Source organism: Lolliginicoccus lacisalsi (assembly GCF_014841105.1).
Classification (GTDB): domain Bacteria; phylum Actinomycetota; class Actinomycetes; order Mycobacteriales; family Mycobacteriaceae; genus Lolliginicoccus; species Lolliginicoccus lacisalsi.
Map to the genome: position 1 here is coordinate 445,365 of NZ_JACYWE010000001.1, position 57,671 is coordinate 503,035.

The 57,671-nt window shown below is 69.5% G+C and carries 46 protein-coding genes and 2 pseudogenes (1 of these 48 only partly in view); 8 read left to right on the forward strand and 40 right to left on the reverse strand.

From position 1 onward, the window contains the following. Window positions 1–515: pseudogene (locus HT102_RS02050) on the reverse strand (alpha/beta hydrolase); the annotation flags it as partial. A gap of 191 nt (window positions 516–706) precedes the next feature. Here HT102_RS02050 and HT102_RS02055 point away from each other — a divergent pair. Both HT102_RS02055 and HT102_RS02060 read left to right on the forward strand, forming a co-directional pair. Continuing rightward, the gene (locus tag HT102_RS02055; protein ID WP_333473236.1) at window positions 707–1,918 is read left to right on the forward strand and encodes a thiolase family protein; all 1,212 of its coding nucleotides are present in this window, start codon (window positions 707–709) and stop codon (window positions 1,916–1,918) included. Window positions 1,919–1,924: 6 nt separating this feature from the next. Beyond that, a complete protein-coding gene (locus HT102_RS02060) occupies window positions 1,925–4,033 on the forward strand; it encodes a 3-hydroxyacyl-CoA dehydrogenase NAD-binding domain-containing protein (RefSeq protein ID WP_192037736.1) in 2,109 nt (702 codons plus the stop codon). Window positions 4,034–4,296: 263 nt separating this feature from the next. Here the strand turns inward: HT102_RS02060 and HT102_RS02065 are convergent, their stop codons facing one another. The 17 genes and pseudogenes from HT102_RS02065 to HT102_RS02145 all read right to left on the reverse strand — a co-directional run bounded on the left by HT102_RS02065 (window position 4,297) and on the right by HT102_RS02145 (window position 22,603). Next, window positions 4,297–4,896 (reverse strand): PadR family transcriptional regulator, encoded by a 600-nt coding sequence (locus HT102_RS02065; protein WP_192037737.1) that lies wholly within the window; start codon window positions 4,894–4,896, stop codon window positions 4,297–4,299. Window positions 4,897–5,028: 132 nt separating this feature from the next. After that, a complete protein-coding gene (locus tag HT102_RS02070; protein WP_333473237.1) occupies window positions 5,029–6,990 on the reverse strand; it encodes a primosomal protein N' in 1,962 nt (653 codons plus the stop codon). A 79-nt stretch (window positions 6,991–7,069) separates the two neighbouring features. After that, window positions 7,070–8,284, reverse strand: coding sequence for a methionine adenosyltransferase (gene metK, locus HT102_RS02075; protein ID WP_192037738.1), 1,215 nt, complete (start codon window positions 8,282–8,284; stop codon window positions 7,070–7,072). A 149-nt stretch (window positions 8,285–8,433) separates the two neighbouring features. After that, window positions 8,434–9,705: a bifunctional phosphopantothenoylcysteine decarboxylase/phosphopantothenate--cysteine ligase CoaBC gene (gene coaBC / locus HT102_RS02080; protein ID WP_192037739.1), complete on the reverse strand. Its 1,272-nt coding sequence runs from the start codon at window positions 9,703–9,705 to the stop codon at window positions 8,434–8,436. A gap of 11 nt (window positions 9,706–9,716) precedes the next feature. Next, complete coding sequence (gene rpoZ / locus HT102_RS02085; protein WP_192038009.1) at window positions 9,717–9,992, reverse strand: DNA-directed RNA polymerase subunit omega; 276 nt, start codon at window positions 9,990–9,992, stop codon at window positions 9,717–9,719. Between the two features lie 142 nt (window positions 9,993–10,134). Beyond that, complete coding sequence (gene gmk, locus HT102_RS02090; RefSeq protein ID WP_192037740.1) at window positions 10,135–10,740, reverse strand: guanylate kinase; 606 nt, start codon at window positions 10,738–10,740, stop codon at window positions 10,135–10,137. A gap of 19 nt (window positions 10,741–10,759) precedes the next feature. Continuing rightward, the gene (mihF, locus tag HT102_RS02095) at window positions 10,760–11,080 is read right to left on the reverse strand and encodes an integration host factor, actinobacterial type (protein ID WP_192037741.1); all 321 of its coding nucleotides are present in this window, start codon (window positions 11,078–11,080) and stop codon (window positions 10,760–10,762) included. 248 nt (window positions 11,081–11,328) lie between these two features. Beyond that, window positions 11,329–12,192: an orotidine-5'-phosphate decarboxylase gene (gene pyrF / locus HT102_RS02100; RefSeq protein WP_192037742.1), complete on the reverse strand. Its 864-nt coding sequence runs from the start codon at window positions 12,190–12,192 to the stop codon at window positions 11,329–11,331. Then, on the reverse strand, window positions 12,189–15,518 hold the full coding sequence (carB, locus tag HT102_RS02105) for a carbamoyl-phosphate synthase large subunit (RefSeq protein WP_192037743.1): 3,330 nt from the start codon (window positions 15,516–15,518) through the stop codon (window positions 12,189–12,191). The genes pyrF and carB overlap by 4 nt, the downstream gene beginning before the upstream one ends. Then, window positions 15,518–16,684 carry a glutamine-hydrolyzing carbamoyl-phosphate synthase small subunit gene (carA, locus tag HT102_RS02110; RefSeq protein ID WP_192037744.1) on the reverse strand — a complete coding sequence of 389 codons (1,167 nt, stop codon included), beginning with the start codon at window positions 16,682–16,684 and terminating at the stop codon, window positions 15,518–15,520. Before carA ends, carB begins: the two co-directional genes overlap by 1 nt. After that, entirely contained in the window at window positions 16,681–17,301 is a 621-nt protein-coding gene (locus HT102_RS02115) for a PH-like domain-containing protein (RefSeq protein ID WP_225443058.1), read from the reverse strand. The genes carA and HT102_RS02115 overlap by 4 nt, the downstream gene beginning before the upstream one ends. Next, window positions 17,298–18,602, reverse strand: a complete 1,305-nt coding sequence (locus HT102_RS02120) for a dihydroorotase (protein ID WP_192037745.1) — start codon at window positions 18,600–18,602, stop codon at window positions 17,298–17,300. The genes HT102_RS02115 and HT102_RS02120 overlap by 4 nt, the downstream gene beginning before the upstream one ends. Then, entirely contained in the window at window positions 18,599–19,540 is a 942-nt protein-coding gene (locus tag HT102_RS02125; protein WP_192037746.1) for an aspartate carbamoyltransferase catalytic subunit, read from the reverse strand. The genes HT102_RS02120 and HT102_RS02125 overlap by 4 nt, the downstream gene beginning before the upstream one ends. Next, window positions 19,540–20,142: a bifunctional pyr operon transcriptional regulator/uracil phosphoribosyltransferase PyrR gene (gene pyrR / locus HT102_RS02130; protein WP_192037747.1), complete on the reverse strand. Its 603-nt coding sequence runs from the start codon at window positions 20,140–20,142 to the stop codon at window positions 19,540–19,542. The genes HT102_RS02125 and pyrR overlap by 1 nt, the downstream gene beginning before the upstream one ends. 195 nt (window positions 20,143–20,337) lie before the next feature. Continuing rightward, window positions 20,338–20,823: pseudogene (nusB, locus tag HT102_RS15780) on the reverse strand (transcription antitermination factor NusB); the annotation flags it as partial. After that, a complete protein-coding gene (gene efp / locus HT102_RS02140; RefSeq protein WP_192037749.1) occupies window positions 20,820–21,377 on the reverse strand; it encodes an elongation factor P in 558 nt (185 codons plus the stop codon). The gene efp and the pseudogene nusB, both read right to left, overlap by 4 nt. Window positions 21,378–21,466: 89 nt before the next feature. Beyond that, entirely contained in the window at window positions 21,467–22,603 is a 1,137-nt protein-coding gene (locus tag HT102_RS02145) for an aminopeptidase P family protein (RefSeq protein ID WP_192038010.1), read from the reverse strand. Window positions 22,604–22,758: 155 nt separating this feature from the next. Here HT102_RS02145 and HT102_RS02150 point away from each other — a divergent pair, with 155 nt between their 5' ends. Further along, window positions 22,759–23,427, forward strand: coding sequence for a B-4DMT family transporter (locus HT102_RS02150; RefSeq protein WP_192037750.1), 669 nt, complete (start codon window positions 22,759–22,761; stop codon window positions 23,425–23,427). Between the two features lie 225 nt (window positions 23,428–23,652). On the opposite strand, the gene aroB is transcribed toward HT102_RS02150, so the two are convergent. From aroB to HT102_RS02195, 9 genes are all read right to left on the reverse strand, one after another. Next, window positions 23,653–24,768 (reverse strand): 3-dehydroquinate synthase, encoded by a 1,116-nt coding sequence (gene aroB / locus HT102_RS02155; protein WP_192037751.1) that lies wholly within the window; start codon window positions 24,766–24,768, stop codon window positions 23,653–23,655. Further along, entirely contained in the window at window positions 24,765–25,334 is a 570-nt protein-coding gene (locus tag HT102_RS02160) for a shikimate kinase (RefSeq protein ID WP_192037752.1), read from the reverse strand. The genes aroB and HT102_RS02160 overlap by 4 nt, the downstream gene beginning before the upstream one ends. Further along, on the reverse strand, window positions 25,335–26,567 hold the full coding sequence (gene aroC, locus HT102_RS02165) for a chorismate synthase (RefSeq protein ID WP_192037753.1): 1,233 nt from the start codon (window positions 26,565–26,567) through the stop codon (window positions 25,335–25,337). A 12-nt stretch (window positions 26,568–26,579) separates the two neighbouring features. Then, window positions 26,580–27,068, reverse strand: coding sequence for a prepilin peptidase (locus HT102_RS02170; protein WP_192037754.1), 489 nt, complete (start codon window positions 27,066–27,068; stop codon window positions 26,580–26,582). A 3-nt stretch (window positions 27,069–27,071) separates the two neighbouring features. Further along, a complete protein-coding gene (locus HT102_RS02175) occupies window positions 27,072–27,893 on the reverse strand; it encodes a shikimate dehydrogenase (RefSeq protein WP_192037755.1) in 822 nt (273 codons plus the stop codon). Then, window positions 27,883–29,148: an endolytic transglycosylase MltG gene (gene mltG, locus HT102_RS02180; RefSeq protein WP_192037756.1), complete on the reverse strand. Its 1,266-nt coding sequence runs from the start codon at window positions 29,146–29,148 to the stop codon at window positions 27,883–27,885. Before mltG ends, HT102_RS02175 begins: the two co-directional genes overlap by 11 nt. Then, window positions 29,145–29,642, reverse strand: coding sequence for a Holliday junction resolvase RuvX (gene ruvX / locus HT102_RS02185; RefSeq protein ID WP_225443146.1), 498 nt, complete (start codon window positions 29,640–29,642; stop codon window positions 29,145–29,147). The genes mltG and ruvX overlap by 4 nt, the downstream gene beginning before the upstream one ends. A 58-nt stretch (window positions 29,643–29,700) precedes the next feature. Then, on the reverse strand, window positions 29,701–32,370 hold the full coding sequence (gene alaS, locus HT102_RS02190) for an alanine--tRNA ligase (protein WP_192037758.1): 2,670 nt from the start codon (window positions 32,368–32,370) through the stop codon (window positions 29,701–29,703). A gap of 162 nt (window positions 32,371–32,532) precedes the next feature. Then, window positions 32,533–33,870, reverse strand: coding sequence for a replication-associated recombination protein A (locus HT102_RS02195; protein WP_225443147.1), 1,338 nt, complete (start codon window positions 33,868–33,870; stop codon window positions 32,533–32,535). Window positions 33,871–34,044: 174 nt separating this feature from the next. Here HT102_RS02195 and HT102_RS02200 point away from each other — a divergent pair, with 174 nt between their 5' ends. After that, window positions 34,045–35,712, forward strand: coding sequence for an alkaline phosphatase D family protein (locus HT102_RS02200; RefSeq protein ID WP_192037760.1), 1,668 nt, complete (start codon window positions 34,045–34,047; stop codon window positions 35,710–35,712). 9 nt (window positions 35,713–35,721) lie between these two features. Continuing rightward, entirely contained in the window at window positions 35,722–36,987 is a 1,266-nt protein-coding gene (locus HT102_RS02205) for an alkaline phosphatase family protein (protein ID WP_192037761.1), read from the forward strand. Window positions 36,988–37,002: 15 nt separating this feature from the next. Here HT102_RS02205 and HT102_RS02210 read toward each other — a convergent pair whose 3' ends face one another. The 4 genes from HT102_RS02210 to aspS all read right to left on the reverse strand — a co-directional run bounded on the left by HT102_RS02210 (window position 37,003) and on the right by aspS (window position 43,566). Beyond that, a complete protein-coding gene (locus HT102_RS02210; protein WP_192037762.1) occupies window positions 37,003–38,196 on the reverse strand; it encodes a phosphotransferase family protein in 1,194 nt (397 codons plus the stop codon). Window positions 38,197–38,218: 22 nt separating this feature from the next. Further along, the gene (locus tag HT102_RS02215) at window positions 38,219–39,145 is read right to left on the reverse strand and encodes a transglutaminase family protein (protein WP_192037763.1); all 927 of its coding nucleotides are present in this window, start codon (window positions 39,143–39,145) and stop codon (window positions 38,219–38,221) included. Beyond that, window positions 39,145–41,688, reverse strand: a complete 2,544-nt coding sequence (locus HT102_RS02220) for a circularly permuted type 2 ATP-grasp protein (RefSeq protein ID WP_192037764.1) — start codon at window positions 41,686–41,688, stop codon at window positions 39,145–39,147. Before HT102_RS02220 ends, HT102_RS02215 begins: the two co-directional genes overlap by 1 nt. A 99-nt stretch (window positions 41,689–41,787) precedes the next feature. Further along, window positions 41,788–43,566: an aspartate--tRNA ligase gene (gene aspS / locus HT102_RS02225; protein ID WP_192037765.1), complete on the reverse strand. Its 1,779-nt coding sequence runs from the start codon at window positions 43,564–43,566 to the stop codon at window positions 41,788–41,790. A 76-nt stretch (window positions 43,567–43,642) separates the two neighbouring features. On the opposite strand from aspS, the gene ypfJ reads away from it, so the two are divergent. Further along, complete coding sequence (ypfJ, locus tag HT102_RS02230; protein ID WP_269902736.1) at window positions 43,643–44,620, forward strand: KPN_02809 family neutral zinc metallopeptidase; 978 nt, start codon at window positions 43,643–43,645, stop codon at window positions 44,618–44,620. A gap of 6 nt (window positions 44,621–44,626) precedes the next feature. Here the strand turns inward: ypfJ and HT102_RS02235 are convergent, their stop codons facing one another. The 5 genes from HT102_RS02235 to HT102_RS02255 all read right to left on the reverse strand — a co-directional run bounded on the left by HT102_RS02235 (window position 44,627) and on the right by HT102_RS02255 (window position 49,942). After that, a complete protein-coding gene (locus tag HT102_RS02235; protein ID WP_333473239.1) occupies window positions 44,627–45,871 on the reverse strand; it encodes an MFS transporter in 1,245 nt (414 codons plus the stop codon). Window positions 45,872–45,935: 64 nt separating this feature from the next. Then, window positions 45,936–47,156, reverse strand: a complete 1,221-nt coding sequence (locus HT102_RS02240; protein ID WP_192037767.1) for a hypothetical protein — start codon at window positions 47,154–47,156, stop codon at window positions 45,936–45,938. A gap of 90 nt (window positions 47,157–47,246) precedes the next feature. Beyond that, window positions 47,247–47,912, reverse strand: a complete 666-nt coding sequence (locus tag HT102_RS02245; protein ID WP_192037768.1) for a hypothetical protein — start codon at window positions 47,910–47,912, stop codon at window positions 47,247–47,249. Next, window positions 47,905–49,173, reverse strand: coding sequence for a histidine--tRNA ligase (gene hisS, locus HT102_RS02250; RefSeq protein WP_192038012.1), 1,269 nt, complete (start codon window positions 49,171–49,173; stop codon window positions 47,905–47,907). Before hisS ends, HT102_RS02245 begins: the two co-directional genes overlap by 8 nt. Window positions 49,174–49,279: 106 nt before the next feature. After that, entirely contained in the window at window positions 49,280–49,942 is a 663-nt protein-coding gene (locus HT102_RS02255) for an MBL fold metallo-hydrolase (protein ID WP_192038013.1), read from the reverse strand. A gap of 187 nt (window positions 49,943–50,129) precedes the next feature. On the opposite strand from HT102_RS02255, the gene HT102_RS02260 reads away from it, so the two are divergent. Both HT102_RS02260 and HT102_RS02265 read left to right on the forward strand, forming a co-directional pair. Further along, on the forward strand, window positions 50,130–51,038 hold the full coding sequence (locus HT102_RS02260; protein ID WP_192037769.1) for a peptidylprolyl isomerase: 909 nt from the start codon (window positions 50,130–50,132) through the stop codon (window positions 51,036–51,038). A 4-nt stretch (window positions 51,039–51,042) separates the two neighbouring features. Further along, window positions 51,043–51,867, forward strand: coding sequence for a peptidylprolyl isomerase (locus HT102_RS02265; RefSeq protein WP_192037770.1), 825 nt, complete (start codon window positions 51,043–51,045; stop codon window positions 51,865–51,867). Here HT102_RS02265 and HT102_RS02270 read toward each other — a convergent pair. The 4 genes from HT102_RS02270 to secF all read right to left on the reverse strand — a co-directional run. After that, a complete protein-coding gene (locus HT102_RS02270) occupies window positions 51,856–54,123 on the reverse strand; it encodes a RelA/SpoT family protein (RefSeq protein WP_225443152.1) in 2,268 nt (755 codons plus the stop codon). The genes HT102_RS02265 and HT102_RS02270 overlap by 12 nt on opposite strands. 133 nt (window positions 54,124–54,256) lie before the next feature. Then, window positions 54,257–54,793, reverse strand: coding sequence for an adenine phosphoribosyltransferase (locus HT102_RS02275; protein ID WP_192037771.1), 537 nt, complete (start codon window positions 54,791–54,793; stop codon window positions 54,257–54,259). Next, complete coding sequence (locus HT102_RS02280; protein ID WP_192037772.1) at window positions 54,793–56,538, reverse strand: ABC transporter substrate-binding protein; 1,746 nt, start codon at window positions 56,536–56,538, stop codon at window positions 54,793–54,795. The genes HT102_RS02275 and HT102_RS02280 overlap by 1 nt, the downstream gene beginning before the upstream one ends. Before the next feature lie 25 nt (window positions 56,539–56,563). Further along, window positions 56,564–57,671: the 3' portion of a protein translocase subunit SecF gene (secF, locus tag HT102_RS02285; RefSeq protein ID WP_192037773.1), read on the reverse strand. Its footprint extends 68 nt past the window's final position; 1,108 of the gene's 1,176 nt are visible here — the last part of the coding sequence; the start codon falls outside the window, past its right edge; its stop codon occupies window positions 56,564–56,566.

Consider the following 57,671-nt stretch of genomic DNA (forward strand, 5'->3'; position numbering starts at 1 on the left):
CCCACGAGGCTCACGGCGCGCGCCCCGGTCGCCCGCTGGATGCTCTCGACCGCATCGGCGACCTCTACCGCGGAGAGCCTGATGTCCGCGGTGCCATAGGTCGGCACGCCGGGCGCGCTCGTCGGGCTCAGGTCGAGGCCAGGCTCGCCCACGCCATAGTTCAGCGCGAACACGCAGTAGCCCTCGAGGCGCAGCCGCGGCGCGAGCGCGGCGAAATCGCTGTAGGCGGAGGCATCGGTCCCATGGACGAGCAGCACGGGGGGCCGATCACCCGAGTGGCACGCGAAGTCGTTGGCTCCCTGCGGCGCGAGGCCCGGCGTGGCCCTGTCCGCGCGCTTGGCGAGGATGGGCGTGGGCTGGAGGATGCCGGTAGCGATGGGCATCAGCGCGGTGGCCCCGGGCTGGGCCGGCGCGGGCTGGGCGAGGATCGAATGGGCGGCCAGCAGTGCCACGGCAGCCGTGATCGCTGCAGCGATCACCGCGGACCGCCGCCGGTACGCGTGCCCGAGACCCATGCCAACCGCCAAGCCGCCCACCGAAAAGGGGGCAATCGTGGTGCAAACGGATACGAGAATACGCACAAGCCGGACCGGAACCGAATGGAACAGCAGCATTAAAGAACACTCTCTCGGCCCACGGCGCCAGACCGGGATCTAGAGTGGGGATGTTCCAGCCAATAGCCCAACTCCACCAGGAGGAACACCGCGTGGCTTCCACCACCAATTCCCGGAGCGTCGTCTTCGTCGACGGCATCCGTACGCCTTTCGGGCGCGCAGGCAAGAAGGGCATCTACGCCGAGACCCGTGCCGATGACCTCATCGTCAACTGCATCCGCGAGCTTGTTCGCCGCAACCCCCAGATGCCCACCGACCGCATCGACGACGTCGCGATCGCCGCGACCACCCAGACCGGTGACCAGGGCCTCACCATCGGCCGCTCCGCCGCCATTCTCGCTGGCCTCCCCGAGACAGTGCCCGGCTACGCCATAGACCGCATGTGCGCCGGCGCGATGACGTCGGTGACCACCACCGCGGGCGCGATCGGGTTCGGGCAGTATGACCTCGCCATCGCCGGCGGCGTGGAGCACATGGGCCGCCACCCGATGGGCGAGGGCGTGGACCCCAACCCGCGCTTCCTTGCCGACAAGCTCGTCGACCCGAGCGCCCTCGTGATGGGCAACACCGCGGAGAACCTGCATGACCGGTTCCCGACCATCACCAAGGACCGCACCGACGCCTACGCCATCGGCAGCCAGCAGAAGTACGAGGCAGCGCGCGCCGCCGGCAAGATCGCCCAGACCCTCGTGCCCAGCGCCACCCGCCACGCCGAGACCGGCTGGGGCTACGCCACCGCTGACGAGCCGCCCCGCCCCGCGACCACGCTCGAGGACCTCGCCAACCTCAAGACGCCCTTCCGCACCGGTGGCCGCATCACCGCAGGCAACGCCGCGGGCCTCAACGACGGCGCCACCGCCGCCATCATCGCCGGCGAGGACACCGCGACCGAGCTCGGCCTGCCCATCGGCATGCGCATGGTCGGCTACTCCTTCAAGGGCGTCGACCCCGCTGTGATGGGCATCGGACCCGTCCCCGCTACCGAGAAGCTGCTCGCCCGCACTGGCTTGAGCATCAACGACATCGGCCTCTTCGAGATCAACGAGGCGTTCGCCGTGCAGGTGCTCGCGTTCCTCGAGCACTTCGGCATCGCTGACGACGATCCGCGGGTCAACCCCTGGGGCGGCGCCATCGCGTGCGGCCATCCCCTCGCCTCCTCGGGCGTGCGGCTGATGACGCAGCTCAGCAACCATTTCAAGGAACGCACCGATGTGCGCTACGGGCTCACCACCATGTGCATCGGCATGGGCATGGGCGGCAGCGTCATCTGGGAGAACCCCAACTACACCGGAGAGAAGGCATAACCACACATGACTGATCTCGCCTCGGCGTTTTCCGACGAAGTCGTCACCCACGCCTACACCAAGCTCATCGACGTCCCCGGCATCTCCGGCAAGGTCGCGCTGGTCACCCTCGACAATGGGTTCGATCACACCAAGCCGTCCACCTTCGGGCCGACCGGCCTCGCCGAGCTCGACGCCGCCCTCGACACCGCCTTCGACGCGAGCCCCGCCGCGATCGCCGTCACCGGCAAGCCGTTCATCTTCGCCGTCGGCGCGGACCTCAAGGGTGTTCCTACCATCACCAGCCGGGACCTCGCCGTCGAGATGGGACAGCTCGGCCACAAGGTGTTCAAGCGCCTGCGTGACGCCAGCATCCCCACCTTCGCGTTCGTCAACGGCGCCGTCATGGGCGGTGGCCTCGAGGTCGCGCTGGCGTGCCACTACCGCACCGTCTCCCGCAGCGCGGCGGCCATCGCGCTGCCGGAGTGCTTCCTCGGCCTCGTGCCCGGCTGGGGCGGCACCCAGTTGCTGCCCAACATCGTCGGGCCGGCCAACGCGGTGACGGTGATCCTCGAGAACGCCCTGAGCAACAACAAGATGCTCAAGCCCGAGCAGGCCGCTGGTCTCGGCATCTTCGACGAGGTGCTCGACTCCGCCGACTTCATCGAGCAGTCCCTGCGCTGGGCCGCGGCCGTCAGCAACGGCGAGGCCACCCCCGAGCGCCCCGAGATCGACCGCGGACAGGGCTGGGACAGTGCCCTGGCCCGCGCCACCAAGTTCGTTGACTCCAAGACGAAGGGATTCGCCCCCGGTCCGGCCCGTGCCCTCGAGCTGCTCGCGCTCGCCAAGGACACCGACATCAACGATCCCGACTCGCTCGCGAAGGGATTCGCCGCCGAGGACGAGGCCCTCGCTGATCTCATCATGAGCGACGAGCTGCGGGCCGGGCTCTACGCCTTCGACCTCGTGCAGCGCCGCGCCAAGCGGCCCGCCGGAGCACCGGACAAGTCTCTCGCGCGGCCCATCACCGGCGTGGGCATCATCGGTGCCGGGCTCATGGCATCGCAGCTCGCGCTGCTGTTCGCCCGCCAGCTCAAGGTCCCGGTCATCATGACCGACATCGACCAGGAGCGCATCGACAAGGGCCTCGACTACGTGCACGGCGAGATCGACAAGCTGCAGGGCAAGGGGCGGCTCTCCCACGATGCCGCCAACCGGCTCAAGGCGCTCGTCACCGGCTCGCTGGACAAGGCCGCGTTCGCGCGCACCAACTTCGTCATCGAGGCCGTGTTCGAGAACCTCGACCTCAAGAAGAAGATCTTCGCCGAGCTCGAGGACCACATCGCCGAGGACACGATCCTCGCGACCAACACCTCGTCGCTCTCCATCACCAAGATGGCCGCCGACCTCAAGCATCCCGAGCGCGTTGTCGGGTTCCACTTCTTCAACCCCGTCGCCGTGCTGCCCCTGCTCGAGATCATCCGGGGCCACAAGACCGACGACGTGACCCTCGCGACCGCGTTCGCCACGGCCAAGTCGCTGAAGAAGTCCGCGGTGCTCGTCGCCGACCTGCCAGGATTCGTCTTCAACCGGCTGCTCATCCGCACGCTCGGCGAGGTCATGAACGCCGTCGATGAAGGCACCCCGTTCGAGGTCGCGGACGTCGCGATCACCGAGCTCGGCATGCCGATGACACCGTTCACCCTGCTCGGGCTCGTCGGCCCCGCCGTTGCCCTGCACACCGGCGAGACGCTTTCCGAGTACGCGCCCGACCGGTTCAAGGACTCCCCCGGCCTCCGCGCCATCGTCGACGCCGGCATCAAATCCGTCTGGGCGTACGACGAGAACGGCAAGCAGGCCGTCGACCCGAAGGTCGCGGAGCTGTGGACCCAGGGCGACAACCCCTCGACCGCCGAGCAGGTCCTCGAGCGCACCCGCCGTGCCTTCGCCGAGGAGGTCCAGCTGATGCTCGACGAGAATGTCGTCGCGGCCGCGCAGGACATCGACTTGTGCATGATCCTCGGTGGTGGCTTCGCGTTCTGGAACGGGGGCATCACCCCGTACCTGGACCGCACCGGCACCTCCGAGGCCGTCAACGGCAAGCGCTTCCTCGAGCCAGGCGTCGCTAGCCTGTAGCGGTACAGCGCGAGAACGGCAGGAGCCGCTGCCACCCTGTTTCGGGTGGCAGCGGCTCCTGTGCTTGGCGCAGGTTCGCGGGTGGTACGCCCATGCATCGCAAACGCGATAGAAACCACCCGACACGCCGGTGCAACACGCCGTGGTGGCCACGGTATCTATCGCGTTTGGCGCCGGGCAGCGCCGGGCAGCGCCGGGCAGCGCCTAGCAGCGGCAACCAGGGCTGCCCGCAACCAGGGCTGCCCGCAGCCGGTGACGAGCGGCTACTCCTCGCCGGCGAGCATGCGGTAGAGCTTCTTGCGGGCGTCGGTGAGGATCTGCGCGGCCTCGTCGCGCTGCGCGGGCGTGCCGACCGCGGCGACCTGTCCAGCGGCGGCACCGAGGAGCCTGGCGAGCTGGCGGATCTCGCGTCCACTGCTGCCAGCGGGGGTCGTGTCCAGGGCGAACGGGTCGCCGAGGGTGGCGCGGTTCTCGTCGATATAGGCATTGCCCTCCGGCGTGAGGCTGGCGGTCTTTCGTCCGCTGATGTTGTCGATCTGGACGATGCCCTCGTCCTCGAGCTGGGCGAGCGCGGGGTAGATGGAGCCGGGGCTGGGCTTCCAGGCCCCTTCGCTGCGGGTCTCGATCTCCTGGATGAGCTGGTAGCCGTGCATGGGCTGCTCGGCGAGGAGCAGGAGGATGGCGGCGCGGACGTCGCCGCGGCGATTGCGGTCCTTGCGGGCCGGCACGCCGATGCGGATGAGTCCCTGGCCGCGCTGGAAGCCCTCGATGTGGAGGCCTGGGGGTCGATCCTGGCGGCGCGGGTGACGGGCGCCCTTGTGGGTGCCGTTGCGGTGGGCGGGGTTGCGGTGCTCGTGGCGCATGAGAAGTTCCCTTCGATATGTCGTTGCACTCACGATATATCGTGATGGGTCATTGGTCAATAGCCGATATAGCCGGGCTCCCGACGACGACACCGACGACGCCCCCGCGCCACACCAGCAGGCCCCGCGCGGCTAGCCGATGTTCAATGGGTCGATCTGCACCCGCACCGCCGACGTCTCCCGTCGCGAGCTGCAGACGGCCTGGGCCGCTCGAAGCGCATCGGATAGCAAGGCGCCCCCGCTCCGAGGCACCCGCACGAGGACGCGCTCGACATCCCCTTCCTCGCGCACGGAGTCGGCGATGACCGGCGGCCGGGCGGTCCACGGCAGCGGCACGGGGCCCAGCACCTCGCCATCCGCGGGCACCTGCATGACCTCGAGGAACGCGGATACCGCGGCATGGGTGCCATCGATCACCGCCATCCGCACAGCCGGGGGAAAGCCAACCTCCGCCCGGGCGCGGAGCTCGGCCGCAGCGAAGCCACCCGGATCCCACCGCACCATCGCCTGCACCACCGCGTTATCCGGATCCGCCATGACCGCCGCCACGCCGCCGATCGCTGCGGGCCGGGCCAGCGCGACCGCCGCCATCCACTTGCGCAGCGCGATCTCGCCAGCGCGCAGGTCGGCGAGGCCGAGCAGCAGCCACCCATCGAGCAGCAGGACCGCGCCATATCCCTCCGCGGCCGGGGGCTCCACGCCGGGCGTGCTGATGACCAGGGCCGCGCCCGGGCCCACTACGGGCACTCCCTCGCCCCCGGTCGAGGTGATCACGGCGACGCCTGGGAACGCGCGGCCGAGCTCCTCGGCCGTTCGCTTCGCACCGATCACCGTGGCGCGCACCTTCACCGAGCCGCAGCGGCGGCAGCGTGGTTGCTGCTCGGCGGTGCCGCACCAGCGGCAGGAGTACGCCCCGTCGCGCTGCCCCAGCTCCATCGGGCCCGCGCAGCGCCGGCAGCGCAGTTGCTCGCGGCAATCCTGGCAGGCCACGGCAGGCAGATAGCCTCGCCGTGGCACCTGGATGAGCACCGGCTCGCCCCGCTCGAGGGCCGCCCGTGCCGCCTGGAAGGCGAACGCCGGGATGCGCGCCGCCCGCGCCGCCGGGTCGCGTTCCAGGGCGATGTCGCTATCGGCGCGGGCCACCACCCGCGGCGCCGCGCGCCGCACCTCGTCCCGAGGCGCGACGAGCGCATGCGCCCATCCCGTCTCCAGCAGCAATTGTGCCTCGCAGGTGCGGGAGAACGCCCCGAGCAGGATGCCAGCGCCCGCGAGGTGCGCCCGGTGCACCGCGACATCACGCGAGTGGGGATAGGGCGAACGGGGCTCCCACAGCGAATCATCACCGTCGTCCCACAGGATGATCAGGCCGAGGTCGTGGATGGGAGCGAAGATTGCACTGCGGGTTCCGACAACCACCCGCCGGTCGCCGCGGAGCACGGCCAGCCAGCGGCGGTACCGTTCGGTGGGGCCCAGCCCCGCGGCGAGCACGGCAACATGCTCGTCGCCGATCAACGTGGTGCACGCCGCGCCGACGAGATCGAGATCGCGCTGGTCGGGCACGATGATGACTACCCCGCGGCCCGCGGCCGCAGCGACAGCGGCCGCCTCCGCGAGACGTGTCCACCAGTGCTCGCCGGCCACGGGGTTCCAGACCGCGCGGGCGGGCTGGTGGGCGGCAAGCGCTGCGAAATAGGAATCGGCATGCTCGTAGCGCTGCCACGCGGCGAGCGGCGGCCCAGGGATGGCGGCCTTCGCGGTCGCCTCCGGATCCTCGTTCTCGGCCCTGGCGTGACGCGGCGGGATGGCTAGCCGCAGCACATCGGCGCGCGTCCCGGCACTGCGGCGTGCCACGCGTTCGACGAGCGCGAGGAGATCAGGGGGCAGGACCGGCACGGGCGAGACGACCTTGTGCAGCCAGGCGAGCTTGCCCTCGTGGGCGCTCGTGTCGAGACGGGCCAGGATGTAGCCATCAACGAGGCGGCCGGAGAAGCGGACGCGCACACGCACTCCAGGTTGCGCGTGCGCGTCGAGCTCCGCGGGCACGAGGTAGTCGAACTCGCGGTCGAGATGGGGCACCTCGAGAAGCGGCAGCACCTGCGCGATCGGCAGCGTGGCCGCGGCCTGTCGCTCCAGTTGGTGGCCTCCGTCTCCCCCGTCTGCTGATAGCTAGCGGCTAGAGGCCCGCTGCCTTGCGAAGCTCCTCGACCCGGTCGGTCTGCTCCCATGGCAGATCGATGTCGGTACGCCCGAAGTGGCCGTAGGCCGCGGTCTGGGCGTAGATGGGGCGGAGCAGGTCCAGGTCCCGGATGATCGCGGCCGGGCGGAGGTCGAACACCTCGCGGATCGCGTCCTGGATGATGGCGGGGTCGACCTTCTCGGTGCCGAACGTCTCTACGAACAATCCGACGGGGGCAGCCTTGCCGATGGCGTAGGCGACCTGCACCTCGATCCGCTCGGCGAGGCCCGCGGCGACCGCGTTCTTGGCCACCCAGCGCATGGCGTACGCGGCGGAACGGTCCACCTTCGACGGGTCCTTGCCGGAGAACGCGCCACCGCCGTGGCGGGACATGCCGCCGTAGGTGTCGACGATGATCTTGCGCCCCGTGAGGCCGGCGTCGCCCATGGGTCCGCCGAGCACGAATCGCCCGGTGGGATTGACGAGCAGCCGCACCTCGGACGTGTCGAGGGTGGGAACATCGAGCTCCGCGAGCACCACGTTGACCACGTGGTTGCGGATGTCGGGGGTCAGCAGGTTGTCGAGGTCGATGTCCGCTGCGTGCTGGGTGGAGACAACAACGGTGTCGAGGCGGACGGGCTTCTCGCCGTCGTACTCGATGGTGACCTGCGTCTTGCCGTCAGGCCGGAGGTAAGGGAGGATCCCGGACTTGCGGACCTCGGTGAGCCGGCGCGAGAGCCGGTGCGCCAGCGCGATGGGCAGCGGCATCAGCTCGGGGGTGTCCAGGCAGGCGTACCCGAACATCAGGCCCTGGTCCCCGGCGCCCTGGCGGTCGAGGTCGTCCTCGCTGAGGCCCTCGACGCGCGACTCGTAAGCGTTGTCGACGCCCTGGGCGATCTCGGGAGACTGCGCGCCGATCGCGATGTTGACACCGCAGGAGTTGCCGTCGAAGCCCTTGGAGGAGGAGTCATAGCCGATCTCGAGGACACGCTCGCGCACGATCGTGGGGATGTCGGCGTAGGCGCGGGTGCTGACCTCGCCCGCCACATGCACCTGCCCGGTGGTCACCAGTGTCTCCACCGCGACGCGCGCCCGGGGGTCCTCCTTGAGGATCGCATCAAGGATGGAATCGCTGATGGCGTCGCAAATCTTGTCGGGGTGCCCCTCGGTAACCGATTCACTGGTGAATAGCCTGCGACTTGTCGCACTCACGTTTGTGCCCTCTCATTTGATTGGCGCCATGTTCTCGCCGGTTATCCGCAGTATCCGACAATAGCGGAGCGAGCGGATCCTGCCGATAGCCGATGCCGATGTGTCACCGCTCCGGAACACCCGGGGAGCAGCGGATCCATCCCGGCCTTCTATCCGGTGAAGAGCAGTGTCCCCACGGCATCGAGGATTCGGCTCGCCATGAGGTTCTTCGAGCTCAACGGCAATGCGGATTCCCCACCGTCGGCACGGAGGATCCAGCCCATGTTCGAGTCCACCTCGAACGCCTTGCCCTCGCCGACCGCGTTGACGACCAGCAGGTCGCACCCCTTGCGCTGCAGCTTGCTCCGCGCGTGGGTCAGCACATCACCGTGCTCATCGCCCGTCTCGGCAGCAAAGCCCACGATGACACGCGTGGCGGGAAGGTCCCCGGCGGCCCGCTGCTCGACGATCCCGGCGAGAATATCGGGATTCTGCACGAGCGTGATGGTCGCTGGCTCGTCCTGCACCTTCTTGATCTTGCTCTCGGCCATGGAATCGGGCCGGAAGTCTGCTACCGCGGCAGCCATGATCACGACATCCGCGGTGGCGGTGTGCGCGCGCACCGCATCCTGCATCTGCTCGGCAGTGGTCACCTGCACCACGTGCGCGCCCGCGGGGGGCTCGAGGCCGGCGGTGACGCCAGAGACGAGGGTGACCCGCGCGCCACGCTGCACGGCGAGGCGGGCCAGCGCGTAGCCCTGCTTGCCCGAGCTGCGGTTGCCGAGGAACCGGACGGGGTCGAGCGATTCCCGCGTCCCCCCGGCGCTCACCACGATCGAGCAGCCTGCGAGGTCACGCGGCAGCGAGTCCGGTCGCTCGAGCAGCATCGCGCCGAGGCCGGCGATCTCGCTGGGCTCCGGCAAGCGCCCGGGGCCAGAATCACGCCCGGTGAGGCGGCCCGAGGCGGGCTCCATGACGATTGCGCCGCGGGAGCGCAGCGTAGCGACGTTGTCGACGGTCGCGGGATGATCCCACATCTCGGTATGCATGGCCGGTGCCATCAGTACCGGGCACCGCGCTGTCAGCAAGGTCGCGGTGAGCAGGTCATCGGCCCGGCCGTGCGCGGCCCGCGCCATGAGGTCGGCCGTCGCAGGCGCGACCACGATCAGGTCGGCCTCCTGGCCGATCTTCACGTGCGCCACGTCCGGGATGTCCTGGAACACGCTCGTGGTGACCGGGTTGCCCGACAATGCCTCGAAGGTCGCGGCGCCCACGAACTGCAGGGCCGACTCGGTCGGGATCACGCGCACCGAATGCCCGCTCTCGGTGAAGTAACGGATCACCGCGCATGCCTTGTATGCCGCAATGCCGCCGGTAACACCGACCACGATGCGCTTGGGCGCTGGTTCGTCGTCCCGCGCGTTGGTTCCTGTCGCCGCCACGGCGGACCTCGCTATTCGCCTTCGTTGTGGATGAGAAGATCGCCGTGGATCTCCCGCAGCGCCACCGACAGCGGCTTCTCGTGCATGCCGGGATCGACGAGCGGGCCGACATACTCGTTCATGCCCATGCCGATCTGGTTGTAGTGATCGTTGATCTGGCGCGCGCGCTTGGCCGCGAAGATCACGAGGGCGTACTTGGACGAGACCCGGTCAAGGAGCTCATCGATCGGCGGGTTCGTCAGGCCCATCGGGGGGTCATACATCGGTGCACCGGTAGCGGACGCCATATTGTTCACAGTCACTAGATCTCCTCATCACGTGGTTCCGGGTCGAATTGACCGGTCCACTTCTCACGCGCTCCACAGGAACAGCACGTCCCCCTGGCACCGAGCGGCACCACCCTCCGGACCTTGCGGAACCGGGGTGCGCCTACGGCCCAGTCAGCAACGATACCAACTCCGAGGCCGCGCGTTCCACGTCGTCGTTGATGACGACGTGATCAAACTCGTCCTTCGCGGCCATCTCGGTCCGCGCGGTCAGCAACCGCCGCTCCACCACGTCAGGGGATTCGGTGCCACGTCCGCGCAGCCGGGCGACCAGGGTCTCCCAATCGGGCGGCGCGAGGAACACGAGCGCAGCGTCCGGCATGGTCTCGCGGATTGCGCGCGCACCGACGAGGTCAACCTCGATGAGCACGGGCAGCCCGTCGCGAACAGCCTGCTCGACGGGCTTGCGCGGAGTGCCGGAGCGCTGGATGCCACCGTGGATATCCGCCCACTCGAGGAGCTCGCCCGCGTCGATCATGCGGTCGAACTCGGCACGGCTGACAAACAGGTAGTCCCGGCCCGCGACCTCGCCGGGCCGCGGGGCCCGCGTCGTCGCGGACACGCTGAACCACAGATCGGGAACCATCTCGCGCAATCGCTTGACCACTGTCGACGTGCCAACGGCCGAGGGGCCGACCAGCACAACTGGCCGACCCCTTCGCCGCGCTGCCGAGATGGATCCAGGCCGCGAGGATGATGAATCATTCACGACAGCGATCACGAGACTCTCAGGCCTCGAAGTCGAAACGCTCGAGCAGTGCCTTGCGCTGGCGATCTCCGAGCCCCCGCAGGCGGCGGGTCGGAGCGATCTCGAGCTCGGTCATGATGTCCCGCGCCTTGACCTTGCCCACCTTGGGAAGGGCCTCGAGCAGGGCCGAAACCTTCATCTTGCCGAGGATCTCGTCAGTCTCAGCGTCGGCGAGCACCTGCTTGAGGTCAGTTCCGCCACGCTTGAGCTGCTCCTTGAGCGCTGCCCGCGCCCGGCGAGCCTCTGCCGCCTTCGCCAAGGCTGCAGCACGCTGCTCATCGGTCAACTGGGGAAGGGCCACGATTCCTCCGTCTCATCTGCCTTCATGTATCCCGCCGCGAGGACGCGGCGGGAGCGACCGTACACACCGGGCCGCACCGGATACTGTTCGTCCTGGTCCAGCGTGTCGGTCTCGCGCGCTTGGAAACGCGCATCGACCATACCGCGCTGACCGGGCACAACGTGCCCTCGTGCCACGACACGCTGGGAAAACACGAAATATCGTTATCTTCAGCGGGCCACACCACCGATCAGTGTGGCGCACGCCACTCACTGATCGCCGGTCAGGAACCCGAACTGCTCGATCATGCGTAGCGCCGCGTCGCGAACTGCCCCGACCGATGGCCCTGACCTCAGGATATCCCGGGAGACCGCCGGAAGCGCAAGCCGGGCGCGCGGGCCAAGGATGCGGGCGACATCAGCCGCCGTGCCCCCCTGCGCGCCCACGCCCGGCAGCAGGACCGGCCCATTGATGGCGGAGAGGTCGGGCACCTCGCTCAGCGTCGCACCGACGACCACGCCGATCGAACCCATGGGCGCGGCGCCGGCATTGAGCGCGGCGACCTCGTCGACCATGCCCTGGGCAACCGTCCTGCCCGTCGGGGTGGTCGCGCGCTGCACCGATGCCCCCTCCGGGTTGGAGGTGGCCGCGAGCACGAATGCCCCGCGCCCGGACCCCAGCGCGAGCTCCAGCGCGGGGCCGAGCGAGCCGAGACCCAGGTACGGCGAGACGGTCACGGCATCCGCGGCGAGCGGCGAGCGATCATCGAGCCAGGCGCGGGCGTAGGCCGCCATGGTCGAGCCGATGTCACCGCGCTTGGCGTCCGCGAGCACGAGGGCCCCGGAGGCTCGCAGCGCCGCCATGGTGGTCTCGAGCACCCGCATCCCGGCCGAGCCGTGCGCCTCGTAGAACGCTACCTGCGGCTTGACCACGGCCGCGATGCCACCAAATGCCTCCACGCAGATGTCGCTGAAGCGTGCTAGCCCATCAGCGTCGTCGGCGAGCCCCCACTGCTCGAGCAGCGCCGGATGCGGGTCGATGCCCACGCACAGCGCGCCCCGCTCGGCGGTGGCCTCCCACAGGCGGTCACCGAAGGCCTGCTGCCCGCGAGGATCCCCCGCGGTGCCGCTCATCCGCGCAGGACCTTGTGCAACACCTGGAGGGGCTGCACGCCGATGTCGCCGCGCCGCAGCGCTTCGATGCCCTGCACGGCCGCCGCGGCGCCCTGCACGGTGGTGATGCACGGGGTGGAGGTGGCCACGGCCGCGTTGCGGATCTCGTAGCCATCGATGCGCGGGCCCGAGTTGCCGTAGGGCGTGTTGATGATCATGTCGACCTCGCCGTCGCGGATCTGGTCGACGATCGTGCGCTCGCCCTCGGCCAGCGTCTCCCCCGACAGCTTGCGCACCTCGGTGCAGGGGATGCCGTTGCGACGCAGGATCTCCGCGGTGCCCCGCGTAGCGAGGATCGTGAAACCAAGATCAGCGAGGCGCTTGACGGGGAAGATGAGCGATCGCTTGTCCCGGTTGGCGACCGAGACGAACACGGTCCCCTCGGTGGGCAGCGGTCCGTAGGCGCCGGCCTGGCTCTTGGCGAACGCGGTACCGAAGTCCGCATCGATGCCCATGACCTCGCCGGTGGACTTCATCTCGGGGCTGAGCAGCGTATCGACCCCGGATCCGTCCGCGCGGCGGAAGCGGTTGAAGGGCAGCACGGCCTCCTTCACCGCGATCGCCGAGTTCACCGGCATCGTGCCGCCATCGCCCTCTGCCGGGAGGATCCCCGCTTGGCGCAGGTCGGCGATGGACTCGCCGAGCATCACCCGCGCGGCGGCCTTCGCGAGCGGAACCGCCGTCGCCTTGGAGACAAACGGAACCGTGCGGCTCGCGCGCGGGTTGGCCTCGAGCACGTAGAGCACATCGTCCTTGAGCGCGTACTGCACGTTGAGCAGGCCCTTCACGCCGATCCCCGCGGCGAGGGCCTCGGTGGAGCGGCGCACGGTCTCGAGGTCGGAGCGGCCCAGCGTGATCGGGGGCAGGGCGCACGCCGAGTCACCGGAGTGGATGCCCGCCTCCTCGATGTGCTCCATCACGCCGCCGATGAATACCTCGGTGCCATCGCACAGTGCATCGACGTCGATCTCGATGGCATCGTCGAGGAACTTGTCGACGAGCACCGGATGATCGGCGGTGAGCTCGGTGGAGCGCGAGATGTAGTCCTCGAGGGACTTCTCGTCGTAGACGATCTCCATGCCACGGCCACCGAGCACGTAGGAGGGCCGCACGAGCACGGGGTAGCCGATGTCGGCGGCGACGGCACGGGCCTGCGGGAAGCTCGTGGCAGTGCCGAACCGGGGGGCGGGCAGCCCTGCGGCATTGAGCACCTCGCCGAAAGCGCCGCGATCCTCCGCGAGGTCGATCGCCGCGGGCGTGGTGCCCACGATCGGCACGCCTGCCTTCTCGAGCTTCTCGGCGAGCTTGAGCGGGGTCTGGCCGCCAAGCTGCACGATCACTCCAGCGACGGTGCCGGACTGGGTCTCCGCGTGGTAGACCTCGAGCACGTCCTCGAGGGTGAGCGGCTCGAAGTAGAGGCGATCCGCGGTGTCATAGTCGGTGGAGACAGTCTCTGGGTTGCAGTTGACCATGACGGTCTCGTACCCGGCTTCGGTGAGCGTGAGCGCGGCGTGGACGCACGAGTAGTCGAACTCGATGCCCTGGCCGATGCGGTTGGGCCCGGAGCCGAGGATGAGCACCTTCGTCCGCTCCACCTGGGGCGCGACCTCGCTCTCCGCGGCGGGATCGAGCTCATAGGTGGAGTAGTGGTACGGGGTCTTCGCCTCGAACTCGGCGGCGCAGGTGTCTACGGTCTTGTAGACGGGGCGCACGCCGAGGCGGTGGCGCAGCGCGCGCACGCCCTCCTCCCCGGCCAGCTCGGAGCGCAGCGCGGCGATCTGGCGGTCGGAGAGCCCGGAGTTCTTGGCGCGGCGCAGCAGGTTCTCGTCGAGGACGGGCGCGGCGAGCAGTTCCTCGCGGAGGTCGAGCCGGGCCGCGATCGCCGAGATGAACCAGGGATCGATCTTGGTGGCCTCGAAGACCTGCGCCTCGGTCGCCCCCATGCGCAGCGCCTGCTCGACACGGTAGATGCGCCCCTCGAGCGGAGTTCGGATGTTGTCGAGGACGGCCTCGAGGGTGTCGAGCGCGGGATCGTCGGGGCTGGTCCAGAATCCGGCGGCGCTGGTCTCCATCGAGCGCAGCACCTTGCCGAGGGCCTCGCGGAAGCTGCGGCCGAGCGACATCGCCTCGCCGACGGACTTCATCGTGGTGGTCAGCGTCGCGTCAGCACCGGGGAACTTCTCGAACGCGAACCGCGGCGCCTTGACCACGACGTAGTCGAGGGTGGGCTCGAAGCTCGCGGGAGTCTCCCGGGTGATGTCGTTGACAATCTCGTCGAGGGTGTAGCCGATGGCGAGCTTGGCGGCGATCTTGGCGATCGGGAAGCCTGTTGCCTTCGAGGCGAGCGCGGAGGACCGGGAGACGCGCGGGTTCATCTCGATGACGATCAGGCGACCGTCGTCGGGGTTGATGGCGAACTGGATGTTGCAGCCGCCAGTATCCACGCCGACCTCGCGGAGGATCGCGATGCCCACGTCGCGCATGTGCTGGTACTCGCGGTCGGTGAGGGTCATTGCCGGCGCCACGGTGATCGAGTCGCCGGTGTGCACGCCCATGGGATCGAGGTTCTCGATGGAGCAGACGATCACGACGTTGTCGCGGCCATCGCGCATCAGCTCGAGCTCGTACTCCTTCCAGCCGAGGATGGATTCCTCGATGAGCACGTTCGCCGTCGGCGAGGCATTGATGCCCCCGCCGGCGATCCGCTCGAGGTCGGACTGGTTGTAGGCCATGCCGGAGCCGAGGCCGCCCATGGTGAAGCTGGGGCGCACCACGACGGGGAAGCCGAGCTCGTCGACGGTGTCGTTGACCTCCGCCATCGTGTAGCAGACGCGCGAGCGCGCGGATTCCCCACCGATCTTGGCGACGATGTCCTTGAACTTCTGGCGGTCCTCGCCACGCTGGATGGCCTCGAAGTCCGCGCCGATCAGCTCGACGTCGTACTTCTCGAGCGAGCCGCGCTCGTGCAGCGCGACGGCGGTGTTCAGCGCGGTCTGCCCGCCAAGGGTGGCGAGCAGCGCGTCGATGGGGTGGCCCTCCGCTGCCTCGCGCTCGATGACCTTCTCGACGAACTCGGCGGTGATCGGCTCGACGTAGGTAGCGTCAGCGAACTCCGGGTCGGTCATGATCGTCGCCGGGTTCGAGTTGACGAGGGTGACGCGAAGTCCCTCTTCCTTGAGGACGCGGCAGGCCTGCGTGCCCGAGTAGTCGAACTCGCACGCCTGTCCGATCACGATCGGGCCGGAGCCGATCACGAGTACATGCTGGAGATCTGTGCGGCGGGGCATTACGCGGTGCCTTTCTGGGCCGATGCGGCATCAAGCTGCGAGACGAACTGGTCAAACAGGTACGCGGCGTCGTGGGGGCCCGCCGCGGCCTCGGGGTGGTACTGGACGGAGAACGCGGAGCCATCGAGCAGGCGCACGCCCTCGACTGTCCCATCGTTGGCGCAGGTATGGCTGACCACGGCACGCCCGAACGGGGTGTCGAACTCCTGGCCCGCCTCGCCCTCGAGCGCGAACCCGTGGTTCTGGGCGGTGATGGCGACCCGGCCGGTGGCGTGATCGATGACCGGGATGTTGATGCCGCGGTGGCCGAACTTCATCTTGTAGGTGCCGAGCCCGAGCGCGCGGCCGAGGATCTGGTTGCCGAAGCAGATGCCGAACAACGGCAGGCGCTGGCCCAGGATCGCCTTGGTGAGCTGCACCGCGCCATCCGCCGTGGCGGGGTCGCCGGGCCCGTGGGAGAGGAACACGCCGTCGGGGTCGAGGTCGAGGATGTCCTCGAGGCCGACCGAGCTGGGCACCACGTGCACGCGGACGCCACGCTGGGCGAGCATGCGCGGGGTGTTGGTCTTGATGCCGAGATCGACGGCCACGATCGTGGCGCGGGGCTCTCCCCCGGGCTCGATGACGTACCCGCTAGGGGTGGACACCTCCGCGGAGAGGTCGGCGCCGAGCATCGACGGCTGGTTGCGAACCCGCTCGACGAGCTCCTCGGCGCTCGCGAGCGCCGCGCCGGAGAACACCCCGGCACGCATCGCGCCGAAGTTGCGCAGGTGGCGCACCACGGCACGGGTGTCGATCCCTTGGATGCCGACGATCCCCTGGTTGTCGAGCTCCTCCTGGAGGCTGTGGCTAGCGCGATAGTTCGACACCACTCGCGTGGCCTCGCGGATGGCGTAGCCAGCGACCCAGATCTTGCCGGAGGGGCCGGCTGCCTCGTGGCCGCGCGATCCGAAGGACTCGCTGTCCTCCAGGTTCCAGCCCGTGTTGCCGATCTGCGGAGCCGTCGCCACCACGATCTGCCGGTGATAGCTCGGGTCGGTCAATGTCTCCTGGTAGCCGGTCATGCCGGTGCTGAACACCGCCTCGCCGAGGGTCTGTCCTTCCGCCCCGAAGGCACGGCCCCGATAGATCTTGCCGTCCTCGAGGACCAGAGCTGCTTCGCTCACCCGTCTACACCGTTCTTTCCGTTGGTCCCATTGTTTTCCCGCGCGGCCGCCGGGGAATCAGATGCCGCGGGGCTGCTTGTCGTGCCGCTCGCCGTGCCCGTGTCGGCGGCTGGCCCGGCGGCCGAATCCGGATCGTCCTGCCAGAGCGCGATCCACGCCGGGTACTCGTTCTTGTCCACGGCCCGGAAGCCACTGTCGATCTCCGCTCCCGTGCTCGTGCGCCAGCGGATGACCAGGAGCCCGTCCTTGGTCATGACCTTGCCCGCGAGCCCCCGCTCGGTGCGCAGGCCCAGCACCTGGTCGCGGGGGATCCACACATCGGCGGCTCCTTGCCGGGCGAGGAGCAGGCCGTCATCGAACGCGAGCAGGTCAGCGTTCGCCCGGTCGCCCAGATCGCCCACGGCGACCCGGTTGATCCAGGAGGGCGCGAGCGTCGAGCCGACGTACAAGCCGTGGCTAGGTCCGAGCACCGGATCGCCGAGCGTTCCCGGCACGGGAGCGAGCGCACCGACGATGCCCTCTTGCAGCTCCCCGCGCCGCCGCCATGCACGGATCATCAGCCACACCAGGATTGCCCAGACCGCGAACAGCGCCACGGTCAGCAAGACGCGAGTCATCGCGGGATCACCTCTCCATCGCGTGCCGTGACCCGGCCGCGCAGCATGGTCATCGTGACCCGCGCGGCGAGCTCCATGCCCTCGAAAGGGTTATTGCGGGACAGGCTCGCGAACTCGTCGGAGCGCACGGTCCAGCGCGCCTCGGGGTCCACCAGCACCAGGTTCGCTGGCTCCCCCACCTCGATAGGGCGGCCTTGATCATGCAGCCGCACGATCTCCGCGGGCCGCTCGCTCATCACGCGCGCCACCTCGCGCCACGTCAGCAGCCCTGGCTTCACCATGACCTCGGCAATGATCGACAGGGCCGTCTGCAGGCCCAGCATGCCCGGGCGCGCATGAGCGAAACCGCAGCACTTCTCCTGCGCGGCGTGCGGAGCATGATCGGTGGCCACGCAGTCGATGATCCCGGCGGCCAGCGCCGCCCGCAGCGCCTCGACGTCGGAGCGCTCGCGCAGCGGCGGGTTCACCTTGTTGACGGCATCGTAGGTCTCGAGCCGCGAGTCATCGAGCAGCAAGTGATGCGGCGTGACCTCCGCGGTGAGGGAGATGCCCTGGGCCTTCGCCCACTTGACCAGCTCGACGGTGCCCGCGGTGGAGGCATGGCAGATGTGCACGCGGTAGCCAGCATCGCGAGCGAGCAGCGCGTCGCGGGCGACGATCGCTTCCTCCGCCGCGCGCGGCCACCCGGCCAGGCCCAGCCGTGCCGCGGTGGGACCCTCGTGCGCGACAGCGCCCACGGTGAGGCGCGGCTCCTCGGCATGCTGGGCGATGAGCACGTCGAGACCGCGCGCGTACTCGAGGGCGCGGCGCATCATCAGCGGATCCTCGACGCACACGCCGTCGTCGGAGAACATCCGCACCCGGCCCTTGCCGTTGGCCATGGCGGCCATCTCGGTGAGCTGCTTGCCCTTGAGCCCCACGGTGACCGCTCCCACGGGGTGCACGTCGACGATGCCGGCGTCCTGCCCGCGCTGCCACACGTGGTCGGTGATCACGACGTTGTCCGCGACCGGATCCGTGTTCGCCATGGCGAACACCGCGGTATAGCCACCGAGGGCCGCGGCGGCGGAGCCAGTGTCGATGGTCTCGGTGTCCTCGCGGCCTGGCTCGCGAAGGTGGGTGTGCATGTCCACGAGACCGGGCAGCAGGATCTTGCCGCTGCCATCGATCTCGGTAGCGCCCTCGGGCAGGTCGAGGCCCGGGCCGATGGCGGTGATGATGCCGCCGGCGATGGCGATGTCGACAGGCTCGCCCTCCGCATAGGGGCGGGCTCCGCGAATGATGATCGGATTGCTGGTCATACCTTCTCCTCCACACCGACCAGGAGCCGGAACAGCACCGCCATGCGGACATGCACGCCGTTGGCGACCTGATCGAGCACCGTGGACTGGGGCGAGTCCGCCACGGAGTAGCCGATCTCCATGCCGCGGACCATGGGGCCGGGGTGCATCACGACCGCATGCTCGGGCAGCATGGCGCGACGGCGCTCATTGAGCCCGTACGTGATGGAGTACTCGCGGGCCGAGGGGAAGAAACCGCCGTTCATGCGCTCGGCCTGCACGCGCAGCATCATCACGGCGTCCGCCGCGGGCAGCTCGGCATCGAGGCTGTAGCCGACCGTGACGGGCCAGGCATTCACTCCCACCGGCATGAGAGTGGGCGGACCGACGAGCACGACCTCGGCGCCAAGCTTGGACAGCAGCAGGGCGTTCGAGCGGGCCACGCGGCTGTGCAGCACATCGCCGACGATCACGACGCGGCGCCCCTCGAGGCCGCCGAGGCGCTGGCGCAGCGTATAGGCATCGAGCAGGGCCTGGGTGGGATGCTCATGCGTGCCGTCGCCGGCATTGATTACCGCCGGACCGGTGCCGTCCGCGGCCGTCGTCCATCCCGCGATGAGCTGGGCCGAGCCCGAGTCGGGGTGGCGCACGATGAGCGCATCCGCGCCTGCCCGGTGCAGCGTGAGGGCGGTGTCGCGGAGGGACTCGCCCTTGCTCACCGACGATGCGCTGATGCCGACATTGATCACGTCGGCGCTCATCCACTTGCCCGCGACCTCGAAGGAGACACGGGTCCGCGTCGAGTTCTCATAGAACACCGTCATGACGGTGCGGCCGCGCAGGGTCGGCAGCTTGCGCACCTCGCGCCCGGCGAGCGCCTGCTCGAAGCGGGACGCCTCGTCGAGGATGCCAGTGGCATCGTCGACGCTGAGATCGTTGATGCTGAGCAGGTGCTTCATCAGGCCGCTCCTGCTGACCGGAGCACCACCGCATCCTGCCCATCGTGCTCGGTCAGCAGCACGGAGACCTCCTCGGCACGGGCCGTGGGGATGTTCTTGCCAACGTAGTCGGCGCGGATGGGAAGCTCGCGATGGCCGCGGTCGACGAGCACGGCGAGCTGCACCACGCGCGGGCGGCCGACATCCCGGAGCGCGTCGAGCGCCGAGCGGACGGTGCGGCCGGAGAACAGCACATCGTCAACGAGGATGACGGTGCAGTTGTCGACCCCGCCGACGGGCATCGAGGTGCGCTCGAGCGGGCGATGCGGCTTGTTGCGGAGATCGTCGCGGTACAAGGTGGTATCGAGCGATCCGATGGGAACCTCGACGCCGGAGAACTCCTTGATGCGGTCCGCGAGGCGCTGTGCGAGGGTGGTTCCCCTGGTGGGGATGCCCACGAGCACGACTGGCGCGCCCTGGGGCTGATCGAGAGCGGTCTTCTCGATGATCTGGTGCGCGATCCGCGCGACCGTCCGCTTCACGTCCGCAGCAGAAAGCAGCTCCCGGCCATCCGCGCGAGCGGATTGCGGAGCTGGTGCTGCAGACGATTCGTCTGGGCTCACCCAGGCCTCCTTCTCCGCCTCACGGGACGGATCGTTAAAGGATGTCGTTCTGCTGCCGCGACTCTACCAGTCGCGATCCTCCGTGGTGGCATCGGCGCCGGGGCCAGCGGCAGGCTCGCCAGCGTCCACGTCGGCACCGGCGTCCCCCGGGGAAGCGACGGCCTCCTCGGCAACCAGGGGCTCCTCGGCAGCCAAAGCCTCTTCGGCAGCGAGTGCCTCCTGCAAGCGAGCATCGGCCTCCCGCATCGCGGGCACGACATGCACGAGGTGGCCGAGCACTCCATTGATGAAGCCCGGCGAATCATCGGTGGACAGTTCCTTGGCCAGCTCGACCGCTTCGTCCACCGCGACGACGGGCGGGACGTCGTCGGCATAGAGCAGTTCCCATGCCGCTGCCCGCATGATCGCGCGATCCACCGCGGGCAGGCGCTCGAGCGTCCACTCGTGCAGGTGCGTGGCGATCAAGTCGTCGATCCGGGCCTGGTTGTCGACCACGCCGCTGATGAGAGCACGCGTGTAGTCCGCGATCGGCGGGACCACCTCGGCGCGGGCGAGGGCAGCCCGCTCGCCCAGCACCACCGTCGCGACCTCGCCGCGTGCCTCGGACTCGAACAGCATCTCCACGGCCCGACGGCGGGCCTTGTGCCGCGCGCCAAGCTTCTTGAAACGATTACTGGTCACGCGCGACCAAGGTAGCTGCCGTCACGGGTGTCGACCTTGAGCTTGTCGCCCGTGCTGATGAACAGGGGAACCTGGATCTCCGCGCCGGTCTCCATCGTGGCGGGCTTGGAGCCGCCCGTGGAGCGATCGCCCTGCAGGCCCGGGTCGGTGTGCTGGACGACAAGCTCGACGGTGACGGGCAGTTCCACGTACAGCGGCTCGTTGTCGTGGGTGGCGACCTGCACGACGGTGTTCTCCAGCAGGAACCGCGCGCCATCGCCGACCGTGGCCTCGCTGATGTGGATCTGCTCGAACGTCTCGCCGTCCATGAAGACAAAATCGGCGCCGTCACGGTACAGGTAGGTCATGTCGCGACGATCGACCGTGGCGACTTCCACCTTCACGCCCGCGTTCCAGGTCTTGTCGACCGTCTTGCCCGACAGCACGTTCTTCAGCTTCGTGCGGACGAACGCCGGACCCTTGCCGGGCTTGACATGCTGGAACTCGGTGATCTGCCACAACTGGCCATCAATCTTGAGGACCAGACCGTTCTTGAAATCAGCAGTCGATGCCACGACGAGTTTCTCCTGTAAAAGTGTGGTGGTTCAATCCTTCGCGCCCTGGCCAGCCGGGCGCGGACCTCGTGGACGCCACGGGCCAACCCCTAGATGACAAGGAGTTCCCTGGTCGTGGTCGTTAGCACCGCAGGGCCTCCCCCGCCGGTCACGCCCTCGGCCACCGCGGGCGTGATGATCACGGTGTCCTCGATCCTGACCCCACCGCGGCCTGGCAGGTAGATGCCGGGTTCCACGGTGATGGCAGTGTTGCAGAGTAGTCTACTGTCCGCGTTCCGCGCCACCGAGGGTGCCTCGTGGATCTCCAGGCCCACACCATGCCCGGTGCTATGGACGAAGTCATCACCGTGCCCCGCAGCAGTAATCACCGCTCGCGCCGCGCCATCGATGTCCCCGGCCAGCGCGCCCTCCACCGAGGCCTCGCGCCCCGCATGCTGCGCCTCGCGCACGATGTCATGGATCCGCCGCTGCCACGGCTCCGGCGGCGCTCCCACCACCACCGTGCGCGTCATGTCCGAGTGATACCCGCCCACTTCGGCACCGAAGTCCATCTTGACGAGGTCCCCCCGCTCGATCAGCGCATCGGTCGGCCGGTGGTGCGGCACGGCCGAGCTCGCGCCCGACGCTACGATCGTCTCGAACGCGATGCCCTCCGCGCCCTCCTCGTGCATCAGCCACTCCAGCTTGCGCGCCACCCGGCGCTCGGACTCGCCGGGACGCAGTGCCCCGGACTCGAGCAGCCTGGCCAGGGCGCGGTCGGCAGCACCGCACGCGGCCTCGAGCGCGGCGATCTCGGTGGCGTCCTTGACGATCCGAAGTCCCTCGACCAATCCACGCGTGCCGACTAAGTCGATCCCCGAGGCCTCGCCGACAAGGAGCTCATGCTGCGCCACGGTGACGGTGCTGCTCTCGAAGGCCAGCCGCCCGCTGAGGCGCTCCGCAGCGAGGGCAGCGAGCCGCAGGGCGCCCGAGCGTGCCATCTCCACAGCCACGCCCGGCGACTGCTCGCGCACCTGGGTCGCGTAGCGCCCATCCGTGGCGATCACCGTGGCGCTCTCGCCGCCTTTGTGGTCACTGGCAACGAGCACCGCGGCATGGGATCCAGTGAAGCCCGTCAGATAGCGCACGTTGACGAGATTGGTCACCAGGATCGCATCGACGCCCTCGTCGGCCAGGAGGGATCGCAGGCGCTCGCGCCGCTGCGCGAACGTCTCCGGGCCTGCCATGATCACCGTCACGTTCCGGGCCCCCATTCGTTGATCGGTCCAGCGCTGCTCCAGGAGCGACGATACCGGTGCGCCCATGATGTGACGGGGACCATTCGCCGATACCAGGCATGGGATGTCACACATCACAGACGCATAACCGCTACCCTGCTCATATGAACTTGTGGCTCATCCGTGGTTTGATCCTCGCGGCCGTCTTGGTCTTGGTCCGAGCAGTGCTTGGGTACGGGATCTATGCCTGGCCTGAATCAGGTGCCACCCAGCGCGCCATCTCCGTCGTTGTCGTCATGATCGCTGCGCTCGCCTGGCCCTTCTTCGACGGCTACGCCGATGCGAAGGAGTTCGAGGACGAGGAGGATCGCGCGGACCTCACGCTGCTGTGGCTGAAGTCGGCCGGAGCGGCTGGCGTCATGGCGGGATTCGCGGCCTGGCTTCTGTCCTTCGTCATCCCGGGCATCGGCAGTGGAAACCTGATCATCGAGGTCACCGTCGGCGCGGGATTCATGCTGCTGCTGCTGTCGATCCCGGCTCAGATCGGCATCCTGCTCGGGCGGTTCTTCGGCGACCGGGCACGTCGGCGCTCCACGGAGCCGGAGCCGGAGGACGAGTTCGGACGCCACCCCATCCACGCGCACCACCAGAAGGAGCCGATCCTCGCTGGTTCGCAGCGTAGTGACAAGCATGCGGATGCCCAGCATGGCGATGCCCAGCACGGGGAGACCCAGCACGGGCAGACCCAGCACGGGGATGCCGAGTACGCGGGTGAGTACCGCGATTCTGATTTCGCCGCGGAGCGCGCGACCGACCGGGACGACAAGCGGTAGATCGCACGGAACGAGATAGCTCAAGACAGGGAGCCCGCGCCATGGCGCGGGCTCCCTGCGTTGTAGCGGCCCGTGGTGCGGTGGCCCGTGGTGTAGTGGCCCGTGGTGCGGTGGCCTTCCCTCGGCAGCCGACGCTGCCCGTGTGCGAAATACGACACCCCCAGCGCGACCCGCCGACGGAGATCGCACACTCATCGGCGAGTCGGAGGCATCAGGGTTGTGGTCTTACAGCATGATCGCGCTCGACTGCGGGGGCGCGTCGTCCTCCCGCGCCACCACCGAGTACGCGGCCGCGAGCAGCGAGGGATCGGGCGCCTCGAGCCGTCCTGGCTTGGCGAGCCCATCGAGGACCACGAAACGGAGCATGCCTGAGCGATTCTTCTTGTCCGAGCGCATGCCGTTCATCAGGTCGGTGAACGCATCGGGGTCGTAGCTGACCGGCAGGCCGATGAGCTTGAGGATCCGGGCATGGCGATCCGCGGTCTCGTCATCGAGCCGACCAGCAAGCCTGCCGAGCTCGGCGGCGAACACCATGCCGACCGCTACCGCAGCACCGTGGCGCCACCGGTAGCGCTCGCGCCGCTCGAGGGCATGACCGAGCGTATGGCCGTAGTTGAGGATCTCCCGCAGGTTCGATTCCTTGAGGTCCGCGGCGACGACGTTGGCCTTCACCTCGATCGAGCGACGAATCAGCTCGGGCAGGACCTCGCCCGCCGGATCGAGCGCGGCCTCGGGATCCTCCTCGATGAGGTCAAGGATCACCGGATCGGCGATGAAGCCGGCCTTCACGATCTCCGCCATGCCCGCGACGATCTCGTTGCGCGGCAGGGTCTCGAGCGTCACGAGATCAACGAACACGGCCGACGGCTCATGGAACACACCGACGAGGTTCTTGCCAGCCTCGGTATTGATCCCGGTCTTGCCGCCGACCGCGGCATCGACCATCGCGAGCAGGGTGGTGGGCACGTGCACGATCCGCACCCCGCGCATCCAGGTGCCAGCGATGAAGCCAGCGAGGTCGGTGGCAGCGCCCCCGCCGAGGCTGACGATGGCATCGGTGCGCGACAAGCCGATGCGGCCGAGGACCTCCCAGCAGAATCCCGCGACCGCGAGCTCCTTGCCGTCCTCGGCATCGGGGATCTCGATGCGATGCGCCTCCGCGCCCGCTTCCTCGAGCGCGGCGCGCAAGGCCTCCGCCGTCTCGCCAAGCGGCGGCTGGTAGAACACGGCGATCGTGCCGACGCCCTTGAGCTCGCCGACGATATCACCGAGCAGGCCCCGACCGATCACCACTGGATACGGCTGCTCGGTGGCCACCTCGACCCGAATAGGCTCGCTCACTGCTGCTCCTCTGCTCGTTTGTCCCGGCGCTTCCCGTTGGGCCAGCGCGTTCGCGCGCGGTCATTGTCCAGCTTGCGCACGATGTATTGCACCACGCGACCGGGGCTGCGCCCCTCCGTGCGCACTCTCATCGTGGCGACCTTGCGGTAGATCGGTCGCCGGATGCGCATCAGCGAACGATACCGGTTCTCGGGATCGGCTCCGGCGAGCAACGGCCGCGATGAGTTCGCTCCCGTTCGCTTCAGGCCCTCCGAGACGCTGATCTCCAGGTAGATGACCGTATGACCGCGGCGCACATCCTGGGTGGCGGCCGAGAGCACCGCTCCCCCGCCCAGCGAGACGACGCCATCCTGCTCCGCGATCGCCTGCGCGACCACCTTTTCCTCGATAGCGCGAAAGCCCGGCTCGCCCTCCGCCGCGAAGATCGAGGTTATGCTTCGGCCGGTCTCGCGCTCGATGGCCGCGTCAGTGTCGTAGAAGGAGACCCCGAGGGCGGAGGCGAGCCGTCGCCCGATCGTTGACTTCCCTGCCCCGGGCGGGCCGACGAGGACTGCTCGTGGGGGCACTCAGACCGGCTCCCCCGCGGCAGCGCGCCGCCGCTCCTCCCAGTGCATCCGCTCCTCGATCTCGGCCAGATAGGCCTGGACGTTGCGGGACGTCTCGGCGATCGAGTCGCCGCCAAACTTCTCCAGCACCGCCTGGGCGACCACGAGCGCCACCATGGATTCCGCCACCACTCCCGCGGCAGGGACGGCGCACACGTCGGAGCGCTGGTGGATCGCGACGGCCTCGTCGCCGGTGCTCATATCGATGGTGCGCAGGGCGCGGGGAACCGTGGAGATCGGCTTCATCGCGGCGCGCACGCGCAACGCCTGGCCATTGGTCATGCCACCCTCGAGACCGCCCGCGCGGTTCGACAGGCGCAGCACGCCATCCGGGCCTGGTGTCATCTCGTCATGGGCGGCCGAGCCGCGGCGGCGGGAGGTCTCGAATCCATCGCCGATCTCGACGCCCTTGATCGCCTGGATGCCCATCAGCGCCGAGGCGAGCCGCGCATCGAGGCGATTATCGCCACTAATGAAGGAACCAAGCCCGATCGGCAGGCCATGGACGACGACCTCGACCACGCCGCCGAGGGTATCGCCGGCCCGCTTCGCGGACTCGATCTCCTTGATCATGGCCTCCTCGGCGTCCTTGTCGAGCGCGCGCACGGGGCTCGCATCGATCGCCGCGAGATCGTCGGCTCCAGGCACCGCATCGGAAGTGGTCGCGGCGGTTCCAATGCTCACCACATGCGAGACGACGTCCACTCCGAGGCACTGCTTGAGGAACCTGCGGGCGACGGTGCCCACCGCGACGCGCGCCGCGGTCTCGCGGGCGCTCGCGCGCTCGAGCACGGGCCGGGCATCCTCGAAGCCGTACTTGAGCATCCCGGCGAAATCAGCATGGCCGGGCCGGGGGCGCGTCAAGGGCTCGTTGCGCGCGAGGTCCGCGAGGATCGCCGGGTCCACGGGATCCGGGGACATGACCTGCTCCCACTTGGGCCACTCGGTGTTGCCGACCTCGATGGCGATGGGGCCACCGAGCGTCTTGCCGTGGCGCAGCCCGCCGAGCGGGGTGACCTTGTCGGCCTCGAACTTCATGCGCGCGCCACGGCCGTAGCCAAGGCGGCGGCGCGCGAGGTTCTCGGCGATGTCGTTCGATGTCACCTCGACGCCCGCCACCATGCCCTCGAGCATGGCGACGAGGGCAGGTCCGTGTGATTCTCCGGCAGTTATCCAGCGCAGCACGTGTTCCATCTTCCCACGAGTTCAGGACGGTCCCGGCACCATCCCCTGCGCTAGCGCCGCGCCATGCGCCAGGATCAGCGCGAGCGCGGTGGCTCCGCAGAGCGAAGGTCCGTGTGGCAAGCGTATACGGCCTAGGCGCGCGCCCGCACCGCCCCCGCGCTCGCGCGCTGCGATGGCCGCGCCCGCGAGGATCGTCAGCACGGGCGCGCCGAGGGCCACGATGAACCAGGCGACAGGGCCGTGGGGACCAGCCAGCGCACCGAGGCCGAGCGCGAGCTTGACGTCCCCGCCGCCCATCGAACGGGGCGAGAGCACATGCGGGACGAGGTAGAGCAGGCCCAGCAGCAGGCCCCCGGCGAGGGCCGGGAGGCCCTGCCCCATGACGATCGAGACTGCGAGGATCACGACCGCACCGCCCAGGGTGAGCCCGTTCGGCAGGCGATGCTGCCGCAGGTCGAACCAGGCCAGGATCGCCATCCACGGCACCGCCGCCGCGGCAAGCACGAGCATGGGTCAGTGGGAGCTGTCCAGCGCCGCGCGCATTGCTTCCCGCGGGGCGGGCTGGCCCGTGAACTGCTCGACCTGCCCGTAGGCCTGGTTCAGCAGCATGCTGAGCCCACCCACGACGCGGCCCCCGCGCTCCATCACGGCCTGCGCCAGGGCGGTCGGCCAGGGATGGTAGATGACGTCCAGGACATGGGTGGCGCGTGCGGCGCCCACGGCATGCGGCTGCATCGCGTCGGCGGGAATGGTGCTGATCAGCACATCGCTGTCAGCTGCCAGCCCGGGAAGCGCCTCGAAGGGCGCCCACTCGGTAGCGAGGCCCGCGGCACGGCCGCACTCCACGGTGGCCGCAGCCCGGCCCGCGTCCCGCGCGATGACGGTAGCGCGCTCGGTGCCCAGCGCCGCGAGGGCCGCGAGGGCAGGACGAGCCGTGCCGCCCGCCCCGACGATGACCGCCCGGCGAACGCTGCCAGCACCGAGGCCGAGCTCCGCGAGCGCGCCGACCACGCCGTCGATGTCGGTGCAATCCGCTCGCCACCCGTCCGCGGTCCGGACCAGGGTGTTCGCGGAGCCCACCATCACTGCCCGATCGGTCTGCTCGGTGGCGAAGCGCAGTGCCTCGGCCTTGCCCGGCATGGTGACCGACAGCCCGACCCACTCGGGCCCGAGCGCCTCGACGATCCCGGCGAGCTGCCCGGCGGGGCACTCGATGCGGTCATAGGTCCAGGAATCAAGCCCGAGCGCCTGATAGGCCGCGGCATGCAGCAGCGGCGAGAGCGAGTGGCCGACGGGGCTGCCCAGCACTGCTGCCTTCCGGGGCTCACCTGCCACTCGAGAACACCCCGTTCTGCGAGGCGATGTCCACCTGGCGCTGATGCTCCTCGAAAGTGCTGGTGAACACCGTTGTGCCCTCGAGGTCGATGGTGACGAAGTAGATCCAGTCACCGTCCTCGGGGTTCTCGGTCGCTTGCAGCGCCTGGACGCTGGGAGAGCTGATAGGCGTCTGGGGCAGCCCGAGCTTCGCGTAGGTGTTCCAGGGAGTCACGCGGGCACGATCAGCGTCGGTGGTGCCGATCTCGACCGAATCGAGGGCGTAGTTCACGGTGGAGTCGAACTGCAGCATCATGCCGATATCGAGCCGGTTGAGGATCACGCGCGCGACCTTGGCGAAATCCTCGGGCTGGGATTCGCGCTCGAGCAGCGACGCGATGACCAGCGCCTCGTACGGGGTGACGCCGATGCTCTGGCTGGTCTGCTCGATGCCCGTCGAGTCATACATCCGGGCACTGCGGGCCAGCATCTCGTTGATGATCTCCATCGGGGTGCCGGACGGGTCGATGTCCCACCGCCCGGCTGCGATCAGGCCCTCGATGCGCCGGTCCGGATCCTCGGCCGCGGAGACCCCTTCCCGCGCCCACTCCGGGACACCAAGTTCCTCGAGGCTTCCATTGGCCACGGCCCGCCGGAAATCATCGGCCTCATGGCAGGACTGCTCGCCGTCGAGCTCGACGCACGAGGCTTCCGCCGCCAGCGTGTAGATGCCGGGCGTGACTGCGCCGGTGGTCGAGACGATGTCATCGAGCTGGCGTCCCTCGGGGATGGTGAAAGCGCCCACGCGCCGCTCGGGATCGGTCAGCATGTCCACCGCGGCAGCCGCAGGGACCTGCGCCCGCACCTTGTAGTAGCCGGGCTGGATCGCGCTGAGCTCGTTGCGGCCATGAGCCGCGCCCATGAACGCGGCCACGCTCTTGATCACATCGCTGTCGAGCAGCGATTGCGCGATGTCGGCCCCCGCGTCGCCCTCGTTGACCCGGACGACGACGTCGTTGGTCCCGGAGCCTGTGTAGTCGGGAGTTGGCTCCGCGGCCCGGCCATCGAGGAATGCCTTGACCAGCCAGGCCACTCCCGCGCCCACGATCAGCAGGACGACCAGGAATAGCACCATTCCCCGGCGCCGGCGGCGTTGCCGCGCGCGCTCGCGCTCCTGCCGCAGATGCAAGGGGGTCCCGCCTTCGGGCTCGATCCAGGCGGGCGCGGCGTTGCCGCCGCCCTGCCGGCCCCAGTCGTGTCCCTGGTTGTCGCTCACTCGCGATCCTCCGTCGTGGGTCGGTTCCGTGCTCGCTCGTCCAGCCATGCCTGGAGTATCGCCACGGCTGCGGCTTGATCAATGAGGGCGCGCTGCTGCTTGGCACGCTTGCCGCTCAGGCGGAGATCGCGCTGCGCCATCACGGTGGTGAGCCGCTCGTCGGCCATGCGGATCGGGATGCTCGTCCGGGCCCGCAGCTGCTCGGCCAGGTCCACCGCCATGCGGGCGGCCACGCCGTGCTCCCCCCGCATGGTGCGGGGAAGGCCGACGATGACTTCCACCGCCCCATACTCATCAATGATGTCAAGGATGGGTGGGATTTCACCAGATCGCGATGCATCCGTGTCCTTGCGGGTGATCGTGGTGACCGGCGACGCGAGGATGCCGTCGGGGTCGCTGGCGGCTATGCCGATCCGAACGGTCCCCACATCGATGCCGATGCGCCGTCCCCGGCCCGGGTCGTCCAGCCCAGGCCGGTCTGGTGACACCGGCAGCGAGGGATCGCCCGGCTGCTCGCCCCGGCTCCCGGGACTCGTCGATGGCACGGGGCGCCTATCGGGCCGCGGCGGCCACGGCCGCGCGGATCTCGGTGGGCGCCGTCTCGATCCCGGCGGCGCTGGTGCCCGAGCCCTGGGCCATGTCGGCCTTGCCTCCACCGCGACCATTGACCGCTGGCGCGGCAGCGCGCACCAGGTCGCCGGCCTTGACGCCGAGCTGCTGGGCAGCATCGTTGGCGGCGATGACGAAGGGAACCTTGCCCTCGACCGTGCTGAGCAAAGCGACGACGGCGGGCTCGGAGCCCAGCCTGCCGCGCACGTCGGCAGCGAGGACACGAAGGTCGTTCGCGCTGACGCCCTCGGGGGCTGCCTGCGCGACGAGCCTGATGCCGCCGATCCGCTCCGCCGCCGCGGCCAGCGTGCCCGCCGAGGACATCAGCGCCGCGGAGCGATGCTTCTCGAGCTCCTTCTCCGCGGCCTTGAGCCGCTCGACGAGCGCCTCGACGCGGGCCGGGACCTCCTCCGGGGAGGTCTTCAGCGCGGTGGCCACGCCCTCGAGAAGGGCACGCTCGCGAGCGAGGTAGCGGTAGGAATCGAGGCCGACGTAGGCCTCGACGCGGCGCACGCCCGAGCCCACGGAGGACTCCCCGAGTATCGAGACCGGGCCCACGTGCGAGGTGCTGCCCACATGGGTGCCCGCGCACAGCTCCATGGAGAAGGGCCCGCCCATCTCCACGACGCGCACGCGGTCGCCGTAATTCTCGCCGAACAGGGCGAGCGCGCCCATCGACCGAGCGCGGGGCAGGTCGGTCTCGAAGGTGTTGACGGGGAAGTCGGCGAGCACGGCCTCGTTGGTCACTTCCTCGATCTCGCGGCGCACTGCGTCGGACAGACCGCCCTGCCACGAGAAGTCGAAGCGCAGGTAGCCAGGCTTGTTCAGCGAGCCTGCCTGCACCGCGTTGGGGCCGAGGACCTGGCGCAGCGCGGCATGGACCAGGTGGGTGCCGGAGTGGCCCTGGGTGGCGCCGCGGCGCCAGTCCGGATCTACCTGGGCGAGCACGTCAGCGCCCTCGGTGACCTCGCCCTCCTCGACGATGGCCTTGTGGATCCACAGCTTCTTGCCGATCTTCTGCACGTCCTTGACGGCGAGCCGCAGCCCAGCCGCGGTGATGTGGCCCGTATCGGCGAGCTGGCCGCCCGATTCGGCGTAGAGCGGGGAACGGTCGAGGATGACCTCGATCTCCTGGCCCGCAGCGGCGTGCGGGACACGCTGGCCAGCGTGGACGAGGCCGAGCACACGCGCCTCGGAGTTCAGCTCGGTGTAGCCGGTGAACTCGGTGGGATGCTCGTCGAGCAGCTCCTTGTAGACGGTGTGATCGGCGTGGGCCTGCTTGCGGGCGTGCGCGTCAGCCTTGGCGCGCTGCCGCTGCTCGGCCATGAGCGAGCGGAACCCTTCCTCGTCGACGCTGAGCCCAGCCTCGCTGGCCATCTCGAGCGTCAGGTCGATGGGGAAGCCGTAGGTGTCGTGGAGGGCGAAGGCCTCGCTGCCGGAGAGCACGGACTTCCCGGCGGATCGCGCATCATCCACCGCCGTCTCGAACAGCCGCGAACCGGTGTCGAGCGTGCGCAGGAAGGCGGATTCCTCGCCCACCGCGACGCGCTCGATGCGCGAGAAGCCTGATTCGAGCTCGGGGTAGGACGGTGCCATCATCTCGCAGACGATGGTCATGAACTCCGACATCACCGGCTTGGTGGCGCCGAGGAGCCGGGCCGAGCGCACGATGCGCCGCAGCAGTCGCCGCAGCACGTAGCCACGGCCGTCGTTGCCGGGGTTGACGCCATCGGCGATGAGCATCGCGGCGGTGCGGGCGTGGTCGGCGATGACGCGGAAGCGCACGTCGTTGTCGTGGTTGCCGACGTGATAGCGGCTGCCCGTGAGCTCCTCGGCCTTCTCGATGACCGGCCGGACGAGGTCTGTCTCGTAGACGTTCTCGACGCCCTGCAGGAGCAGCGCGACCCGCTCGACGCCCATGCCGGTGTCGATGTTCTTCTTCGGCAGCTCGCCGACCGGCGGATGGCCAGCCTTGGGGCTCAGCTCACCGCGCTCGTCCTGCATGAACACGAGGTTCCAGATCTCAAGGAACCGGTCCTCGTCGACCACGGGGCCGCCATCCTTGCCATGCTCGGGGCCACGATCGTAGTAGATCTCCGAGCAGGGGCCGCCAGGGCCCGGGACGCCCATGTCCCAGTAGTTGTCCTTGCCGTCGCGGAACTGGATGCGCTCATCGGGGATGCCCGCGACGCGCTTCCAGATCTCGGCGGCCTCGGGGTCCTGCTCGTAGGCGGTGACCCAGATGCGCTCGGGGTCGAACCCGTAGCCGCCCTCCTCCTGTGGCTTGGTGATCAGCTCCCAAGCGAGGGTGATGGCGCCTTCCTTGAAGTAGTCGCCGAAGGAGAAGTTGCCGGCCATCTGGAAGAACGTGTTGTGCCGGGTGGTCTTGCCGACCTCCTCGATATCACCGGTGCGCACGCACTTCTGCACGCTCGTCGCGCAGCTGTAGGGCGGCGTTTGCTGGCCAAGGAAGTAGGGCTTGAACTGCACCATGCCCGCGTTGACGAAGAGCAGGTTGGGATCGTCGAGGATCAGCGACGCGCTGGGCACCTCCACGTGGCCGGCCTTGACGAAGTGGTCAAGAAATCGCCTGCGGATCTCGTGGGTCTGCACTGCTCATCCTCGCTCGAAGAAGTAGGTATCGGAAACCGATGGGCCGGAATGCCCCGTTCAGGGTACCGGCAACCAGCGCGCGCATCACGCACGACCGGCGCGTGGTGCATCCCCCGCTGAGCGGCACACCCGGAGCATGCCCGGAGCACGGGATCGTGGTGGTCAGCGCGTGCCCCGCACGATGCGCCGCAGCCGTGGCACGCGGGAGGCGAGCTCCCGCTCGAAGCCGTGCGTCGTCGGTTGATAGTAGTCGACCCCGACGAGCTCATCGGGAGCGTACTGCTGCGCGACGATGCCGTCCGGGGTGTCGTGCGGGTACTGGTAGCCGACCGCGTTGCCGAGTCCCGTGGCGCCCGCGTAGTGGCCGTCGCGCAAGTGCGCGGGAACGCTCCCGGACCGGCCTTTCGCGACATCGGCCATCGCGGCGTTCAGCGCGGCGACGACGCCATTCGACTTGGGCGCGGTCGCGAGGTGGATGGTCGCGTGCGCGAGCGCCAGGCCCGCCTCCGGCATGCCGATCATCTGGACCGCGTGGGCGGCCGCGGTCGCGGTCTGCAGCGCGGAGGGATCAGCCATACCGATGTCCTCGCTGGCATGGATGACCAGGCGCCGCGCGAGGAAGCGGGGATCCTCCCCCGCCGTGATCATCCGGGCCAGGTAGTGCAGCGCGGCATCGACATCCGAGCCGCGGATGGCCTTGATGAAGGCACTGATCACGTCATAGTGCTGGTCACCGTCGCGGTCGTAGCGCACCGCGGCACGATCGATCGAGGACTCCACCGCGGGCAGGTCCACCACGGGCACCGCCCCGGCATCGCCGCCTGCCTCCCCCGGCCGCACGACCGTCTCGGCGGCGACCTCGAGCGCGGTCAGGGCACGCCGTGCGTCGCCCGCGGCGAGCGAGACCAGATGCTCGCGGGCGTCGGGGGCGAGCGCGACCTGCCCATCGAGCCCCCGGGGATCCCCGACCGCGCGGTCGATCAGCTCGCCGATCGCCGCGGCGTCAAGTGGCCGCAGCCGGAGGATCAGCGAGCGCGACAGCAGCGGCGCCACCACCGAGAAGGATGGGTTCTCCGTCGTCGCGGCCACGAGCAGGACGGTGCGGTTCTCCACCGCAGCAAGCAGCGCGTCCTGCTGGGTGCGCGAGAAGCGGTGCACCTCGTCGATGAACAAGACCGTCTGCTCGCCGTGGAGGATTCGGCGGCGAGCGATCTCGATGACCGCCCGCACTTCCTTGACGCCCGCGGAGAGCGCGGACAGTGCCTCGAAGCGACGTCCCGTGGCGGTCGAGATCAGCGAGGCGAGCGTTGTCTTGCCGGTCCCGGGAGGCCCATAGAGGATGACCGACGCCGCGCCGGTTCCCTCGACGAGCCGCCGCAGCGGCGAGCCCGGCGCGAGAAGCTGGTCCTGGCCGACGACCTCGTCGAGCACGCGGGGCCTCATGCGCACCGCGAGCGGCGCCCTCGCCCCGGCCGCCTGGTTCCCGGGAGAAGCCTGCATCTCGTCATCGGGCCGCTCGCCGGGGGCGTCGAACAGGCCGCCGTCGTGGTCGCTCATCAGGGCGAGGATACCCGAGCGGGCGCGGTCGGCGAGGACAGCGGGCGCGAGGTGAATGACGGGCGAATTCTCGCGCGGCCCCCCGCACGGCCGGCCGCCGTGGATTACAGTCCGAACATGACTCTCACGCAGCCGGTCGGCCCGAGCCGGCGCACCGTGCTCCGAGCGGGCGCGGCCCTGTCCGGACTGGCCCTGTCCGGCGCGGCCGGTGCACGGATCGCCTCGGCCCCGCCCGGCGGGATTTTCCTTCATGGAGTCGCTTCTGGTGATCCGACCTCGCGGTCGGTGATGCTCTGGACGCGCGTCACGCCAGTGCCGGAGGCCGTGCCCGGCTCCGGCGCCGGTCCCGATTCGACGATCCACTGGGAGATCGCCACCGATCCTGGTTTCGCGGCGCGCATTGCCTCGGGCACGGCGAGCACGGGAGCGTGGCGCGACCATACGGTGCTCGTGGACGCGGGCGGCCTCGCGCCATCGACGACCTACTACTACCGCTTCCTCGGCGCGCGCGGCGAGGCCTCTCCCACCGGTGCCACCCGCACCACGCCCGCGCCCGGCACATTGGTCGATCGCCTCCGGCTCGGGGTGGTCTCGTGCGCGAACTGGGAGGCCGGGACCTTCTCCGCGTACCGCCACCTCGCCAGCCGTGGGGACCTGGACGCGATCGTGCATCTCGGCGACTACCTCTACGAGAACGGCCAGGGCGAGTACGGCGGCAAGAATGGGTCAGTGCGCCTGCACCAGCCGCCCCACGAGATCGTCTCCCTCGCCGACTACCGGCAGCGCCACGGCCAGTACAAGACCGATCCCGATCTGCAAAACCTGCACGCCACGGTGCCCGTCATCGCGATCTGGGACGATCACGAGTCCGCCAACGATGCCTGGCGCGGGGGCGCGGAGAACCACGACCCCTCCGAGGGATCGTGGAGCGACCGCTACGAGGCGGCGCTGCAGGCCTACCTCGAATGGATGCCGATCCGGCCCGGTGGCGCGGGCAGGACGCTGTACCGGCGCATCTCCTTCGGCTCGCTCGCCGAGCTCTCCATGCTCGACCTGCGCTCGTACCGGGACAGGCCCGCGGCCACCGGTAGCGACGGCCGCGCCATCGATGATCCCGCGCGCACCATCGCCGGCGCCGAGCAGCTTGACTGGCTGATCCGCGGCACGACGACCTCCACCGCCCAGTGGCAGCTCATCGGCAACCCCGTGATGATCGCCCCGATCGTGCTGCCCCCGCTCGAGCCCGCCACCACCGAGGCACTGACCTCCATGCTCGGCATCCCGCGGGGCGGCATCGCGTTCAACGGCGACCAGTGGGATGGCTACACCTCGGACCGCGCGGCGCTTTTCACCGCCCTCGACAGCGCGCCGGCCCGCAATGCCGTGTTCCTCACCGGCGACATCCACTCGTCATGGGCGAGCGAGCTGCCCCGCAACGCCGCGCGGTATCCCGGCGCGGGGACGGTGGGCGTCGAGTATGTGGTGCCTTCGGTGACGTCGAAGAACATCGACGACATCCTCCGCGTGCCGCCGCGCACGGTGAGCCCCGCGATCGAGAACGCGTTGCGCGCGACGAACCAGCATGTGCGCTTCGTCGAGCTCGACTCCCACGGGTACGGGGTGCTGGAGGTCACGACCGACCATGCGCAGATGGACTGGTGGTTCATCACCGACCCCGCCGACCCCGGCGCGCGGGCACGGCACGCGCACTCGCTGCGCACCACTGCGGGATCGGGCCAGCTCGGCCCGGCGGCCCCGCTTCCCCCACGTCCCGAGCGCCGGTAGGAGATCCGCATGCCCCCGATCGATCCGTCCCGTCGCGCTGTGCTCGCGGGAATGTCCGGCGCCATCGCCGCCACCGCCCTCGCTCGCGGCGCGCACGCGACTCCGATCACGGCCGCTGGCGAGCGAGAGGTGCATGTGCTCGTCATCGATGGCCTGCGGGTCGACGAGGTGAACCCTGACCTGATGCCCCGGCTCTCCGCGCTCGATACACATGGAGTGCGGTACCAGAACGCGGATGCCATCTCCATCGCCGAGACGCTGCCCAATCACACGGCGATGGTCACGGGCGTGCGCCCCGCCCGGTCGGGCGTGCCCGCCAACTCCATCTTCGACCGCGCCGAGCAACGGATCCGCACCATCGACCGCCCCGCGGACCTCGCGGCCCCCACCCTCCTCGAGCGGCTGCCCGCCGAGCGAGGCGTAGCCACGGCTAGCGTGCTGTCCAAGGACTACCTGCACGGGCTGTTCCATGGCCGCGCGAGCGTGCAGTGGGATCCCGCTCCGCTGATCCCGCTCACCGAGCACGCCCCGGACCAAGCGACGATGGATGCCCTGCTGCGCATCCATGCCGACCACGCGCCCCGGTTCACCTTCACCAACCTCGGTGATGTGGACCGCGTCGGCCATATCGACCTCACCGGAACGGGCCTTCGCCTCGCTCGCGCCGCCGCGGTGCGCAACACCGACCTCCAGGTCCAGCGCTTCATCGATCACCTGCGCCAGAGCGGTCGATGGAACCGCAGCGTCGTCATCATCACTGCGGACCACTCCATGGACTGGTCCGCGCCATTGTCGCTGATCAGCATGCAGGTGCCCTTCATGCTCGATCCCGTGCTGCGCGACAATGTGCAGATCGCCGACAATGGTGGCGCGTCGCTGTGGTACTGGACGGGCGATCCTGGGCAGCGCGGCGATGCCATCGAGCGAATGCGGCGCATCGCCTCGCCCCACCCGGGCATCGAGAGCCTGCGCGAGCCCAGCGAGCTGGAGCTCGGGGACCGTGCCGGAGATGTCGTGGCCCTCTGCCACGCGGGCTGGCGATTCACCGATCCCACGGTGCTGTCCAATCCCATCCCGGGCAATCACGGACACGCGGTGACCACGCCGATCCCGATGATCGTCACCGGTGGCGATCCGCGGCTCCGGCGGGGCGCGACGGTGTCCACACCGGTCAGCACGATGGATATCGCGCCCACCGTAGCGGGCCTGTTCGGGCTGTCCGCGCCACCCGGCGGCTGGGATGGTTCCCCGTTCCCGGCATTGCTGCAGGACTGACCGCGGGCCAGGTGCCTAGCGGATCCGGGCGCTCCTCCGGGCGAACGGGGAGCGCTGGCCCGAGAGCGCATCCATCACCTCGGTGGCGTGCTGGGCAAGATCCTCGGCGCCCGCCGTGTCGGCTGCCAGCGCGAGGCCTGCCCATCGGCTCTCGAGGGCCTGTGCCGCGGGCCGGGCGCGGGAGTGCTCCCGCTCCGCGGCGCGACGCGAATAGTCATCGGGCAGGTGCCAGGCCGTGGACAGCCACACCCATACGGTGCGGGCAGCGAGCAAGCGGTCGCGCAGGAGATCGCCCTCGCGAAGCTGCGGCCATACCCCTTCCACCTCGGCGAGCCAGGCATCGACCATCGCATCGGCCTGCTCGGGCGCCAGGCCCAGATCGCAGGAGCATTGCGGGAACGACACCAGCAGGCAGCCGAGATCGAGCGTCGCATCGCGGAAGCCACCGGACTCGTAGTCAAGGAACCTGATGCCCGAGGCGCTGACGACGATGTTGTCCGGGCAGAGATCGCCGGGGCTGAAGGCGCGATAGGAGGTGCTCGTCAGCAGCTCCGCATAACCGTTGACGCGCTGCTGGATCCCGGCTGGCGTGGCGACGCCCAGCCGATCGGCGAGCAACCGGGGCGCCTCGCGCAGCGCGTCGAGGAAGGGCTCCGGAGGCAGGTCCGGCGACATGGGGAAGCGGGAGCGGGCACGACGAAGCAGCGCCCCGAAGTCCTCCGACCGGCCTGCCGTCGCGGCATGCATCCTGCCAAGGCTCTGGGCGAGGCCCATCAGGACGTTGGTGGTATCGGCGCCCTGCTCCTCCTGCACCACCGCGCCAAGGGTGGGCACGTCGCCAAGGTCGGACAGGATGAGCAGGTGCTGGTCGAGATCGTGAGCGAGCAGCTCTGGGCCCGGCCGGTGGCGCGCATCCAGGGAATTGGCGAATTGATAGGAGACAGCCTCGCGCAGGAAGCTCTCGACATGCGTCTGGCCGTTGCGCGGGGACCGGGTCCTGTCATGGATCTGCTTGATGATGAGCGTGCGGGAAAGCCGGATGGGGCTCTCGGCGACGCGGACGCGCAGCACTATGGCTTGCCCGCTGCCGCCAAGATCCTCGGGATCGGCAAGGCGCACGACAACGCCGTAGCGCTTGGCGAGGAGTTGTTCGGCTGCGGCCACCACGGACCGTGCTGGTTCGGGTGGATCGGGCATCATCGCGGTCATCGGTATCCACGCTACCTGTTGTTCAGCCGGGACGGGGAACGTCGTCGGCGCGCTCGGCTTCTCTTGGGCTCTCCACAGGTGCCACATCGACAGACACTGACATGGAGCTCTTTTTCGCCTTGGTGAAGATGATGCCGCGCAGCGGCGAGACGTCGGTGAAGTCGCGGCCCCGCGCGACGGTGACATATCGCTCGTCGACGAATTGATCGTTGGTGGGATCGAACGCGAGCCACCGGTCGCCCGGCAGCCACACCGCGGCCCACGCATGGGTGGCGTCGGCGCCGATCATGCGTTCCTTGCCCGGCGGCGGCGTCGTCGCGAGGTAGCCCGACACATAGCTCGCCGCGAGGCCGTGCGAGCGCAAGCAGGCGATCGCGACCCGCGCGAAGTCCTGGCACACGCCCGACCGGCGCTCCATGACCTCGGCCACTTTGGTCGATACCGTCGTCGAGCCAGACTTGTAGTGGAACTCGGTGAAGATGCGGTGCGTCAGGTCCCAGACCGCCTCGGCGAGCGGGCGGCCCGGCGCCAGGATGCTCGCCGCGTACTCGCGCACCTCCGCGGTGATCTCGGGGGGATCGTTGTCGAGCAGGAAGTCCACCGCGCGGGCGCCATCCCGGCCCGCCGGGCGGCACATCTCCCACGGCGCGTCCGCGAGGCCCGAGCGCAGGTAGCCCTCCTCCGGCGCATCCGCCTCCACGAGCGAGCGTCCCGTGACAGTCAGTTCCGTGTGCTCGGAGGTGACGTGGAAGTACACGCCGGTATTGCCGTAGTAGTCAGTCATGAACGACTGGTCCGTCGGCTCCGGCGACACAGTGACGCTGTGCTCGAGCCGCCGCTGCCCCGGCATCTCCAGTGGCGTCACGTACCCCCGGCCGTAGGACGACGTCACGGGCTCGGGATACGAGTAGGTGGTGATGTGGGTGACCCGGTAGGCGCGCATGCTCATCAGCCCAGCACCTCATCGGTCGGCCCGGCGATTCCCATGGCGCTGGACCGCACGCCGCCCACGGTCACCCAGATGGGCTGCATGTCCACCGGCGGGGCCAGCAGGCTGTTCTCGACGATATTGGACAGCTCGCGAAGATCCTCGCGCACGCTGCGCGTCAAGGCGGCCAGCACGGAACGCTCCCCGCCCTCGCTCACTGCCTCGAGCGCCAGGGGATCAGCGCGCCGCACCTTCGTGAGGATGTCCTCGGCGAGCCGGAGCGCGCGGGCCGGCACGGCGTGCTCGGGCAGGGACGCGAAGTTCTCGCGGATCCGCTCGAGCTGGTAGACCAGTGCCCGGGGATTGCTCGCATCGAAGAACAGGAACTCCGTCAAAGGCGCCACCCGCAGCACGCCGTGCTGCCGGCGCCGGTACATCACCGAGGACTCGCACGCGAGCAGCACCGACTCCATCAGCGCGGACTCTGTCGCGTCCCGGTGCGAGCCGCTCAGCGTGGCCCCGATCAACGCCGCGAGCTGGCTGGCCCGCTCGATGCGCCGCCCCAGGTCCATCACATGCCACCCAGGGTCGCGGACGAGCGACTCGGCCCCGAGGCCTGACAGCGCCAGCATGCCGCCGAGCACCGCGGAGTGCACCGTGGCCATGACCACAGGATCAGCGGTGGTGTCGTCGGCGAACTCGTCGAGGGCATCGTTGACCCCCGACAGCACCATCCACGTATCGAGGGACAGCTGGTCGCGCACGCCGCGCGCCGCCGACTCCAGCTTGCGGACGCAATGCGCCAGCGAGCCCGTGCGGTCCGCCTCGCCAGTCAGCGAGCGGAGCTCGCGCAGCGCGCGATCAGCCGTGCTCCCGCCCGCGTCACCCCTCTCGCGCGAGCCAGCTACCGCGCCCAGTGCGGTGACCAGCACCGACAACGCGGAACTGCCGCTCAGCCAGGGACGCGCCCGGTAATCCTGGTGCCGGTCCCGCACCGCGATCAGCAGCCGGGCCATGTCCTCGGACCGCTCCGCGTAGCGGCCCAGCCAGAAAAAATCATTGAGCACGCGCGGTGACGTCACGCCCTCCACCGACAATCCGTGCCGCGCCGCTCGCGGCACCGACACCGGCTCCGGGGGCTCCGTCGGCGTCACGGTCACCGCGCCACCCTCGGCCGAGCGCTCCGTGGAGCGCACCCACACATCCTTGGCGAGCTGCACACCGGGCGAGGACACCTCGGCACGATGCCCGATGGGGGTGTGCGCGAAGCCGCCGGGCATCACCGTATAGCCCGCGCGCTGCGCCACCGAGAACATCCGCAAGGTGATGGGCGCCTCAGCGAGTCCGCCGGCCGCGCTGATCAGGGGTTGCATCGGCTGCTCGGGCACCAGGCGCGCGGACCACTGCCACGTCTCGGCATCGATGCGCTGGCACAGCTCGTCGCGCTGCGCCCGCGTCAGGTCCGCGCCGATCACCGACTCGCCGGTGCGGATGTTCTCGCACACCAGGTCGGCGATGCGTTCCCGCACGTGGGAGCGTCCCGCGCTGTCGCCAGCCCACCACGACTCCACGGAGGGCAGGTGCAGGTCCTCGTCGAGCAGGGCCCGGCTCACCCGTGGCAGGTACTGCCCGAGCGCCGGGTTCTCCACCACGCCGCACCCCAGGGGGTTGACCAGGCGCACCGCGCCGCGGCGGACCATCTCGGTCAGCCCCGCCACGCCGGTGCGCGACGGGGACCGCTGGTCCAGCGGGTCCATGGCGGCCGAATCGATGAAGCGCACCACGACATCGATGGGCATGCGCCTGCCGAGCGCGCGCATCCACAAGCGTCCGTCGCTGACCGTCAGATCCGTGCTCTCCACCAGCGGGTACCCCAGCATCGAGGCGAGGAACGCGTGATCGAAGGAGGCGGTCGCGTCCGGGCCCGGGCTGAGGATGACGATCACCGGATCGTCCTCGTGCCCGGCCGATGCCGATTCCAGCGCGATGCGCATCACCTGGATGAAGGACGTCAGCGTGCGGGGCAGCACTTGGTGGTGCAAACCCGGCAGCGCGTGGGTGATGACCTTGCGATCCGCGAGCGCGTAGCCGATGCCCAGGGGCGCCTGCGCGCGATCCTCGAGCACCACATGACCGCCGTCCACGGTCTCCGCTAGATCTATGCCATGCAGGAACAAGGGCGGATGATCCCCCGCATGCGTGCCGTGCGCGGGCCGCAGGAAGCCGCGATGCCCATACACGAGCTCCGGCGGGATCAGCCCCTCGCTGATGGTGCGCTGCTCGCCATACAGGTCGGTCAGCAGTTCCGCGAGCAACCGGGAACGCTGCAGCATCGCCGACTCCAGCATGGCCCAGCGGCCCTCCGGGATGATCAGCGGCACCGGGTCGAGGTTCCACTGCGCCGCGTCCGGCGTGAACGTTATCCCCTCGTGCGCGACGAGGCGCCGCACCCGCCCCCGCAGTCGCCGAAGATGCTCCGCGCCTATCGACAGCACGGCCTCGGCATCGCGCGCGCCACCAGCGGCCTCCGCGCCTCGCCCTGGACCAGACTCGCTGCCCGTCATGCTCACCGCCTCGTCGGATGTATCGCTCGTCGCTCCTCGATCATGGCACCGCGCAGCAGCGGCGTCACCCGAGGGCGCGCGCCAGGGTCCTCGCGATGATCAGGAACGCTGCCGCGCCACCGGCTTGGCGTCGATGCCCGATTCCTTGCGCTGCTGCGCGGTGATCGGCGCGGGCGCATCGGTCAGCGGATCCACCCCGCCACCGGACTTGGGGAACGCGATGACGTCACGGATCGAATCGGTGCGCGCGAGCAGCGACACGATGCGATCCCAGCCGAAGGCGATGCCACCGTGCGGAGGCGCACCGAACGCGAACGCATCGAGCAGGAAGCCGAACTTCTCCTGCGCCTCCTCCTGCGAGATGCCCATCACCGAGAACACGCGCTCCTGCACATCGCGACGATGGATACGAATGCTGCCGCCACCGATCTCATGGCCGTTGCAGACGATGTCATAGGCATACGCCAGCGCCGAGCCGGGATCGGTGTCGAAGGTGTCGAGGCATTCCGGCTTGGGCGAGGTGAACGCGTGGTGCACCGCCGTCCAGGAGCTGTTGCCCAGCGCCACGTCGCCGCTCGCCGTTGCTTCCTCGGCGGGCTCGAACATGGGCGCGTCCACGACCCACACGAACGCCCAGGCGTCCTCGTCGATGGCACCGATGCGGCGGGCGATCTCGCCCCGGGCCGCACCGAGCAATGCTCGCGAGGACTTCGGCGCACCCGCCGCGAAGAACACGCAATCACCGGGTTTCGCTCCGACATGCGCGGCAAGCGTCTCGCGCTCGGCGTCGGAAAGGTTCTTCGCCACCGGGCCGCCGAGCGTGCCGTCGTCGCCGATCAGGACGTACGCGAGCCCCTTCGCGCCACGCTGCTTCGCCCACTCCTGCCAGCGATCGAGCTCGCGGCGCGGCTGGCTCGCCCCGCCCGGCATGACCACCGCGCCCACATAGGGCGACTGGAAGACCCGGAACGGGGTGTCCTTGAAGAACTCGGCGCACTCCACGAGCTCGATCCCGAACCGCATGTCCGGCTTGTCGGTACCGAACCGGCGCATCGCCTCGTGGTAGGTGATCCGTGGGATGGGGGTCTCGATGTCGTGGCCGATGAGCTTCCATAGCCCGGCCAGGATCTCCTCGGCGAGGAGGATCACATCGTCCTGGCGCACGAAGCTCATCTCGAGGTCGAGCTGCGTGAACTCGGGCTGCCGGTCCGCGCGGAAGTCCTCATCGCGATAGCAGCGGGCGATCTGGTAGTAGCGCTCCACCCCCGCGACCATCAGCAACTGCTTGAACAGCTGCGGAGACTGCGGCAATGCATAGAAGCTGCCCGGCTGCAAGCGGGCGGGAACAAGGAAGTCGCGGGCGCCCTCGGGCGTCGAGCGAGTCAGTGTGGGCGTCTCCACCTCCACGAACTCGTGCCGCGCGAGCACCGAGCGCGCAGCCGCGTTCACATGCGACCGCAGGCGCAACGCATGGCCCGGGCCCTCGCGGCGCAGGTCGAGGTAGCGGTAGCGCAGGCGCGTCTCCTCGCCCACGCTGGCCTCGTCGAGCTGGAACGGCAGCGCCGCGCTCTCGTTGAGCACCACGAGCTCCGAGACGTTGACCTCGATCTCGCCGGTGGGGATCTCATAGTTCGCGTTGCCCGACGGCCGCATCTCCACCACGCCGGTGACGCTGATGCAGTACTCCGCCCGCAGCCGGTGCGCCTGCGCGAGCACGGACTCATCACGGAACACCACCTGGCACACGCCGGACGCATCACGGAAGTCAATGAAGATCACGCCACCGTGGTCGCGCCGACGAGCCACCCAGCCGGACAACGTCACGGACTGGGAGGCATGCTCGGCGCGGAGCGAACCTGCCAAATGGGTGCGAAGCACGGGGATCCTTTCCTCACGGGCACAACCGAACCGAAAACTCGACGCACGCGCGGGACCGCCCAGGGACAGCACGCGCATGCCTTCGTCGATCCTACGGTGCCGCGTCCGCGCGCGGGAAACCGATTTGGCGCGCGCCCGCCCCGGCAGGTGGAAAAATGCGCGCATGACCTTCAACCCGAGCGCCCGCACCAACCCGAACCGCATGACCAGCGGCGGGCGGGGGCGCGGCACGAAGATCGCGGCGGGCGGCGGCGGCCTCGGCGCGCTCGTCATCCTCGCCATCGTCCTGCTCGCCGGAGGCGACCCCAGCCAGGTGCCTGGCCTGTCCAGCGGCAGCGGCGGCGCGGGCGGCAGCGGGGCCGGGCCCGGCATCGAGCACTGCACCACCGGCGAGGCCGCCAACGAGGACATCAACTGCCGCATCGGCGCCACCGCGGAATCCCTCGACGCCATCTGGTCCGAGCTCCTCCCCGGCACCTACACCCCGCCCGGGGTGCACCTGTTCACCGGTGCCACCAGCACCGGCTGCGGCAACGCCACCAGCGCCGTCGGCCCCTTCTACTGCCCCGCCGACTACACCACCTACTTCGACACGGACTTCTTCGACGTGCTCGCCCGCCAGTTCGGCGCCTCCACCGGCCCCCTCGCCCAGCAGTACGTCGTCGCCCATGAGTTCGGGCACCATATCCAGAACGTCCTCGGCGACCTGCGCAAGTCCCGCGAGGACCCCCGGGGCCCCGAGTCCGGCGCCGTGCGGGCCGAGCTGCAAGCAGACTGCTATGGCGGCATCTGGGCGCACTACGCCGACAAGACTCCCCTGCCGGGCATGAGCGAGCCCTTCCTGCTGCCGCTGTCCGACCAGGACATCGCCGACGCGCTCTCGGCCGCCGAGGCCGTCGGCGATGACCGCATCCAGGAATCCACCACCGGGCAGGTCAATCCTGAGTCCTGGACGCACGGATCCTCCGCGCAGCGCCAGCAATGGTTCCTCACCGGGTACCGCACCGGGCAGGTCAGCGCCTGCGACGCCTTTGCCGCCCCCGATCTCGGCTAGCGGCTGCTAGGGCTGGGCCGGCTCGGTCCGAGCCTTGCGCCCCATGGCAACGCCCCCAGCCACTGCCACCACCCAGACCGGGACCTGCACCAGCCACGCGAGCCTGAACGCCTCCGCGCTGTACCCGCCCGCCACCGTCAGCACCACCCCCACGAGCCCCGTCGTCACGAGCGTCGCCACGAACCCGCCCTGGTTGACCATGCCCTGGGCAAGCCCGAGCTGCTCCGGGGGATTCGACGTGCGAGCCAGGTCGAACCCGATCACCGACCCCGGGCCGCCCGTCGCCAGCGCCACCACCAGCAGCCCGATCAGCCAGCCCGGCGTCGGCCACGGCACGAGCAGCATCATCGCCCAGGCCGCCGCGTTGAGCGCGATGATCCCCAGCACGATCAGCTCCCGCCGCCACGGATAGCGGCCCGTGAGCACCCCTATGAACGGCCCCACCACCACCGTCGCCACCACGAACAGAACCAGGAAGGCGCTCGCCCGCGCCGCATCGAGCCCCTGCGCCCCCACGAGGAACGGGAAGCCCCACAGCAGCACGAACACGTTGCCGGAGAACGCGGTTCCCATGTGGCTGTAGAAGCCCTGCCGGGTCCCCGGCCGTGACCACACCGCGCCGATGCCCGCCAGTACCGCCGCGACCGAGCCAGAGCGCCGGGTGACCGTCCTGCCCTGCGGATCATCCCGCACCACCGCCAGCACCCCCGCCGCCGCGAGCACCGACAACGCCGCGGCAGAGGCGTACGCCACCGACCACCCCGGGCCCTGCAGCAGCCACGCCAGCGGCACCGCGGACAACACCTGGCCCGATTGGCCGAGGATGCCCGTCAACTGCGTAAGCAACGGGACCTGGCGCGCCGGGAACCATCGCGGGATCACCCGGATCGCGGCAATGAAAACCAGCGCATCGCCGAGTCCGACCAGCACGCGCGCCGCGATGGCCCAGCGCAGGTCCTCGCTGAGCGCCAGCATGCCCTGGCCGCCCGCCATGATCACCAGGCCCGTCGTGATCATCGCGCGCGAGCCGAACCGATCAAGCAGCGGCCCCGACGGGATCTGCATCGCCGCGTAGACCACGACCTGCAGGACCACGAACAGCGACAGCATCGTCGCGGTGGCCCCGTAGCGCTCGGTCGCGTCGAGGCCAGCGACGCCGAGCGAGGTGCGGTTGAGCACCGCCACCACATATGCCGACAGTGCCGCCACCCACACCACTACGGGCAGCCGCAAACTCTCCAATGAGGGCACGCGCACCATCATGCGCCCCCTCGGAGCTGGCCACTAGTCGGGGCCGGGCGCTGGGCCGGCGCGCCTAGTCGTCCCGCGGGCGGGCTATCGAGTGCAGCTGGGTGCCCACCTGGCCCAGCCTGCCTCGTGCCGCGCGCCCCACCCCGGTCGCGCGCTTGCGCATCTCGTTGAGCGCCGCGGCGAGCGCCGGGTCCTCATCATCGAGCCAGCCCGCGAGCTGCCCCTCGCGGGATTCGGTGAATTCCTCGAGATCGTCCTGCAACTGGCTGATGGAACGGCGCAAGCGATGCGCCGCGCCAAGCCGGTGGATCTCCCGCACCCGCACCGAGCCGAGGCTCGCGAGCTGCTCGCGCAGCGCGCGCACGATGTCTCGGTCGCGGTTGCTGTGCTCCTTGAGCTGCTCGCGGGAGGAGGCGACGACCGAATGCAGGTGCTCGGGCTCGGCCTGCCGGACCCGCTCGGTGCGCAGCTGTTGCCACATGTAGACCGATCCCTCGGCCACGAGGAGGAGCTGCAGCGTCTCCCCGAGACGGTTGTCGTCGATCGCGGTCGCGATGAGGCGCGACCTATCCGGCACGGGCCCGTCGGGAGGGATCGATTCGAGGGAGCGCCGCGCGTGGGCGCGCAGGCGCTCCACGGTCACCTCGAGCATCGGTCCGATCGGCGCCACCGCCGCCCAGTCCGCCGAGGTGAGCACCCCAGTGTCATCGAGGGTGCGCACGAGCCTGCGGAGCGCGCGATGGTGGCCGACGACGTCACCGACGCGGGAGGCCTCGGCGAGGGCGAGCACGCGGTCGGCGGTGCCACCGACACGGTCGATGGCGGTCTCGGTATCGCGCACCGCCGTGCGCAGTGCCATCACCGAGAACGTCGCGTGCGCGTTGATGATGCTGCGCGGGCTGATCGCGGAGGTGATCCAGTGCAGGTGCGCAGCACGTATCGCGTTCGCCCCGCGCAACATGCTGCGGAAGACGCCGTCGCTGGTGGGAACGACACCGCGCGCGGCAAGGATGCCCCGGGCCCCGGGAGCAACCTTGAGGAACGCTCCGCTGCGGCGCCGCAGCTGGCGGGGTCCAGGCACCGCGGGCAGCAGCCGCAGCGGCACGACCTCCGCGGACGCGGACCCAGGCACCTCGCTGATCACGCGCTCGGTGTAGGTCTGCACCTCGGACTCCGGCCCGGACACCAGCAGGCCCTCCGGCCCGGAGACGACCTCGAGGGACCGGCGCAGCACAGCATCCTTGCGGTCGGAGACCGCATGCCTGAGCGCCTCTGTGCGTCCCATGCTCTTGATCATCGCGCACTGAGCGCCGTGATATCCCCGGTTGTCGGAATTCCGCCCCGCGCCCGCGCTTGCTAGCCCGCGCCGGCGCAGCTACTCGGCGTCGAGGATCAGGGCGAGATCATCCTCCGAGAGCGCCACGCGCGAGGAGGGCGCGGTCTCCTCGGCCCGGGTCACGGCCCGGAACAGGGGGCGCGCGGTGAGGCCCGCGCCGCGCGCCTCGGCCCGCAGGTGCTCGACGAGCACGCGCGAGACGATCTCGGCGCTGATGAGCTCGCTCATGGCGAGCACATCAGCGAGGCGCCGGATGCCCATGATGTCGAGCTCGGCGCCCCGGTCCGCCCCATACAGGGCCAGCGGCACCGAGATGGCGTTGTCGCGGTCGGCGAGCGCGAGGTGGACCTGCCGGAAGCGGCCAGGCTGCACGACGAGCTCGGCGCGCGTGAGCCCACCGATATCAACGGTCCGGGTGGCGAGCATCCGCGCGCTGACCGTTCGGCCGGCCAGCCAGTAGGCCCGGCGCCCAGCGAGATGGGAGCCGAGCGCGGGCGGGCCGCCGATGACGACACCGATGAGGACCGCGGCCCAGAACGGCGCGAACAGCGATACCAGCATCGTGATGAGGAGACCGACGGCGATGCTGATCAGGGAGATGCGGCGCAGCTTGGGCACCACGATCTCGCGGCGCACCAGATCGAGCGGGACGGACGGTGCCCCCGCGGACGGATCGCCAGGACCGCGGACCGAGTCGTCAGGCATGCGTGCCCCCTGCTTCCGCAACGATGTCACCGAGCGGAACGGAACGCTGCTCCCCCGTGGCGAGCTCCTTGATGCCGATGGTGCCCTCCGCGAGATCACGGTCGCCGAGCATGAGGGCGATCCGGGCGCCGGACTTGTCCGCTGCCTTCATCGCGCCCTTCACCCCGCGCCCGCCGTAAGCCATGTCGGCCCGGATGCCAGCGGCGCGGAGGTCGCCGAGGATCGTGACCATGCGCTCGCGCGCGGCCTGGCCCATCGGGACCCCGAAGACCTCGCAGCGCGCGCTCGGGGCCGCCGCGACGGACTCGGCCTCGAGGGCGAGCACGGTGCGGTCGACGCCGATCCCGAAGCCGATGCCGGAGAGCTGCTGCCCGCCCAGCTCGGCCATCAGACCGTCGTAGCGGCCGCCGCCGCCGATCCCGGATTGGGCTCCGAGCCCCTCGTGGACGAACTCGAAGGTCGTCTTGGTGTAGTAGTCGAGGCCGCGCACGAGCCGTGGGTTGATGGTGCAGGGCACCCCCAGCCGGTCGAGGTGGCCGAGCACCTCATCGAAGTGGGCCTTGGCGCTGCCGGAGAGATGGTCGAGCATCAGGGGCGCGCCGGCGGTCAACTCCTTGATATGGGGGCGCTTGTCGTCAAGCACGCGGAGGGGGTTGACCCGGGCCCGCTCGCGGGTCTCGTCGTCGAGATCGAGCCCGAGCAGGAACTCCTGCAGGACCTCCCGGTACTGCGGCCGGCAGGTGTCATCGCCGAGCGAGGTGATGTCGAGCCGGAAGCCAGTCAGCCCGAGGCTGCGGAAGCCCGCGTCCGCGATGGCGATGACCTCGGCGTCGAGGGCGGGGTCATCGATGCCGATCGCCTCGACGCCCACCTGCTGGAGCTGGCGGTAGCGCCCGGCCTGGGGCCTCTCGTACCGGAAGAACGGCCCGGAGTACCGCAGCTTGACCGGCAACGCGCCGCGGTCGAGACCATGCTCGATGACCGCGCGCATCACCCCGGCGGTGCCCTCGGGACGCAAGGTCACCGAGCGCCCGCCCCGATCAGCGAAGGTGTACATCTCCTTCGTCACCACATCGGTGGATTCACCGACGCCACGGGCGAACAGGGCGGTGTCCTCGAAGAGGGGCAGCTCGATGTGCCCGTAGCCGGCCAGCGAGGCAGCCCGCAGGAGCGCATCGCGCACGGCAACGAACTGCGCCGACTGGGGCGGCACATAGTCAGGGACGCCCTTGGGGGCCGAGAATCTGGTACTCACGGTCAGGTGTCTTGGCTTTCTGGCTGTGTCGAGCTGTCACGTCGAGCTGTCACTGTGGGAAGCGTAGCCGGGAGCGGGTGGCCGGCTCCGCGGCTCGCCGCGCGCGCCGGGACTAGCGAAGGAACGGATTGGTGGCCCGCTCATGCCCGATCGTGGTGGCTCCGCCATGCCCGGGCAGCACCGTGGTGCCGTCGTCGAGCACGAGCAGCGTCTCCCTGATCGAGCGGAGCAACTGGTCCGCGTCCCCGCCCGGCAGATCGGACCGTCCGATCCCCCCGGCGAACAGCGTATCGCCGCTGAACACTATGTCACGCGGGCCCGCGTCGGTGTCCACCTGGGTGCGCGCGATCACCGACCCCTTGGTGTGGCCCGGGGCGTGCGCGAACCGGAGCTCGATGCCCGCTAGCTCGATCACGTCACCATCCTGGATGTCCTTCACCGTGCCCGGCTCGATGAACTCCATGCCCTGGATGAATCCGCTGAGCTGGGGGCCGATGCCCGATGCTGGGTCGCTGAGCATCCCGCGGTCCTCGGCATGGATGAAGGCCGGGATGCCATGCTCATCGCACAGGGGCTGCGCCGACCACATGTGGTCGAGGTGGCCGTGGGTGAGCACGACCGCGACCGGCGCCAGCTCGTGCTCCTCGAAAACGCTGCGCAGCGCGGGCAGCGCGTCCTGGCCCGGATCGATCACCACGCAATTGCGCTCGCCATCGCGGGCGATGACGTAGCAGTTGGTCTGGAACATCCCGGCGGGGAAACCCATTACTCGCACGCGTTTACTCTCCCGGTCCTCGTCCTGCATCGTTGTTGCGGCATGCCCGTGCGGCACGTCCTGGCGATCGGCCTGCCAGCACCTCGCAACACAGGAGGCCCTCAGCAACCAATCACTGTACTTCTCAGGGTATGCGGCTAGCCTGTCAGGCGGTAAACCGAAATCAATTCAAGGAGGGTCGACCGCGGTGGCGTCGAACCAGGAGCGGCGCGAGGCCGCGAGGACCACGCTCGAGCAGACCATCACCGAGCGCCGGAAGCAGGAGCGCCGCAAGAAAGCGCTGATCGGCGCGGGTGCCGTCGTGGGCGTGGTGGCCCTCGCCGGTGCCACGTTCGGCGTGTACACGCTCGCGAGCGGCGGCGATTCCGGCGATCCCGGCGATTCCGTCGCCGCGGAGGACCAGGGCGACGAGATGTTCGACGAGTTCTTCGACGAGCCGCAGGAGATGCCCGAGCCCGAGGCGTTGCCGGATGGACGTGCCGAGGCACTGCCCGCCACCGTTGACTGCGCCTACCCCGAGAGTGGCCGGCCTGCCGCCAAGGAGGCCGAGCGTCCCGCCGAGACGGGCATCCCCGCCGAGGGGACAGTCCCTGCCACGATCAACCTCAACGGCGAGCCGGTCGGCCTGTCGCTCGACCGCGCGAAGTCCCCGTGCGCGATCAATAGCTTCGCCAGCCTCGCCGAGCAGGGCTACTTCGACGGCACGAGCTGCCACCGCCTGACCACCGCGGGCATCTTCGTGCTCCAGTGCGGCGATCCTTCGGCCACTGGCGGCGGCGGGCCCGGCTACGCATTCGCCGATGAGTTCCCGGCCGATCAGTTCCAGGAGCAGCCGCCCGGTGGCACGATCTACCCGCGCGGCACGATCGCGATGGCCAATGCCGGGCCTGGCACCAATGGCAGCCAGTTCTTCCTGGTCTATGATGATTCCCCGCTGGCGCCGGCCTACAGCATCCTCGGCCAGATCGATGATGCAGGCCTCTCTGTGATCGACGCCATTGCGCAAGCAGGCGTCGACGGGAACCCTGGGAGCGGCCCCGGCGACGGGGCTCCGAGCATCCCCGCGGAAATCACATCGGTCACGGTGGAGGAATAGCCAATTGGGCAGAGCGACGGCTCGAATCCTGGGCGGGACCGGGCTGTGCGCGAGCATCAGCGTGGTCCTCGCTGGGTGCTCCCTTGCCACGGAATCCGCACCGTCGGCTGCCCTTGTTGCTGATGCACCCGTCGGCGCGGAGGCCGCTACCGTGGCCTCCGCGCCGGCTTCGGTGATGGTCACCAACGCTCCACCGCTCGACGTGACCCTGCCCCGCGCCGATCCCATGCCGCCAGCAGTGAGCTGCGAGTACCCGCGATCAGGCAACCCCGCCCGGCCTGTCTCCCTGCCACCGGCGCGAGATGTGCCCGCCGAGGGCGCCGCCACCGTGCGCCTCGAGCTCCGGCGCGGAATGGTGCCCATCTCGCTGGACCGATCGCTGTCGCCCTGCACGGTCAATAGCTTCATCAGCCTCGCCGAGCAAGGCTTCTACACCAGCTCGGTGTGCCACCGCATCACCACGCGCGGGGTCTATACCCTGCAATGCGGAGATCCGAGCGGCACCGGCACCGGAGGACCAGGCTACGGCACACCCGCGGAGTTCCCCGCTGATCAGGTGACCCTCGATGGCGAGCGACGCAGCGGCACCCAGACGACCTACCCGCGCGGCACCGTTGCCATGGAGACCATGTCGGGCGGCAATAGCGGCAGCCGCTTCTTCGTCGTCTTCGATGACTCCCCGCTGCCCCCGACCTACACCATCATCGGCACGGTCGACGCGGACGCGATGTGGGTGCTTGATGCGATCGCCGAGGCCGGCCCGATCTCTGGCCACAGCGGAGCGCCCAGCAGGCCCGTGCAGATCATCGGCGTCGAGCTAGACCGCTGAGGTCATCCGGTACACGTCGTAGACGCCCTCGACATTGCGCACCACGTTCAGCACATGCCCGAGGTGCTTCGGATCGCCCATCTCAAAGGTGAACCGGCTGATCGCCACCCGGTCGCCCGAGGTCGCCACCGACGCCGACAGGATGTTCACTTTCTCGTCGGCGAGCGCCTTGGTCACATCCGATAGCAAGCGATGCCGGTCGAGCGCCTCGATCTGGATGGCCACGAGGAACATCGAGTGCGGGGACGGCGCCCACTGCACATCGATCAGGCGCTCCGCCTGCGCCCGCAGGGAGTCAGCATTGGTGCAGTCGGTGCGGTGGACGCTGACGCCCCCGCCGCGAGTCACGAAACCGAGGATCTCATCGCCGGGCACGGGCGTGCAGCACTTGGCGAGCTTGACGAGCACCCCCGAGACGCCCGGCACCTCGACGCCCACGTCGCTCGCCGAGCGACGGCTGCTCCGCGGCGTGCTCGACGGCGTCGCGCGCTCGGCGAGCTCCTCCTCGGCATCCTCCACGCCACCGAACTGCGCGACAAGGCGCTGCACCACATGCTGGGCGGAGACATGGTGCTCCCCCACCGCCGTGTAGAGCGCATCGACATCCTGGTAGCGCAGTTCCCGCGCCGTCGCGGTCATCAGATCACCGCTGAGGATCCGCTGCAGGGGCAGGCCAGTGCGCCGCACCTCTTTCGCGATCGCGTCCTTGCCCGTCTCGAGGGCTTCCTCGCGGCGCTCCTTGGCGAACCATTGCCGGATCTTCGTCTTGGCGCGCGGCGACACCACGAACTTCTGCCAGTCGCGGCTCGGCCCCGATCCCTCGTCCTTGGAGGTGAAGATCTCCACGACCTCGCCATTCTCGAGGGTCCGCTCGAGCGGCACGAGGCGGCCATTGACGCGCGCGCCGATGCACCGGTGGCCCACCTCGGTATGCACGGCGTAGGCGAAATCAACCGGAGTGGATTCCGCGGGCAGGGTCAGCACGTCTCCCTTGGGCGTGAAGACGAAGATCTCCTTGCGCGCGAGGTCATAGCGCAGCGACTCGAGGAACTCGCCAGGATCCGCGGCCTCGCGCTGCCAGTCGAGCAACTGCCGCATCCACGCGATCTCGTCGACCTCGGAGCTGTCCGAATGGTGCTTGCCGCGGGTCTCCTTGTACCGCCAGTGCGCGGCGATGCCGTACTCGGCGTTCTGGTGCATGTCGTGGGTGCGGATCTGCACCTCGAGCGGCTTCCCCTCCGGCCCCACGACCGTGGTGTGCAGCGACTGGTACACCCCGTAGCGGGGCTGGGCGATGTAGTCCTTGAACCGGCCAGCCATCGGCTGCCACAGCGAATGCACCACACCGATCGCGGCATAGCACTCGCGCACATGATCGCACAGGATGCGCATGCCCACGAGGTCATGGATCTCGTCGAAGTCCTTGCCCTTGACGATCATCTTCTGATAGATCGACCAGTAGTGCTTGGGGCGGCCCTCCACGACGGCGTTGAGCTTCGCGGCCTCGAGCGCCGCCTTGATCTGCGACCGCACCTTGTCGAGGTAGATGTCGCGCGACGGGGCCCGGTTGGCCACGAGACGGACGATCTCGTCATACCTCTTGGGATGCAGGATCGCGAACGCGAGGTCCTCGAGCTCCCACTTGACGGTGGCCATGCCGAGGCGGTGCGCGAGCGGCGCGATCACCTCGAGGGTCTCGCGTGCCTTGCTCGCCTGCTTCTCCGGGGGCAGGAACCGCATCGTCCGCATGTTGTGCAGGCGGTCCGCCACCTTGATGACGAGCACCCGCGGATCGCGCGCCATCGCGATGATCATCTTGCGGATCGTCTCGGCCTCCGCGGCGGTGCCCAGCACGACCTTATCGAGCTTGGTCACGCCGTCGACGAGGTGCGCGACCTCGTCGCCGAACTCCTCGGTCAATTGCTCGAGGCTGTAGCTGGTGTCCTCGACAGTGTCATGCAGCAACGCCGCGATGAGCGTGGTGGTATCCATGCCTAGCTCGGCGAGGATCGTCGCGACAGCCAGCGGATGAGTGATGTAGGGGTCGCCGGACTTGCGGATCTGCTCGGCGTGGCGCTCCTCGGCGACGTCGTACGCGCGCTGCAGCGTGACGAGCGGGGCCTTGGGATAGAAGTCACGGTGGATCGCGACGAGCGGCTCGAGCACGGGCTTCACCGAGGCGCTGCGGCCCGCGGTCATCCTGCGGGCGAGCCGGGCACGGACCCGCCGGGATGCTGATCCCGGCGCGTTGACCATGGAGGCGAGGGGGCGTGGCACATCCTCGCCCGCACCCGTCGGGGTGGTGCCTGCCTCATGCGGGGCTTGCGCGTCGTGGCTCACGCGACCACCTCCTATCCGAACCGAAGCCGCCTCACCGCAACTGTAGCGCTCACTGCGTGATGAGCGCGGCCAGAGGGGTGGTTCCGAGCTTGGCGCGTCCCGCGAGGCCAGCGAGCTCGAGCACCACCGCCGCGCCGACCACCTCGGCCCCGGCTTCCTCGAGCAACGCTTTCGCCGCGACGAGTGTTCCACCGGTAGCAAGCACGTCATCGATGATGAGCACCCGGCGCCCCGCGAGCTCGATGCCTTCGGCAGGGATCTCGAGGACGGCCTCGCCGTACTCAAGGGCGTAGCTGCGCGCGTGCACCGGCGGGGGCAGCTTGCCCTGCTTGCGCACCACGAGCATCCCGGTCCCGAGGTGCAGGGCCACGCCCGCCCCGAGCAGGAAACCGCGCGAATCGATTCCAGCGACCAGGTCAACGCTCGCGGCGGGCGGACTGGCCTCCGCGAGCCCGGCGATGACCGACCGCAGCCCATGCCCGTCCGCGAAGAGCGGGCTCAGGTCAGCGAACTGCACGCCCGGGGCCGGGAAGTCCGGCACCGTTCGGGTCAGGGAAGCGATGAGCGCAGCGAGGCTGCTGCCCATCAGCCGCGCACCCACTTGTCCATGTTCCAGCCCACTCCGGCCCGCGATGGGTTGGGCACCACGCCCAGGATGGACTCGGCGTGGGCCACGGTGCGTGGCTGCACCGCGAGCGGCACGGAGGGCAGCTCGCTCCAGAGGATGCTCTCCGCCTCGGCGAAGCGCACGTAGCGCGCGTCAGGATTGCTGATCGCGGCCAGCTCAGCGACGAGGATGTCAATCCGGTCCTGGGAGAACGCGCCGATGTTGCGGCCGTTGCGCGAGTGCAGCGCACCGAGGCGGGTGGCCTCCGAGGCGAGCCCGCCGCTGGACTGCACGCCGCCGACACCGCCGAGGACGATGTCGACCTCGCCGGCTTCCATGGCGCGCGCCGGATCGAAGTCGCGGGAACTGACGTTCTGGACGATGATGCCCGCTTCCTGGCAGCTTCGGGCGATGAACGAGACGGTTTCCTCGCGCCGCTGGTCCGGGCCCCGGTAGCCGATCCGCACCCGCATGTCGTCGGACTGCGGGAAGTTGCGAGCGAGCTCGAGGTCAGGCTGGAGGAAGATTTGCTGGGCCGGGCCCGCGACGTAGCCATACGCCGGATGGCCGGGCTGCATGATGCGGGAGCTGACCACGCCAGGCTGGGGCGGGGAGTCCCCGAACTGGCTGTTGATGGCATCGTCGGCGACGCGCTGCCGGGGCACGCAGCCAGTGAAGGCGCGGCGCGCATCGACGTTGCCGAACACGCCGCGGGTGTTGAAGACCAACTGCTCGGTGTTGCGCGAGGCCACGGTGCGCGCGTCGTAGCCCGCGAGGTCGAGTCCGGGCACCGAGCCCGCGCCTGCCTCCACGATCTGCGCCTCGCCGCGCGCCACGATCTCGCGCGTATCCATCCCGGGCCACACCACGATGCGCGGGGTCCGCGGGGGGTCGCCCCACCATCGATCATTGCGCACCAGCAGCAGCCCGCCGTCCTCGGTGAAAGACTCGATGCGGTAGGGGCCCGAGGATGGGTAGAGCGTGAGGTCGATCTCGCCGGGCTCGAGATCCCAGCCGGTGTTCCAGAACTCGGCGATGCGTGCCAACGCCTCGATATCGCCTCGCGCGACCGCCCCGACCAGGTCGGGGACGCGGGCCTCGCGGGCCACGACGTGCGACGGCATGATCGTCGTGGCGGCAAAGATCTCCGCCCAGTCGGTGACCACCCGGCCCTCGCGGAACCGGACCTGCGCGCTCTTCGAGCCTGGCTCGCAGTCAATGGCCTCGATGTCGGCAAAGCCCCAGTCGGTGGCGGCGTCGAACAGCGGCTCGGGATCGCCGCCATCGGGGCCGGGCCCGGTGAACCGGCCGCTGCCCGCCGCCCACGCGAGGACGAGGTCGTTGCAGGTGATGGGAATTCCGTCGGAGAAGACAGCATCAGCATCGAGCGTGACGTCGAAGGCTTCGGGGCTGCCCGGCACGGGCGTGATGGTGCCGAGGTCGCGGTCGAACACGGCGGTGCCCTCGGGCCCGATATAGCTCAGGCCCGTGAGCACCCGGCCGAGCACGGCCGGCGCCGCGGAGTACGCGCCGTCGACCGTGTTGGCGTTGTAGGTGGTGATCGGGGCGTCGATGGCGTACCCGAGGGTGTACTCGTCGAGCGTATCGACGGTCGCGCAGGCGCTGAGCGGGATGATTGCTGCTGTCGCGACCGATACCACCGCCGCTGCCCGTCGGCGAGCGGGTCCTGCCCCGGCTCGAGCGGTTCGGATGCCTTGGATCATTGCCGGATTCCTTCCCGGACGTGGTTCACCGGCGGCGCTTGCCCGTGGGGCGCGCGCCGGGGGCCGGCGCGGATCCGCGCCTTCGGGGTGGCTGTGCCGCATCGGAGTCCTCCGCCCCTCCTGCAGCCGCGGCGGAGGCCGCGCCAGCCGGGGCAGTGGCTGTTGCCGTGGCCGCTGGGCCCGCCCGGCGCGCGGCCACCGCCGCGGTGTGCTCCTTGATCTCGGGAGTACGTTCCTTGAGCGTGACGAGCAACGGGGTGGCGAAGAAGATGGACGAGTAGGTGCCGATGACGATGCCGACGAGCTGCACGAGGGCGAGATCCTTGAGCGTTCCCACGCCGAGCATCCACACCGCCACGATCATCAGCGAGGCGATGGGGAGAACGCTGATCAGCGAGGTGTTGAACGAGCGCATCAAGGTCTGGTTCACGCCGAGATTGGCTTGCTCGGCATACGTTCGCCGGAGGCTGCTCGTGACCCCGCTCGTGTTCTCCTGCACCTTGTCGAACACAACAACCGTGTCGTAGAGGGAGTAGCCAAGGATCGTGAGCAACCCGATGATCGTGGCGGGGCTGACCTCGAATCCCACGATGGCATACACCCCGGCGGTGACCGTGAGGTCGAGGATCACCGCGGCGATCGCCGCGAGCGCCATGTGCCACTCGAACCGCAGCGAGATGTAGACGCACACGAGGACGAGGAACACGATCAGCGCGAGGAGAGCCTTCTCGGTGACCTGCCCGCCCCACGTCTCGCTCACCTTCGCGATGCTGATCGCGTTGATGTCCGCCTGGCCATCGGTCCCCCGGGGCTCGAACGCCTCGAACAGGGCGCGCTGCACCGCCTGGATCTGCGGCTCGTCGAGGGTCTCGGAACGGATCTGGATCGATGCGGTGGCACCGGTACCGACGATCTGCGTCGTCGTGGGCGCCACGCCGATCGCGTCGGTGAACACGTCCTCGGCCTGTTGCACCGAGACGTCGCCCGCGGGCCTCTCGACGCGGGTGCCGCCAGCGAAGTCGATCCCGAAGGTGAACCCACGGATGCCGATGCCCGCGACGGAGATGAGGATCAGGCCGAGCGCGACGAGGAAGAACATCTTGCGGCGCGCCACGATCTCGAAGGCGCCGGTG

Excerpts from the sequence above, each read along its gene's own strand:
- HT102_RS02210 (WP_192037762.1), bottom strand. The coding sequence starts at position 38,196 with ATGACCGCGATGATGCCCGATCCACCCGAACCAGCACGGTCCGTGGTG.
- HT102_RS02245 (WP_192037768.1), bottom strand. The coding sequence starts at position 47,912 with ATGCCTGACGACTCGGTCCGCGGTCCTGGCGATCCGTCCGCGGGGGCA.
- HT102_RS02200 (WP_192037760.1), top strand. The coding sequence starts at position 34,045 with ATGACTCTCACGCAGCCGGTCGGCCCGAGCCGGCGCACCGTGCTCCGA.
- HT102_RS02270 (WP_225443152.1), bottom strand. The coding sequence starts at position 54,123 with ATGGTCAACGCGCCGGGATCAGCATCCCGGCGGGTCCGTGCCCGGCTC.
- HT102_RS02220 (WP_192037764.1), bottom strand. The coding sequence starts at position 41,688 with ATGACGGGCAGCGAGTCTGGTCCAGGGCGAGGCGCGGAGGCCGCTGGT.
- rpoZ (WP_192038009.1), bottom strand. The coding sequence starts at position 9,992 with ATGGCGTCCGCTACCGGTGCACCGATGTATGACCCCCCGATGGGCCTG.
- HT102_RS02170 (WP_192037754.1), bottom strand. The coding sequence starts at position 27,068 with ATGCTCGTGCTTGCCGCGGCGGCGGTGCCGTGGATGGCGATCCTGGCC.
- HT102_RS02275 (WP_192037771.1), bottom strand. The coding sequence starts at position 54,793 with ATGGGCAGCAGCCTCGCTGCGCTCATCGCTTCCCTGACCCGAACGGTG.
- ypfJ (WP_269902736.1), top strand. The coding sequence starts at position 43,643 with ATGCCTTCGTCGATCCTACGGTGCCGCGTCCGCGCGCGGGAAACCGAT.
- carB (WP_192037743.1), bottom strand. The coding sequence starts at position 15,518 with ATGCCCCGCCGCACAGATCTCCAGCATGTACTCGTGATCGGCTCCGGC.
- HT102_RS02150 (WP_192037750.1), top strand. The coding sequence starts at position 22,759 with ATGAACTTGTGGCTCATCCGTGGTTTGATCCTCGCGGCCGTCTTGGTC.
- HT102_RS02145 (WP_192038010.1), bottom strand. The coding sequence starts at position 22,603 with ATGGCAGGCCCGGAGACGTTCGCGCAGCGGCGCGAGCGCCTGCGATCC.
- HT102_RS02125 (WP_192037746.1), bottom strand. The coding sequence starts at position 19,540 with ATGAAGCACCTGCTCAGCATCAACGATCTCAGCGTCGACGATGCCACT.
- HT102_RS02060 (WP_192037736.1), top strand. The coding sequence starts at position 1,925 with ATGACTGATCTCGCCTCGGCGTTTTCCGACGAAGTCGTCACCCACGCC.
- HT102_RS02280 (WP_192037772.1), bottom strand. The coding sequence starts at position 56,538 with ATGATCCAAGGCATCCGAACCGCTCGAGCCGGGGCAGGACCCGCTCGC.
- HT102_RS02195 (WP_225443147.1), bottom strand. The coding sequence starts at position 33,870 with ATGCAGGCTTCTCCCGGGAACCAGGCGGCCGGGGCGAGGGCGCCGCTC.
- HT102_RS02215 (WP_192037763.1), bottom strand. The coding sequence starts at position 39,145 with ATGAGCATGCGCGCCTACCGGGTCACCCACATCACCACCTACTCGTAT.
- HT102_RS02120 (WP_192037745.1), bottom strand. The coding sequence starts at position 18,602 with ATGACCAGCAATCCGATCATCATTCGCGGAGCCCGCCCCTATGCGGAG.
- HT102_RS02240 (WP_192037767.1), bottom strand. The coding sequence starts at position 47,156 with ATGGGACGCACAGAGGCGCTCAGGCATGCGGTCTCCGACCGCAAGGAT.
- pyrF (WP_192037742.1), bottom strand. The coding sequence starts at position 12,192 with ATGAGCGGCACCGCGGGGGATCCTCGCGGGCAGCAGGCCTTCGGTGAC.
- HT102_RS02205 (WP_192037761.1), top strand. The coding sequence starts at position 35,722 with ATGCCCCCGATCGATCCGTCCCGTCGCGCTGTGCTCGCGGGAATGTCC.
- HT102_RS02115 (WP_225443058.1), bottom strand. The coding sequence starts at position 17,301 with ATGACTCGCGTCTTGCTGACCGTGGCGCTGTTCGCGGTCTGGGCAATC.
- aroC (WP_192037753.1), bottom strand. The coding sequence starts at position 26,567 with ATGGAACACGTGCTGCGCTGGATAACTGCCGGAGAATCACACGGACCT.
- HT102_RS02065 (WP_192037737.1), bottom strand. The coding sequence starts at position 4,896 with ATGCGCCACGAGCACCGCAACCCCGCCCACCGCAACGGCACCCACAAG.